Consider the following 57,671-nt stretch of genomic DNA (forward strand, 5'->3'; position numbering starts at 1 on the left):
TCAACGTCATTTGGACGATGATCGGTCCCATTGTATTTGGAAGCAAATTTTTCCGGATGATGCGTTTCGTTTTCGCCCCGAACGATTGCGAGGCCATGACGAATTCATTGTGTTTCAGCTGCAGCACTTGTCCGCGTACAATCCGGGCCATACCCACCCATCCAGTCACAGTCAAAGCTATGATGATGGTTAGTAAGCTCGGCCCCATCACAACGAGCAGCAAGATCACGACAAGTAAGTATGGTAGACCGTAGAGGATTTCAATCACCCGCATTAACACACTATCAACGCGTCCTCCCTTATAACCGGCAATCCCTCCGTAGGCTACTCCGATAAAAAAGTCAATTAAAGCAGCCATAAGACCGACGAACAAGGAGATGCGTGCCCCGTACCACGTCCTCGTAAAGACATCTCGTCCGAGTTCATCGGTTCCGAACCAATGCGTCGCGGATGGGGGCATATTTTGATTGGATAACACTTGTTCTGAAACGCTGTGCGGTGAAATCCATGGACCAATCACAGCCATGATTCCTAAGAGGATAAGGAAGACCAGACCGGACATGGCGAGCCCGTTTTGCCGGAGCCTGCGCCACGCGTCCTCCCAGTAAGACAAAGAAGGCCGGACGACAGATTCAGCTTCATCGAGATCTTTTTTCTTCGGCTGAAACCATTCATCAGGAATAGATGACTGATTGGATGGCTGTTTATCTTTTGTTGCTGGAATCACATCATTTCCCTCCTTCATTGTGTAACTTGATTCTCGGGTCGAGGAGTCCGTATGCGATATCGACTAAGAACAGCATGAAGACGAGAAATGCACTGTAAAATACGGTCGTCCCCATAATAACCGGGTAATCACGCTGGTTGATGCCTTCAACGAAATATTTGCCCATGCCTGGAATCGCGAAAATCTTTTCGATAACAAAGGTTCCCGTCAAAATTCCCGCAAGCAATGTACCAAGAATGGTGACTACAGGCATCAAAGCATTTTTAAGCGCATGTTTGACAATAATTTTCACCGGCGATAATCCCTTTGCCCGGGCGGTCTTGATGTAATCCTGCGTCAATGTCTCAAGCATGCTGGACCTTGTCAGACGGGCGATGATCGCCATCGGTCCTGTGGCAAGCGCCAAAATCGGCAAGACCATATGCATCGGACTGCTCCATGTGGCCGCAGGGAATAGGCTCCAGTTGACCGCGAGCTCTTGAATGAGGAGTGTTGCGAGCACAAAGTTCGGGATCGAAATTCCAAGAACGGCAATGGTCATTGCGATATAATCAATGACCCCGTTATGTTTCAATGCGGCAAAAACGCCTAAGATCACCCCTGAAACCAGGGCTAACAGTACGGTCCAAATTCCAAGCTCTGCCGAGATCGGAAATCCTCTTCCGAGTAAGGAATTCACCGTCTCCGTCGGCTGTTTGATCGACGGTCCGAAATCAAGCGTTACGATCGATTTCAAATAGAGCACATATTGAATAACTAACGGTTCATTCAGGTGAAAGTGTTCCTCCAGGTTCTGCTGAACAACTTCATTGGTTGTCCGCTCTTCATTGAAAGGAGAGCCTGGAATTAAATTCATTAAGAAAAACGTGAGTGTTGCAATGATAAATACGGTGACAATCATAAGCATGAAACGTTTCACTATGTACTTCGCCATCCGTGTCCCCCCTAACTCGACGTAGTCCTTACGGCAAGGTCAGTCATGACAAGCATAGCTTGATAGGCTTCTAATATATCTTTAGCCCTGAAAGTAACGGTCGTTGAATTCGGCTCGATTTCCGTGCCCGGCATCAAGTTCGCCCATTCGGCTTGTCCATAATTCATGAATTCAATTCTTAGCGTTGGGTGATCAGGTGGAACAAGAGGCTCAATCTTTGAGCGATTATGTAAGGCTTCTTCCGTTTTTTGCTGCAGCAATTCTCCAGCTTTTTTCGGTGTTAAACTTTTGACGGATGATCTTGAAATGGTCTCTTTGACTGGTGCTGTGACGATATTCGGAATCAGCTCTTCTGCTTCCCTTGCTGCACAATCATCACCAGCGACCATCAGAACAGGCACCCCGTAATAGCCTGCAACATAAGCATTGAAACCGAGTTCGCCGACGGCCACATCGTTTATGTAAAAATTGCGGACCCCGAAGGTCATGGAATGTGAGAGCACTCCCTTTTGCGCACCGCGGGCGTGATAACCGACGAAAATGGCTCCTGAAAATGAGCTGTCGAGCCCCTGCATCATCGAGTAAGGCTTCACACTACCCGTGATCAGCTCTGCATCGGGGTGAATCTCGTCGATCAAAAGATTGTTCATCTTGGAATGGCTGTCGTTCACTAACACTTCTTTTACTTCGTTACTGTAGGCCGTTCGTATGACATGGTTCGTTTCTTCAGTCATGATTCTTCGAGAACGCTCATAATTGTGTTTCGACGAATCAACAAACGTATAATCAGGGATTCCAGTGATCCCTTCCATGTCGACGGATAAATAAAGTTTCACCGTCGTTCTTCCCCCTTGAAGTTTTATTTTAAAATTACTAATTTTCAAACAACTATATCAAAGATTTCCAATTCAGGCAATAGAAACCTAAGACCTATGTCATAGTTAATCATCCGTTATTTCGCTATTTTTCTGCTTTTTTGTTTTTACAAAATAGGGACTATGGGCTGGTAAGAAGGAAAAGACTAGCAATATAGTTAGATAAAAGGGAAACGGTTGGGGTACAATGAACCTGGAAGCAACGATGGAAATCCAATCACAAAGGAGGTCTATCCATATGAATTCATTTATGGAACGAGCGGTAGCCCTGGCTGCAGAAAATGTACGATCGGGAGGACAGCCTTTCGGGGCAGTTCTTGTGAAGAATAACGAGGTTGTAGCGGAAGGTGTGAACGAGATGCATCTGAACTATGACGTTAGTGGACATGCAGAGCTACTTGCGATCCGACGTGCTCAGGAGGCGCTTCAAACCCATGACCTATCAGGCTATACGATGTACGCAAGTGGAGAGCCTTGCTCAATGTGCCTGACTGCCATGTACTTTGCGGGCATTCAGGATGTCTTTTACTGTGCATCGGTTGAAGAAGCGGCGCAGGTTGGCTTAGAGAAATCAAAGGAAGTTTATGATGATCTGCAAAAAACGAAAGGTGAACGTTCTTTTGTAATGAAGCAGGTGCCTTTAGAAGCTGGACAGGAAAATCCAATGAAAATGTGGGATGAGCGCTCAAAAAATAAGGGAACTTCCTGATTGAGGGAGTTCCTTTTCTTTTGGTCTGACACATATAAAAGGAGCATCCTGAAAAAACAGGAAGAAAAGGAATTGGTGAGGACAAAGACGAGTATAATTTTAAAAATTCCTAAAAGGAGAATAGAATGGCCAAGTATTGGGTATATAAAATCCTCATTAATTTGGTGTTCTTAGGTGCCACCAGTTACAGCTTACTACAGGGGAATACTTTAGGTTTTATCGTTCTGGTGGCCGTAGGGGCTATATGTATGGTTTTGTTAATCCTGAATGATCGATTCAATCGAAAAGATAAGAAAAAAGAGAATCAGAAAGAGATTAGTTAAGTGCAGCCTAAGCAGCTGTCTTTTTTTTGCTTAAATAGCGTTCAAACTAAAACACCTTTTTTGTTATTCCAGTAAAACTTCTAAACCTATCTTAAATGCAGGGAAAGACTCTCCCCATGAGTCGTTGTGATCGTGTGGAAGGTTTTTCCTGATATCGTTTGTGGTAAGAAAGAGATTAAAATGTGCTCCCTATAATAGTGGAGCTTAATTATTGATTAAAAATCAATTTATATTATGAGATTTTATTTAACGGGTATGGGTTAGTAGTTGGAGGTGCAATTATGGAAATAAAATCACTATTACAAAAGCCCTGGATCTATAATTTAGGCATTTTTCTTATTATAGCTTCTATTCTCACGTGGGTGCTTTCACCTGTTGTCATTCCCTTTTTACCTCTATCAAGTAAAGTGAAGGCGATTAGCATCACAAGCAGTCTTGTTATTGGAGAGGTGATCTTTTGGATTGGAGCTTTGATGGTAGGAAAAGAAGCAGCAAAAAAAATCAGAAAATCATTCAATCCAAAAAGCTGGAAAAATAAAATTGTCCAAAAACGATCCGATAGAGAAGATTAGAAACTATCTACCATCCCAAAACCTGATTAAAGTGGAGCCATCCTGAGGTAACCATCTTGCTGATCTATTAAATACAAGACTATGCTTTTTTTAAATGAAAACCCTCGTTTAGTGGGAAAGGAACACTTCTATAGATTTTATGAAGGAAGAACATCGTCTATAAGGAATCGGCGGGACCCTAGAAGAGTATAATTTTAAAACACCTAAAAGGAGAATGGAATGACTAAGTACTGGGTGTATAAAATCCTTATTAATCTGACGTTCACTGGTCTTCTAGTTTACAGCTTAATCCAGCGGAATACTTTAAGTCTCATCATTCTGGTGACCTCAGCAGTTATTTGTTCAGTTTTGATAATCCTGAATGATCGTATAAACCGAAAAGGCAAGAGAAAAGAGAAGGAGAGAGACTAGTTAAGGGCAGCAAAGCGGCTTGGGCATTTCGTTCACTATACTTCTGTTACCAGCATTTCTTACACAACCTTTTCACAGGTCCATGCTATAATGATGTGACATAAGAGTTACTAGGAGGATTGTCATTGAAAAAAATAACGATCGTTCTTTTGATGTTCGTCGTAGTTACGCTCAGCGGTTGCTCGTTCCTCGATGGGGTTACTAACACCTTAAATTATGCCGATAAGGCTACAGACTATGCGAATGAGGTAAATACCTTCGTAAATGAAGTTCCTTCACTGGCTGAACAAGCGACGACAGATGAGCAGGCGGCACAAGAATTAGAAAAACGTCTGGAAGATATGAAGAAAGATATAGAAGAATTTAATGAAGTGGAAGAACCATCAGTCGGTGCCGACCTGCACCAGCAGGTAGTTGATCGCAACGAGCAAGCCCTTCAAGGGATAGATACCTATTTAAATAATATGGAAAATGGGAAACTGGATCCATCTGTCATTGAGAACACAGAAATATTCCAAACCTTAAGTGAGATTACCAATACGATTGATCAAATTAAACAATTAGGCGAGTAAGCTTAGCGAAGGCATTCTTTTACAAGGGTGCCTTTTTTAGGTTAAAAATGCAAATCGAAGCACATATAATAAACAAGAATGAGCCTTGAAATGCTTGAAAATCGTATTTATAAAAATAAGCGGATAAGGAGAATAGGATGTCGAAATACCGAATATATCGAATCCTCATCATTTTCTCGTTCTATGGAGTCTCCTATTATGGCATAATGGAACGGAATTTTAAGATTATGGCTACCGCATTTGTAATATTTATAGTGCTGTTAATTCTGAATGATCGAGTCAATCGAAAAAACAAAAGAAAAGAGAACGGGTAATAAATTTACTTACAGCCTAAAGCGGCTGTTTTTTTATGGTTTAAAAAATGTAATTAACTCCCTTTCCTTATACAATGGCCCTCTAATATTGAAGACTCAACCCCAAGATCATTCAAGAGGAAACAGAGTTTAAATGTTGAATGATTGTTTGTATTTCATCTAATTCATCCATGACATAATCTGCTTTTACTTTCTCCCATTGACGGTTATTTTTCCAAACTCCTTTCATTCCAACTTCTTTTGCTGCTTTTACATCGTTCTTTGGATGATCTCCGATAAATACACATTCTTCCGGGTCCACCTTAAGCCTTTCACATGCTCTTCTAAAAATTGTTGGATCAGGCTTTTTAACCCCTTCCCAATCTGATATAAGAATTGTATCTATGTATTTGTCGATTTCCAAAGCCTTCATGTTATCCATTTGGAACTGCCCTTTACCATTGGTTATCATCCCAATAAGAAAGTTATTTTGTTTCAGTCTCTCTAGCGTTTCCAAAACATTAGGAAACGGTACACAGTTTTCTTTGAAGTTATTTAAATAATCTTCTAGTAATTCCTCACACGTAATCCCCTGGATGGAAAACTCCCTAATTAATTGTTTATACACCTTGTCCTTCCAAACATACCCATGATTATCTAGTTCAATAAACCTTTGTACGTATTCCTCTTTCGGAAGTTGATAGAGCGACTCATTCAATCGCTCATACTGATTGGATATAAAAATCTTTAGAGATTCCTCCCTGTTCAATAAAGTCCCATCCAAATCAAAAATAACTGCTTTTATAATGTTAATCCCCCCCTTATAGACAATTAATGTTATAACTTCCCTACCTTTATGTAAGGAGCGGAAAATAAACTATTCGCCCCTATTGTTGGAAAAATTCAAAACTGCGTTTAGCGAGGTTGTTCATTTTCACGATCTCCTAAGGCCACCCGTGAGGCACTCTTTGAGCTGACTCGCTGAAGCATATATTCAAGCAGGAAAAGGTAATCCTGCTGGTGACCCGTGTTTTTCGAAAGCTCAGATAATTGCTCTAAAATATACAGACAGTCATTTTCATATAGGCTATAGTTATCAAATCCTAAAATGGTCTGGCGGGCAAATTCCCACAAATCTTCGTGCACTTCCTTATCCATTGTCTTACTCAGCAGGGAGATCATCGTTAAAAGCTCCGTCATAACGTTCGAATTCTGATTAGCATACTCGCGAATGGAGGCAAATCCCTTATGAAGGTAATACCTGAAATTCTTTTGATTTAGGATAATGCGAAGCTCTTCTTCCTTGTCGAAAAGGTAAGGAGAGAAATTGGTAGACTGTCCAATGCTTTTTAACAAATCAGCAATCTGATGAATCGTATTCGTAACCGTAAGAGGGTCATTATGACCTAAAGCTTTAATGGCTACTTCGGCAAGCTTAATTAGCCCATATTCTAGGTCTTGAATTTCAGTTTGTTTGACTCCGATCTCAATAGACTTGAAGTAACGGTCGGGATTAATGGTTTGTCCGTATTCCCAATAAGTAAGCACCGGTGTTCCCTCAACGACAAATTCTCCAATCCTGACATCGAACCTCAGAAGAATGTCGTCCCTATTCGCCTGTTTAATCAGTCGTGAAAAGTCTGCGACTTGAAGATAACCAGATTGGCTGGTTTTTATAACCTTTCCATCAGATTCAGAGGGGAGAGACTCTCTCTCTACTTCCTTCTCAAGGTGGTAAGGCTTTAATTCTTTTTCCAGAGAAGCCTGCACCGATTTTGACTTGGCATTCATATTGAAACTGATATTGTGAACCTGCATCCAAGTGGTTGTATGATTGATAAAGTAAATAAAGGTCACAGCAGCCGTAATGGCTGTCAAAATTGATAAGATCGGCGTTGCAACAATATACTCCTCTTCTTCATGTGTCACGTAGAAAAAGTTTAAAAGCACATAAATAAAACTGCCATTAAAAATACCGAGTACGTGCTGAGTTGCTCGGTCACTGACAAAGTTTACAAGCATTTTAGAAGAAAACTGCCCACTGAACGTTGTTAACGCTACGAGCAGGGAGTTAATTGTAAAAGCACTTAAGGTCAGCACCCCTCCAACAAGTGCACTCAAAAGAACCTGCAGGGTCTGTCCGCTGAAACCGATCGCAGCTGGCAGATATAAGCTGACATCAATCCCATAATCAAGATAAAAGGTAAACGCGGATAAACTGATCGCTCCAATGATATACCAAAAAGGCATAAACCAAAGGGTTGATTTTAATTCACTTTTCCGCTGACGTCTCGACATTTTAAAATATTTCTTTATATAGTAAAAGAATCCCATATGATCTCCATTCTATTCTTCAGAGTTTTAAATACTTCTATTTCCTACCCTTGAAAAAAGTAAACTAATCTATATTTTAATGTTTCCCTTAAAAACAGGGAAAAATGTCGAAAATTTTCCAGGCACCCTTCACTTAGAAGACCTTAATTCAAGGGATACAACTTCATCAATAAAAAAACACTGCTTCAAAGATTGCCTTCCGAAGTAATCCAATAACATTCTAACTTGTCACCCAAGTTATTTCCCGTTCACATAAAACCTTCATCCCTATTTAAAAAAATAAAGGAACTTCCTTGGTTGGAAGTTCCTTTTCTCATAAATTACTCATTCAATTGCTGATGCGCCCATGCCGCAAGCAACGCTGAACCATTTGGAAGCGCCTCCTCATCCAAATCAAAGCGAGGATGGTGAAGAGGATAGACTGCTTCCTTCGCTTCGTTTCTTACTCCCAGCCGAAAGAAGATCCCTGGAATTTCATTGGCGTAAAAGGAGAAGTCTTCGCCTCCCATGGATGGGTTTACAATTGAGAACCGGTCTGGCCCAAGGGTCTCCTCTACTGTTTTTTCAAGCCCTGGAAGCAGCGATGAATCATTGATCAATGGCGGATAAAAGTATTTGTAGTTGAACGTATAGGTCACACCAAACGCCTCACACACACCTTTGATGACCCGTTCCATTTTATCCTCCATCTGATTTCTCACATCAGGATCCAGTGTCCGAACCGTACCTCCAATTCGGACACGTGGAGCAATCGCGTTATCTGCTGTCCCGCCGTGAATCTGGCCAATGGTTAAAACGGTAGGCGCCAACGGATCTGTTTGACGGCTGACCACTTGCTGTAAAGAGCTTATGACTTCGGCACTGACAGTAATTGAATCTGCTGTCTTATGCGGATGAGCAGCATGGCCGCCCGCACCTATAATCTCAAGGTCAAAAAAGTCAGCGGCTGCACAGGCTTCTTTTTCTGTGCAAGTGACATAGCCTGTTTCCGCATCAGGATTGACGTGCAAACCAGCGATCGCCTTCATTTTAGGATTATCCAATACTCCTTCTTCAATCATCGCCTGCGCTCCGAATAACCCTTCTTCTGCAGGTTGGAAAATGAGTTTGACGCTCCCCTTTTCAGGAGGGTGGTCTTTCAATAGTTTAGCTGCTCCTAAGAGCATCGTTGTATGACCATCGTGTCCACAAAGATGGGCTTTTCCATCGATCGACGATGCATAATCTCTTTCTTTTTCATCCTGAATGGGAAGAGCATCCATATCAGCCCTCAGGCCGACTGTTTCTCCCGCTTGTTTTCCTTCTGCCATGGCTACGACTCCCGTTTTGGCAATGACCCTGGGTTCATACCCGAACTCTTTCAATTTATTTTGAACAAACTTAGAAGTTTCATATTCTTCAAAACCGGTCTCCGGATTTTGATGAAGCATCCGGCGCCACTCGGTCAATTGTTCTTGCAGTTGTTTCGCTTGCTGTAATAATAGACTCATTGGACTCACTCCTTGATGTCGAAAAGTGACAGATTACAGTGTGTCACACCTCCTCGATGTCTTGCAATTATTTTTCATATTTTTCTTACCTTTCCTTTTTTTCATTTTTTTCCCTTTTATAAGGAGCCAGGCACCCTTATAATTCAAAACTGTCTTGTTTTCATACAATTTCCAATATTTAAATGCTTTAGACAGAAAGGGAGGAAGACATCATGGAACATTTCGGCATACTTTCGTTACTGCCTTCTGTACTTGCACTGATTTTAGCGATTTGGTCCAAACGGGTCGTCCCATCGCTGCTTTTAGGAATCCTCGTAGGTACAATCATGATTGACATTCAGAACAACGGCGCCATTCACGCCTTTCTATTTTCGATCGTAAATTTATTCGGAGCGATTGCCGGTCACCCGGCTGATGCGGATGCTGGCATAAGTGGAATGGGGCTCGTCAAAGGCCCTGGACGGGCTGAGCTTGTACTGATTGTCCTCTTACTTGGTGCCTTCATTGGAGTTCTAAATAAGTCCGGCGGAGCCTACGCCTTCGGCCAATGGCTGGCGGATAAGGTCCGTGGTAAAAAAGGCGCACAGTTGTCGACCGCCGCTATGGGAAGCTCCTTGTTTACGAGTGCCTACTTCAGCTCGCTTGCGACAGGTACCGTTTTTCGTCCGATTTATGATCGAATGAATATATCAAGAGCTAAGCTTGCCTTTTTGCTCGATTCTACCGCTTCCCCTATCAATGTGCTCGTCCCCATTTCCGGCTGGGTCGCATTTATGGGAGCATTGATGGTCGATAACATTCAATCGGTGAACGATCCGATCGTCGGAATTGCAAAAACGATTCCGTATAATTTCTATAACATTATTATTCTGATCATGGTCTTCTTAGTCGCTGCAGGAAAAATTAAAGACTTTGGTCCGATGAAGCAGTCTGAACAAAAAGCGAAGGAAACAAACCGTGCTTTGCAAGAAGCAGCAGCTAGAAAAGAAGCCCCGGAAAAAGAACCGGAGAAGGAATCGACTCTTCGCGGAACTGCTTCAGATATGGTTGTCCCACTGGGCATTTCCGTTGCTTTGCTCGTAGTGCTTGGACTATGGAATTACACATTCATTTATTTCGCTGATATTCCTGAGATCCCACTCGATGGCAATAAGATGCTAATCGTCAGCTTTTCTGTCGGAATTGTCATTGCCTTTATCAAATACATCTCCAAAGGTTTGATGAGTGCCAAGGAATTTTCAAATGAACTGTATGATGGAAGTAAGTCCGTGATTTTGGGAGCCGTTATCATCATCCTTGCTGTCACACTAGGCGATGTAATGCGAGCGACCGCTCCTGAAGGGGTCGGAGCAGCTGCCTATATTTCTGAAGTGGCTTCAGGAGTCATTCCAAGCAGCATCATTCCTGTTGCCGTCTTCCTTATTTCCGGATTTGTTGCCTTCTCGATGGGAACATCCTTCGGCACTTGGGCGATTATGATGCCGATTGGAGTATCGCTCATGGTCGCAACGGGTGGCGATCCAATTCTTGCAGCCGCTGCTGTATTGTCAGGAGGAGCATTCGGAGACCACACTTCCCCGATCTCCGATACAAGTGTGATGTCTTCGATCGGTGCAGACGTCGAACATATGGAGCATATTAACACTCAGCTTCCTTATGCCCTTACCGCTGCCGGTATCGCTTCTGTGTTCTTTCTCGTTGCTGGTTTTATCATATAGTAAAAGAGTCCCTTTAGTTTCGCTTAACGCGATCTAAAGGGACTTTTTGTTTGAATCAATGTAAATATTTTCTATGAATCTAGTAAAAATCATTATTTTACGATATGAATTACGTTATCATGAAGATATAATGACTAAAAATTCTGTCAATGAGAGGGGGAAAGCATCGACGTAAGGAAAATTCAGTCCCTGGTTATCATAATACTATTAGGAGGTTTCCTCATGTTTTTATTGAAGAGAGTTATCCCTGCTTTTTTTCTGATCCTATCCCTCTTCGCTTCTACAGTATCCGCTGCACCACCAGATCACTCTCAGTATAAGAACCGATACATATCCGCTCAGCTTTTAGGCATTAATGATTTTCACGGTCAATTAGACGTATATAGAACGGTCGATGGCAGAAAGGTCGGAGGAGCTGAATACCTGGCTGCTTATCTTGAGAAATATGAAGCAGAAAATAAAAACACGCTCCTCGTTCATTCAGGTGATGTGGTTGGAGCAAGTTCACCCGTTTCCTCGCTTTTACAGGACGAGCCCACCATTGAAATTTTGAATGACATTGGTTTTGATGTAGGAACTGTTGGTAACCATGAATTTGATGAAGGCGTTGCTGAGATGAAGCGCTTGATTTACGGTGGGGAACATGAAGAGACGGGGGATTTCGAAGGAGCTTCCTTCCCTTACACTGTTGCCAATGTGAAGGATGAAGAGACAGGTGAACCGATTCTTCCGCCTTACGTTATCAAAAAAGTAAATGGCATGCCGATCGGTTTTGTTGGTGTGGTAACAACGGAGACAAAGAACATTGTGCTTCCGAGTGGTATAGAGGGAGTCGAATTTACAGATGAGACGACAGCAATTAATCAAGCTGTCAGCCAGTTAAAAGAGAAAGGCGTTGAATCCATCGTTGTTCTCGCTCACGTCCCGGCCTCCTCTGATCAAGACGGTTCCAATGCTTCCGGAGAAGTTGTTGAGTTTGCCCCAGAAATTGACGATGAGGTTGACGTCATCTTTGGAGGTCATAATCACGCATATGCAAACACCGTTGTGGATGGAAAATTGATCGTCCAGTCCTATTCTTACGGAACGGCTTTTTCTGAAGTAGATCTTATGATTGATCCGAAAACGAAAGATATTGTTGAAAAAGAAGCTTCCGTTGTTACGACCTACCATGACGGCATTGAACCAGATCAAGCTGTTAAAAACAAGGTTGAGTACTATAAGAAAGAGATCCAGGATTTGGTCGAAGAAGTGATTGCCCAGGCAGCTGAGCCTATTACGACGGAAAAAGACGAGAGCGGTGAATCAGCACTCGGCAATCTGGTAGCTGATTCCCAGCGGGCGGCCATGGACACGGATTTTGCTTTTATGAACCCGGGTGGCATCAGGGCGAACTTAGATGAAGGGCCGATTACATGGGGAGAGCTCTATACCATGCTCCCGTTTGGTAATAACCTCGTAAAAATGACCTTGACTGGCGACCAGATCCAGGCTCTGTTAGAACAACAATGGTCAGGAAGCTACGAACGTATCTTACAAATCTCAGGACTGGAATACACATGGGATAGTGCCGCTCCCGTAGGAGAAAAAGTCATGTCTATGACAGACAGTCAAGGCAACCCAATTGATCCAGACCAGGCCTATACAGTGACTGTCAATAACTTCATCGCAACAGGCGGTGACGGATTTACTGTCCTTAAGGAAGGAACCAATCAGGTGACAGGACCACTAGCTTTGGATGCGATGATTGAATATCTGGAAAGCCAGGAAGACGCTATAGAAGGACCGGCATTAGACAGAATTGAAGTGAAGTAAAGGAATAGTGGAAGCCATTGTCTCCTCCTAATGAGGCGGCAGTGGCTTTTTTTATTTATACAGAGGTTCTTGGAAGTAAAATTAGGAAGGGCTCCATGGGGTACAAGATTGTTCTCTTTTTTAAAAAATTGAATAGGCTTATGGTGGGAGTTTTTTAAGAAAGGGGTAAGCTCATGTATCCTTATGACAATAGTGACCAATTGGCATGGCAAGCGGCTAAGTATGATCTGTTATCGAATTATTATAAGTACTCGGATCCTCAAAAGCACGTGTATTATTATCAGAGACATTTCGAGTGTATGCAAAGACTGATGATGCATCAGCACGGCGGACAGATGAGAATGGCAGGGATGAACGGCCAGGCGAAAGTGCGTGTACTTCATGCCTCTCCTGATGCTCCAGCCGTCGATATTTATGTGAACGGACAGAAAATTTTAGAGGGTGTACCTTTTAAACAGCAAAGTGATTATTTAAGTGTTGCTCCAGGACAGTATCAGATTGATATCTACCCTCAAGGGGAAACGAACCAGCCTGTCTTGTCACAAAGTGTAACAGTAGAAGCAGGTAAAATGTACACCGTGGCAGCTGCAGGTAAAGTAGATAATTTGCAATTAATTACTGTGGCAGACAACACTACGGTTCCTTCAGGAAATTCGAAGGCTCGTTTCTGGCACTTATCGCCAAATGCACCAGCTGTTGATATCGCTGTAAAAGGAGGCAATGTCCTCTTCCGCAATGTTTCATTCGGAGAAGCGACCAATTATCTCACTCTGCCTCCGACTACCGCTGACCTTGAAGTAAGGGTGGCAGGAACCAATCAAGTAGCTTTAGAGATTCCTGGTGTTACGTTAAACCCTAATCAGGCTTACACAGCTGTAGCGGTAGGTTTAGCTGGAGGCCAGCCGCCGCTTGAAGCGATTTTCCTTCAACCTTGATCGGTAAAAATACAGGCAGACTGCTTGCCTGTATTTTTTCGTGCCTAAAAAATTCGATGGGAGGATTGCCCATGGCTTCTTTTGATCCTCAGAAATTATCCGTGACCTTCCTGCCTCCTGCTGATTCCAGCCAACCCCTCAGAGGAAGAAAATACACACTTACTCATTCTGACATTACAGCTGAATTGTTTTTAGATGTTGGGTATATGTTTAACAAGAAGGCAATTGATACAAAGATGAGAGATGAAGTCCTGGCTGAATGGACAATGGACGCCTGGTGTCGATTCTATCTGATAGGTCAAGCGTACGTAGATGGGGGTGAATATAGCAAAAAGCAAGCAGAAGTTCGTTTTACTATTTTTAATAAAGAAATGACAACGGCCTTAAAAGGAATGATTTACGGTGATCGCACATTCTTCTCTTTTTATCCATTCCTGCTTGACGCTCCCATTTTTATTTCCTTTCAATCGATGTTCCCGGAATTCCGTCAGGCCACCTACTTCGGGACACCAAGAAAGTATGTAAACGAAACTCTTTTGGAATGATGAGCTATGTAATTCGCCTGATCTATTCATGCATTTCTACAATGACATGTTCGATCTGATCGGGAATTTCCTGGAGGTGTCTGGATAAAAAGGACGGCTGTAAAGAAAAGTTTTCTAACTTCTCAATCGGAAGCCACTGATAAATCAGCCGTTCACCTTCTAAGCCGTGAAAAGGTTCATTTTGAAAATAGGGTTGTTCTGTCTGGAGTAAGAAATAGAATCCAAGCTCATGATAGTTCTTGTGATTATAAATGAAGAAATTTTCCGTTATCCATAAAGATTGAATCACCTCTACTTCATACCCCAACTCTTCTTTCATTTCCCTGATGATAGTATCCTCCGACTTCTCCCCGATCTCAACCCCTCCACCGGGAAGCGCCCAATATGGATCACCTTTCTGCTTATGAAAAAGGACATGGCCTTCTTCAATCAAAATACCAACCGATCGATAATTGAACCTTGTCTCCCCTGCTTCAAATCTTACATCCATATAATCGCTCCTTTCTAATTATGTAATCCTGTTTGATCATAACATAGCTATTGAGGAACTACTGCCCCCCGATATTTTCTCTTCATAAGGACATACTGAAAAGCAAATGAACTTATCCATTACTTTTCATAAAGGAGTTCCTTATGAAACACCATCACCTGGTCAAACAAGCAGTCGAACAGAAGAAAAATAAACAAATCAAAAAAGGGAATGAGACCATCAGCTGGTGGCAGCTTTCCCTTATTGGGATTGGCTCGATTATTGGAGCCGGGTTTTTCCTAGGAACAGGACTTTCGATTAAAACGGCAGGACCATCGGTACTAATAGGCTACTTCATCGCTGGTATAACAACGTATTTTGTATTCAGTGCTCTTGCAGAAATGACGGTAAACGATACCGAGACAGGCTCCTTTAGGGCCTATGCGAAGAAAGCATTTGGGCATTCAGCCGGTTTCCTATCGGGCTGGATGTATTGGTTATCTGGGCTTTTGATTATGTCCAGTGAAATTGTAGCCCTGTCGACGTTTACCCAATATTGGTTTCAGAACTTTCCTTTATGGGTGTTTTCAATTATCTATGCTTCCTTAGGCTTTGGCATCAATTTGCTTGGGGTGAAAAACTTTGGGCAAATCGAATCTCTATTTGCCATCGTAAAAGTATCCACTCTCGTTATCTTTATCGGGTTTGGAGCTTTAATTTTGTTGGGGGTTCTTGAGCCGAACGAAGCAAGCTCTTTGCAGGACAGAGGGATCAGTGAATGGTTCCCTAATGGATGGAAAGGGCTCTGGTCCGCGCTTATTTTTATTTTCTTTTCATTTGGCGGCATTGCGGTCGTCGGAGTTGCTTCTTCAGAATTAAAGCACAAGAAGAATATCACCAAGGCCGGCACAGCTTTAATTTTCACCCTCGTATCTGTCTATTTACTCTCCTTATATATCGTAGTAAATATGGTAGATTGGGAAGTCATTGACGATTCTGAGAGCCCATTTGTGACTGCATTATCAGCCTTTCATCTCCCTTATATTGATTCGATCTTTAACCTTATTATCATTAGCGCTGCTTTTTCAACCATGGTTGGTGCTCTCTTTTCAATCAGCCACGTTATGGTCTCTTTATCCGAAGACGGAGATGCTCCCAAGAAATTAAAGGAAAAAAACAGGCGGGGCGTAGCCGTAAAATCCTTACTGTTAACCGCAGGAGGACTTGCGATATCGATTCTATTTTCTTACTTGCTGCCTGACACCATGTATGAATACGTCACCACAGCCGCCGGAGTCATGCTAATCCTTAACTGGGGAATAATCCTTGCTTCCCATATAAAATTACACCCTTCATACAAAGACAAACAGAGGTTCAAAGCGTTTGGCTATCCCTATACCTCTTATTTAGGCATAGGCTTAATCTTATTAGCCATATCAGGGGCTCTCTATCACGAAAACGAACGCATCGGCCTTCTGGTTAGCGCCATCTTAATTGCGTTTATCTTCGGCACATATAAAGTAGTCTTCAGGAAGAAATGAACCTTCCTCAGGTCATCCAGATTCTGGATGACCTGAGGAGACAGAGGAGCTCAAGTCTTGTCTCAAGCAGATGTGACACAATCAATCAATACAATGAGTGTGTGCATCCAAAGCGGCATGACCATCGATGAACTCGGTTTTGTCGATTTCTTTTTCCAGCCTCACTTCAATCAGCCTTGGAATTTTATAAATAAAGCAGGCTTGCAAGCCGCTCAGTAATAACCAGAAACCTCCTGGTCACTTAACAGGAGGTTTCTGTCATTAAAAAATCCCCCTTTCGGATCGGGGTACCGATCCAAAAGGGGATGATTTGGGGGTCATCTCCGTTTTTTCAGCTTCTTATACGATTTCGTCTTCCTCAAGTGTTTCCCTAATTCATCCAGTGGAATTACATCGACAAAGCGATCCTTATCAAACATCTCAGCGAAGGCATGTTCATGGGCTAACGGCTTTCTTTTTACAGTGTGACCAGCCTCTAATTCCGGCATGGAACCCACCTCCAAGGTTTGATGATTCTTTTTTTACCACCAGATGAACGGTCTGAAACCAAGAGATCGGCTAGATTGATTCTGTACTATATCCTATGAACAGCCAGTCAAAATTATGAGTACAAATTATACACGGCTTGCAATATGGTGCACTCGCTCAATAACCTCACGTATATCGCCATGCGATACATCATAATTCGTAACAAATCGAACCACCTTCGGACCGAATGGGACCGCAAGAACGCCTTCTTGTTTTAGCTGAACTAAAAATTTTTCAACACTCAGATTCAATCCTTCTACGTTGACGAGAATAATATTTGTTTCCACTTTTCCTTCAATTTCGATCCCGCTCACGTTCCCTAAACCTTCTGCGAGAATCTTAACTTTGTCATGATCCTCTGCCAATCGATCCACCATTTCAGTTAAGGCAATCAGCCCTGGGGCCGCTATCATTCCGACCTGGCGCAGCCCTCCTCCGAGCCGTTTTCTCCACTTTCGAGCTTTACGAACGAAATCAGCTGATCCAGCGATGACGGACCCTATAGGAGCGCCCAACCCTTTTGATAAACAAAACTGGACAGTATCCACTTGATCCGCAAAGCGCTTAACCGATATTCCACTAGCAACGGAAGCATTAAACAAGCGTGCTCCGTCTAAATGAACAGGAATCCCTTGCTCCCTTGCGACTTCGTAGATGGCCTGCATGTTCTCTAGTGGCACAACCGCTCCGCCAGCTTTGTTATGAGTATTTTCCACACAAATGAGTCCGGTCTCTGGAAAATGAATATCATCCGGACGTATCGCTTGGCGCACATCTTCAGGATCCATTGCTCCGCGATCTCCCTCGATCGTCCTTGGCTGCACACCGGCTAGTGCGGACATGGAAGCACCTTCGTATAGAAAAATATGCGAGTTCGCTTCCAAAAGGACCTCATCACCAGGGTTACAGTGGGTGAGCCCGGCAATTTGGTTGCCCTGTGTGCCGCTTGTTACAAACAGCGCCGCTTCTTTTCCGAGCATCTCAGCTGCTGTAAATTCCAATCGTTTCACAGTCGGATCCTCCTCGTAAACATCATCTCCTACTTCAGCTTCAAAGGCCGCTTGACGCATTTCTCTTGTAGGCTTCGTCACCGTATCACTTCGTAAATCGATCATATGTATCTCCTCCTCATGATTAACTTTATTGTACGGAATAAAAGAAACAATGAAAATGATTTGACCCTCCATCGACTCCCATAAATTCACTCTTATAAAAAGCTTGCCGTAAAACGCTTGCAAATGCGATACTGGGATACATTAATCAGATAAAGCTTTATAAAGAAAGGGAATCAATGTGGAGACAATCACTGCACTTTTTCAAAATATAAATAGTTTCTTATGGGGACCCGTCATGCTTGTGTTCTTGCTTGGTACGGGTGTGTGGCTGACGCTACAGCTCCGGTTCATCCAAGTCCGCCATTTAGGAAAAGGATTCAAGCTCACGTTCGCACCCTTGTTTAAAAAAGAAAAATCCGAGGGAATTAATTCCTTCAAAGCTCTGGCGACTTCCATTTCGGCTCAGGTCGGAACAGGAAACCTTGCAGGTGTGGCCACAGCCATTGCTTCCGGGGGTCCTGGCGCGATTTTTTGGATGTGGATCAGTTCTTTTTTCGGAATGGCGACGATCTTCTCAGAAGCGATATTGGCACAAAAGTATCGTGTGAAGAAAGGAAGCCAGTTCGTTGGCGGACCGGCTTATTATATAAGGGACGGTCTTGGCAGCCGATGGTTAGCTGGTTTTTTCGCTATCGCCATCATCATTGCTTTAGGCTTTATTGGGAACATGGTCCAGTCGAACGCCATTACAGTGGCGATGAACCAGGCGATGGGAGTTGATTCGCTGTCGATCAACCTTGTGATCGGAGTAATCATCGCCTTTTTCGTTGGATTGATCTTATTCGGAGGGATTAGTCGGATTTCAAACTTTGCCGGTAATGTGGTGCCGTTTATGGCACTTCTTTATATTGGCGGAAGCTTGATTATTCTTGTGTCTTACGCCGATCAAATCATTCCGACGCTCCAATTGATCGTACAATCTGCCATCAGCCCAGAAGCTGCGGCAGGTGGAGCGCTTGGCGCTACGATTAAAGAAGCAATCCGCTACGGAATTGCCCGTGGTTTGTTCTCTAACGAAGCAGGCATGGGGTCAACACCGCATGCACATGCGGTTGCTGAGGTTAAACACCCTACGAATCAAGGACTCGTAGCCATGGTCGGGGTATTTATTGATACGGTGATTATTTGTACGCTTACTGCTATGGTCGTCCTGCTTACCAACGCCCATCAATCCGGCCTTGAAGGAAGTGCGATCACTCAGGAAGGCTTCGCCCGCGGCCTTGGATCCTTCGGCATTCCGTTCATTGCCATTTGTTTATTGTTCTTTGCCTTTACAACAATTTTAGGATGGGCGTATTTCGGTGAAGTAAACGTCAAATTCTTGTTCGGAGATCAGGCTGTAGGCATTTATCGAAGCGTGGTTCTTCTCTTTATCGTAACAGGTTCTCTTGTACAGGTTGATTTTGTATGGGAAATCGCAGATACCTTCAATGCCTTGATGGTCATCCCGAACATCTTGGCCCTTTTAGGATTAACAAAGATGATTAAATCAACTTGGCAAGAGACTCTATAAGCACAAAAGTACTGAATCAATGCTGCAAATGTTCTCCTTAAAAATAAATTCTTAAATAAGCAACAAAACGGTCCGGAATTTTTTTCGGACCGTTTTTTATATTTTTAATATAAAAGAATAGGTCAAATGGATAACAAAAGCCTGTGCAGGTATAAGGAGACCTGAAGAGTTATACACACGTGAACTTTATATTTTCTGCCACTGCAGGATTTGCAAAGAAAATGATTAAAGACGTGAAGCGATTGAAAATGCATCTAGAAACAGGATTTATACTATTAAACGGTGGAATGACTACACCCGCTATTATAAGAAAAGTTTCGTATTTCCCCGGTACAACGAGGCGTAAAAATAAACTTTCGAATGTCGTTATTGAAAGGCGCTCATATGTACGGATTTTGTGTCGATCCATTCCGAATAAGAATGATTCTAAGATTTACAGAGGAAATATAAACTTTACGAAACCCTTATTTTTCTAGGAAAAAAGGTTATACACATGTGGAAAAACAAACTAACGTTTTTAGTTACCCACACTATCCACAGACTTATGCACAACTATTGTTAATTTTCTAATATTCACAAGTTATCCCGCTCTATGAACAGGTTATCCACATCTGGTGTCCACATATGCACAAAACCCCTGGACTATATGGTGGCGAACATAAATTCTACTACCATATATGCTATTTATCCAGAGGGATATACACAGCTTGTGGATATTAATATTGTACAAAAAATAGTGCACATAGAAGAAGAGGAGATCTATTTTGAAATTAGAACTCCTCTTTTTACATTACTCCTGTGAACCTAAGGTTAACGTTACTGTATTCTTTTCGCCGTCACGGTAATAAGTAATTTCCATTTCATCGCCTGGATTTTTCTCGTTGTATAAATACTTACGCAGGTCAATGATATCTTCAACTTTTTGTCCATCCAACTGTGTGATAACATCCAGCGGTTTCAGTCCTGCTTTCGCAGCTGGAGACATCTGTCTTAGGCTTCGAATGTATAAACCGCCTTCTACTTCTTCAGGCAGGTTCAAGGTATTTTCCCACTCAGAAGTTGGGACTTCATTCAATCCATAAGCTTCAATTCCGATGTAAGGACGGTTGACCTGGCCATATTGCTCAAGTTCGTTGATAATTGGCATCGCCGAATCAATCGGTATAGAGAATCCAATACCTTCGACTGCCGATTGGGCAATTTTCATGGAGTTGATCCCAATGAGTTGACCATCAATATTGATCAAAGCTCCTCCACTGTTTCCTGGGTTAATCGCGGCGTCGGTTTGAATAACCTCTGCCTGCCAGTCTTCCAGTCCATCTCCATTAAAGTCCTGAGGAATGGCGCGCTGTTTTCCACTGATAATTCCTTGAGTAACGGATCCTGAGAAGCGTAATCCCAGCGGGTTACCGATAGCGATAGCCGGTTCCCCCACCTTAAGGTTTTCAGAGCTTCCAATCTCAGCAACACTGTCTACTTGTTCTCCAGACATCTTAAGTACGGCTAAATCTGTAAATATGTCACTTCCAACAAGCTTTGCTTTGATTCTCGTCTCGTCCGCTAAGACGACTTCGATCTCGTTTGCTCCTTCTATGACGTGGTTGTTGGTAACAACATAAGCCGTCCCGTCTTCTTTTTTATATATGACACCAGAACCTACACCTGCTTGCTGGGAATCTCCATTCTCTTCCCAAAAGTTCTGCTGGGACTGAAGATTGACAACACCTACAACAGATGGAGTGACTTTCTCAACGACGTCTGTGATCTGAGTTTTAACATCGAGTTCGACATTCTTGGTCGTATTCCCTGTAAGTCCCTGATCATCCTGAACAAGGCCGCTTTCATCCTCAGGAATGGTAATTTCATAAGGCAGCAGCTCGGTTTGTACGAGTGCGGGTAGCGCTAATAAGACGATAACAGCACCGAGGATGACGCCCACAATGGTAGGCATGACCCAGCGTCGCCGCTGTTTATGCTGCTGGGTGGCATTAGAATGATCATCATAATAACCCACGCATCTTCACCTGTCCTTTCGTTCGTAAAATATCTACTTAGATATTGTTTCCTGTTTTCTAAGAAAATAAAACTCTTTAAACTTCGAACATCGGTGTAGCTTCTTCAGGATCTGTATCATGAAGCTGAATGCGTGATCCCAGCGCAAATCCTCTCTCTTGAAGGATGTTCGATACAGACATGCGTGCGAGATCCTTCATATTGTTATCAAGACTTAAGTGTGCTAAATAAATTCGTTTTGTCCGATCCGTTAAAATATCGGTAAGTGCAAGAGCACAATCTTCATTCGATACGTGACCGGAGTCACCAAGAATTCTACGTTTCACGTTCCACGGATACCTTCCCATTCGAAGCATGCTCACGTCGTGATTGGACTCAAAGATATAAGCATCCGCGTCTTCCACCGTCTTTTTGATCCGTTCAGATACATAGCCTAGGTCGGTAACTAACGCGACTTTTTTTCCTTCATGCCGGAACGTATAGAACATAGGATCAGCCGCATCATGGGAAACAGCGAAGGACTCTATATCCAAATCTCCAAATGATCTTGTTTCTTCCATATTGAAATGAAACTTCTGATCAAGAGAGATTTTTCCGATATGGTTTTCCATCGCCTTCCACGTTTTTTCATTGGCGTATATCGGGAGGTTGTATCGGCGCGCCATGATCCCTAAACCTTTAATATGATCGCTATGTTCATGAGTAACTAAAATACGCGACAGCTCATTCGGATCGACATTAACTTGTCCCAGTAATTTCTCCATCCGTTTACCGCTTAACCCCGCGTCTACAAGAATCTTTTCATCCCCAGATTCTATATAGAAAGCATTTCCAGTACTGCCTGATGCAAGTACACTAAAACGTAATGACATTCGTTTGACACTCCATTTAATTGGTTTCTCCAGAACTCTCTTCACTATTTTCATTTTCTGATTCAGGAGTTGGTTCTGCTGAATCAGTCATTTCATAGGACTCTTTAGCCGTTTGAATGAAATTCTCCTCATCTACAGGAAAAATCTTCCCGTCAATCGCATACACAAAATGGTTTTCTTCCCCATTAACCGTTACCTTCCACGTTGGTCCGAACACCTGAGGTCCGTTCTCCTCACCTGGAGAGAGTGTGAAGCTGTTTAGATACCCGATATTCATTGAAGTTATTTCATCCCCTGCTTCAATTATACCTTCATCTAACAGACGTTTAACGGTCGTCATAGGAGAAATTAATGACGTTTCACTCTCATCTTCTTCATCCTCAAAGGATAATAAAGTTGCGACATATTCTGTCATTTTATCATCTTCAACTTTAACCATTAAAAATCCACTTCGATTAAAATAAACCGTACGATCATTCGTTTTCTGAAAAAAGAGTAAAACGTTCTGCTCCTTATTCCATCCCCAATAAGAGTACTGGTTACTAAAAGGGACTAATTCTTCCACTTTTTCAATGACGTTGTCTTCAGTAAATTCTACAGGTTCTTTCAAAGTTGCTTTTAAGACATTATCTCTTACATAATTGATTTCCTGAGCTCCTTCCTCTTCCAAGGCTTTAATATCAGATAAAACTTCCTCTGAGAATTCGCTCTGGGTAGTCGTAACATTTGGTACCATCGGAACTTCCGGTGGGATGTCTTCAGAAAGAGTAATGTTATTGTTCTCAAGCTCTTGCTGAACGGTATTCCCAGTTGTTGTACTTTGAGGTAACTCGGTTTGTTCTTGTTTACTCAGGAATTGCTGTAGAAGAAAGAGATCGAGAATGAGAAAGCTTAGAATGAATAATAATTTGATTTGCCCCCACTGCATGATCTTAGCCTCCTCATTTACGATACTTCTTTATTTTGAGTAATTTCTCCACGAAATAACGACGTCCATTCTCCGTCGACCTTAATATACCACTGTGGCAGCAAACTGTAAGCTAGCCGCATACTTTGTTCTGTTAAGCTGTATCCAACTTGAATATCGTCAATATCATCTATAGCGATGCCACTTTCTTTAATTTTACTAATGACTTGTTCTCCAGACTCTATGGTTACAGAGGAATCTTCACCATTTTCATAGGGAACAGGAAAGAACGAGACTAACGGCCGAATATATTCTTGAATTGAACTGCCTTCATACTTCAATGATATTGTCGATAAACCTGACTCTTCATAAATGGGTATCCCATTATAATACATGCGGTACCTGACTGTATCTTTATTTGCCAAAATGTTTTCAAGACGGAAAGGGTTCGTCCATCCAAAATGGTTGTTCATATCGTTGACACTTTTATTAAACAGCTCATATTGGGTCCAATATGGGGATTGGTTCGTAATTTTATATTGGTACTTCATCATTCGTTCATCGTTATAAACATCAAGCACTCGAAAAGTTTCTACATATCTGCGATCAACAGAGTCTGAGTATGATTGTCTAATTGTTGAGCTCGCCGGAAACAGAAAATTCTGCAACGGTGTTAATGGCACATTATTTGTCTGTAACACTTCTGTAGGGTAAGAGGTTTTATCAGCCGGCAGGTAAATGTGATTATACTGAGTGGAATCTGTGCCTCCACTCCAATCACCCAAGCGAAAATGACTGACCATTTCATGATTGTCTACTTCATTAAAAAGCTGGGTAGCTGCCTCTTCAGAAAGCGAAGCACTCACCTTTGTCGGATTCACGTCTTCACCCGTGTCCATGATGTAAACCATATATGGAGATACAGACTCTGAGTCATGTTCATGAACCACAAATATACGATCAAATAAAGCGTCTTCTTGGGGTAGATCCTCTTTAATGGAGAAAATATTATTCAGCACTTCAAGCGGAAGCTCGGACGGAAAGATGATTTCAGCGGCTCTATCCCCTTCTCCAAGTTCGGGAGGTGAGGGATTATCATTGATATTTACTAATGCCCATTGTTTCATTTTCTCGTAAAGTTGGGAACGATCGTTAGGATCTGCATAAGAATAATAGGATCCTTGAGTTTGGTACACGACCTTAGCTGGCTCAACAAGGTTCGGAATTTCAACTTGTTCTCCACCCGCCTTTTCCAGCGTCGTTGGACCAATGTCTTTATTTTCATCTGCTTGGTTGAAATTCGGCTGATAATTCCATAATGCGACAGTTAACAACAAACTGAAGGCAATCAATATGACTAAAATGACGGACTTCATAGTTTCTATATTCACGATTGACCCCTCCGCTTCTGACTCATTAGCGGTAGTGTAAAGTAAACGGTAGTTCCTTTACCCTCTTTACTTCTTGCCCAGATTTTCCCGTGATGGGCTTCAATCATTTCCCGGGCAATAGCGAGACCAAGTCCAGTTCCGCCCATTTCTCTTGCCCTTGATTTATCCACGCGGTAAAAACGATCAAAGATTTTATCAACGGTATCCGCAGGCATTCCAATCCCCTCATCTGATACACTCACCACAAGCTGTTTCCTTGTAGAGTGCACGTCAAAGCGAACTGTACCACCTTCTGGGGAGTACTTGATGGCATTAGAAATTACGTTATCTAACACTTGCGTAATTTTATCTTTATCCATCCACACATACATGTTCCGGGTATCTAAGTTACGTTCAAAGGTCATCTTTTCATCTTTATTCATTTCAAAACGGTCAATGATATGGTTGAAGAATCCGATAAATTCGACCCGCTCTTTCATTAAGGTAGTCTCTTTGTGATCCATCTTTGTCAGCTGTAAGAGATCATTCACTAGACGGATCATCCGATCAGTTTCATTTTGCGTAACATCTAAAAATCGGGGGGCGATATCTTCGTCTCTCCAGGCCCCATCGTTTAGCGCCTCAATGTAGCTTCTCATCGTCGTTAGCGGAGTACGAAGCTCATGCGATACGTTCGATACGAACTCTCGACGCTCTTGTTCGACTTTTTCTTCCTCTGTAACATCACTGATTACAGTGATAAACCCATTCATTTCATTATTTTCATCTTCAACGACAGAGAAATTGGCCTTTAATAACAAGTGCTTATCTTCGGTGCTTAAATCAATAATCAAAGAGCCGGTCTCCTCCAGTTCACTCATTTCTTCAACTTGATCGTTCAAATCAAAAAGATCGATGAGTGATTGCCCCTGGACATCCTCAAAATTCTGACCAATCAGCCTTGCAGCGGGTTCGTTCATTAATATGATCGCCCCAAGCCGGTCGGTAGCGATGACACCATCTGACATATTCGACAAAACAGAACTTAATTTCCGCCGCTCGCCTTCTGTTGTAGCCTGGGCTAATTTCAATTTATCGTTCAAATCATTGAAGGTGATCCCAAGCTGGCCAATCTCGTCATTTCCTTTTACATCAACTTTTTGTGAAAAGTCACCAGTGGCCATAATTTGAGCCTGTCTTTTCATCTCTGTCAGCGGCTTTGTAATCGTTCGAGCTACAAGAATACCTAATAAAGCGGTTACGGCAATAGCAAGCAGTGTTCCATTAGCAAAAATCCGATTAATCGATTGCATTTGATTGTAAATACCGTCCATCTGCGCTTCATAATTAAGCACACCTACGATATTACCTTCTTCATCTATAATTGGTTTGGCGCCGACATATAAGCGTTCACCATCGGAAGTGACAGGCTGAGGCTGTGATTCTCCAAGAATGAACACTTTCGTAATCCTAGACTCCGTTACCTTTTTTCCGATGGCGGACTGATCGCTTATATTAGCAATGATGCTCTGTGAACTATCAATAACCTGAAGCTTACTAATATCCGTCTTATTAAATTCTTCAAGAAGATTCTGCACCTCTGCTTCAAGGGTTGGCGTATCTTCCCCTCGCTCTGCTGTAAAAGCATTCTGCAAACTGAATGTCAATGATTCTACACGGTCATCGATAGAGGTCGTAAAGTTGGTTGTCAGCTGATCTTCTAATTTCTCAACAAAATAGGCACCAATGACTTGGATGCCTAATAACATAAGTAAAATGTACACAACAATAAGTTTCAGCCGGACCGACTGAAAAAAGCCAACCTTTTTCATAAAACCCTTACTCCTGCTCTGGATTTCTTAAGTAATAGCCAACCCCTCGTCGGGTAACGATCCATACAGGGTTACTCGGGTTCTCCTCAATTTTTTCACGCAGGCGGCGCACCGTTACGTCAACCGTACGGACGTCTCCATAATAGTCATAGCCCCATACGGTTTCTAAAAGGTGTTCACGGGTCATGACTTGTCCAATGTGGCGTGCTAAATAGTGTAACAATTCAAATTCACGATGAGTGAGTTCAATGTAAGAACCGTCCCTCGTTACGGTGTAAGCATCAGGATGAATCGCCAGACGACCGATGGTAATATCCTTCGACTGGTCCGAGCTATCCTCAGGTTCTTGCTGCTGACGACGCAGGTTCGCTTTAACACGGGCAATCAATTCTCGATTACTGAATGGTTTTGTCACATAATCGTCTGCGCCCATTTCAAGTCCAAGAACCTTGTCGATTTCCGCATCTTTAGCGGTCAGCATAATAATAGGCATATTTTGCGTCTTTCTTACTTCACGGCACACTTCGTTTCCGTCTTTATTTGGAAGCATAATATCAAGTAAAATTAAATCAGGTTTTTCTTCGTTTGCTTTATTGATCGCTTCATCGCCATCATAAGCGCACACGACCTCGTACCCTTCTTTTTCTAAGTTGAATTTCAATATATCAGCTATAGGCTTTTCATCATCTACGACTAGAATCTTTGGAGCCATAAAGTCACATCCTTTTTATCAACTTCTATACTCTTACTCATTTTAACTTATTTACAGCTAAATGTCTTACTTCATCTATATAAAATCATTCCCTAAACCTATAAAAAACATCCACTATGAGGCTTCATAGTGGATGTTCTGGTTAGAAAAAGGAGAGTGGATTCTTTAGTGAACCATCCTTATGCACTTCAAAATGCAGGTGAATTCCTGTCGAATTACCGGTGTTCCCCATTGTCCCGATCGACTCACCTTTTTTCACAACATCTCCGACACTTACATCAAATGAGGAAAGGTGAGCATAAATAGTTTTATAACCATTGTTGTGGTCAATCACAATTTTATTTCCGAAGCCAGACTGACGTTCAGCCGTCACGACTTTACCGTTATCAGCAGCCTTAATCGTTCGATCACTGACGCCGGCAATATCGATGCCCTTATGCATGCGGCCCCAGCGCTGTCCCATCTTACTCGTGATTTGACCACCAACAGCAGGCCATTCAAAATTCCCAGTTCCTCTGGAAGGAACGACCTTTGTTCCTTTTAAGATAATTTCTTTGACGGGCTCTTTTGTTACTTCTTCTTTCGTAACTTCTTTCTTGTCTAATTCACCGTTTACTATCTTTTTTGTAAAATGTATGGTTCTTTCCCCGTCTTCTCCATTTTGTTTTACTTTTGTATCTCCTTTGTAGAGTTCGTCTGTCTCTCTTACTTCTTTTTCATGTGAGATTGTCTCGGTCTTTGTTCCTTGTTCTTTTACGATGACATCTAACATTGGATCCTTCTCTGTTGTTTTTTCTACGTCTTCGCTATCCGGCTGTTCTTGCTCTTCTCCATTAGCATTCATTAGGTGATCTTGTGACATCTCGTATCGAACAGAGGTTTCCCCTTCCTCAATTTTAGCCACGGCTTCTTCTACTGTGGCCATGTCAGAAGGTTGAACTTTCGTTGGTTTTTTTGTTACTTTTTCGGAAAGCTGAACATCTGTAATGGCGTACTTATTGTCTCCTGATTTCTCTGTCTTTCCTTTAGAGGAGGCCTCCTCAAGCTTAGTCAAGGTTTCAGCATCGACATATTTCTCTTTTAGTTGACGGATTACTTCGTCTGCCTGCTCTTCACTAGGAAGAAATGCAGCCGTTTCTCCATCAATTTGTAAATCTACAGCGGAAGCAGCTACCGTAATTTCTTCCTCAAGGGACTGGATTACTTTATCATTTTTGAAGTCGGGGGCAAACATTTTTTCAGACTCGAAAGAAACATCTTCCTCGACCACCATATCCCAATTTCCGTGTTTATTCTCAGCACTTTCGACACGGTTTTCAACATAATTCTTTACAACTTCTTCATTTTCGACAATTCCTACACGTTTACCATCCACAAAAACGTGGTATGTAGTTTTAAAGCTGTTCTCTGCGTATGCTGTACCAACACTTAAACTAAGACCAATTAAAGCAGTTGCGGCTACTTTTTTTCCTATACCTTTGCTGCGAAACATCCCGTATCCTCCTGTTAAAAATTACCGTTATATTTCTATTTATTTATATTTTTATTAAGATTTTTTTCTCACTCACTAAATCTATCATAGCCAAAACCCTGATAAAATAGATTTCCAAGCTTGTAACTAAGACATAATATAGTTTCCAATATCTCGAAAAAAATATTTTATATTTACATTAATAATGTATATTTACACTAAAACGATTACATTTTGATTACAATTTATAGTAGAATTTATTTCTTTTTTATCAAATATTTTGAATATTGTTCTTTTTATTTCCAGCACTTACATACATGAAAAAGCATACAAAAAAACGTCTACGAAATTTTCGTAGACGTTTTTTATAGAGTGGCTCGGGACGGAATCGAACCGCCGACACACGGATTTTCAGTCCGTTGCTCTACCGACTGAGCTACCGAGCCATAATAAAATATATAGTTTTTAAAGTTTCTTTACCGACTCATCTGCAAGCCAAGAAGATTAGATTAAAACTTCATTAATTCGCCATAGTTTCAGTAGTTGTTTCGATTAATTTCTCTCAACAACCCTGCTATAATAAAAATGGCGGTCCGGACGGGACTCGAACCCGCGACCTCCTGCGTGACAGGCAGGCATTCTAACCAACTGAACTACCGGACCAGTGATTTAAGCTATTGTTTTACCGCAACGATAAATATCATATCATAGCTGAATCACAGGCGCAATAGAAATTTAGATTTCTATCTAACATTCATTTATAAATCGACGTTCTAAACGAACATCATCGAATAGAGAGGAGGTGTATACATGAAAAAAACGGTCAAAACTCTAGCATTTATAATTATTATCATGACAGTCGGATTTATGGGTTTTTTACAGCTAAATCCACCACTAGCCCATGGTTCTGTAGGCACAACGACCGATAAGCAATCCGTGATTGTCGCACTTGGCAACAAAAGCCTGTTGGGTGACATTAAAATTACGGATGTATCCATTAATGGAAATGAGCCCGCCACTAATCCTTTAGTTCAAGTGAGTGATTCAGATACCGGTTTTATCATTTCAAATACTTACAACCCTTTAAAAGGGGAATATCACATGCAAGACTACAAATCTATCACCCTCGAACCAAACAGCTCCCCCGTTAGCTCAAAGGATCAGGATCAGAATAAAGTAGCTGCAAAGAGTAACGATTCCAATCGCATTTACGGATTAAGTATTACAGAAGAGATCCCAATTGAACAAATTGAAGTCTCTTATCGCTATTTAGGATTCACTTTTGTAACAACCATTAATGTGTAAAAAACCGGGCCAGAAATGGCTCGGTTTTTATAGTTTCATCATTTTCACCAATTCATCTGGTTGATTAGATTCTAAAATCAAACGTCGGTTATCCTCAGGTACGAAGCCAGCTTCAATCGCATGGTTGATTAAGTTCATTAGTGGAGTATAATAGCCTTCTATATTATATAAGGCTAATGGCTTCTCGTGCAGACCCATTTGAGCCCAACTCACCGTTTCAAACAATTCCTCAAATGTACCGAATCCTCCTGGAAGCGCAATATATCCATTTGCCAGTTCACTCATTTTAGCTTTTCGCTCATGCATCGTTTCGACTTCAATCATTGTTGTTATATCAGGGTGAGCGATTTCTTTTTGAAAAAGATGAGAAGGCATGATCCCTGTAACTTTCCCACCTTTTTCTAATATAGCATCAGCCATAACCCCCATGAGTCCGCTTTGTGCCCCTCCATAAACGAGCTCAATCTGTTTCTCAGCAAACACTTTTCCCAGTTCTTTTGTTCTTTTGGCAAAAGCCGGATCATTTCCCGAGCTCGATCCAGCGAATACACATATCCGTTTCACGTGAAACACTCTCCTTCATTTCTATCCTAAACAAAACACGCCCAACTTAGCCAAGTCAGACGTGAAAATATTTATTCGCTATAAACGCTGCGGACCACATTCGTTTGGGAACGATCTGGACCTACAGAGAAAACAGAAAGCGGAATCCTAGTCAATTGGGATACACGTTCAATATAGTGACGTGCGTTTTCTGGAAGTTCATCTAAGGACTTCACTTCTGTTATATCTTCTGTCCAGCCAGGCATTTCTTCATAAACCGGCTCACACTCTGCTAATACTTTCAAGCTCGCAGGGAATTCGTCTAAGATTTCACCTTTGTACCTGTAAGAGGTGCAGATTTTCAAAGTTTCAATTCCAGTGAGAACATCGATGGAATTCAATGATAGATCTGTAATTCCACTCACACGGCGAGCGTGACGTACAACGACACTGTCGAACCAGCCGACCCGGCGCGGACGCCCAGTAGTTGTGCCATACTCTCTTCCTACTTCACGAATTTGATCGCCGATTTCATTATCAAGCTCAGTCGGGAACGGACCATCCCCAACGCGGGTCGTATACGCTTTTGATACACCGACCACATGCTTGATTTTTGATGGACCGACACCAGAACCGATCGTTACTCCGCCGGCAATCGGGTTGGATGAGGTAACAAAAGGATACGTTCCCTGATCGATATCCAGCATAACCCCTTGTGCGCCTTCGAAAAGAATACGACGCCCTTCGTCAAGTTTGTCATTCAAGACAACGGACGTATCACATACATAGTGAGCGATTTGCTGACCATATTCATAATATTCATCTAGAATTTCTTCTACTGTGAACGGTTCAGTTTCATATACTTTTTCGAGCAGACGGTTTTTTTCAGCTAAATTCTGCTCTAACTTCTCACGGAAGCTTTCTTTATCCATTAAATCGGCAATACGGATACCTGTACGAGCGGCTTTGTCCATATATGCAGGGCCGATTCCCTTTTTCGTTGTACCAATTTTATTCGCGCCTTTATCCTCTTCTTGAAGCTCATCTAATTTCAAATGGTAAGGAAGTATCACGTGAGCACGGTTGCTGATTCTCAGGTTGTCTGTAGAGACACCTTTGTCATGCAAGTACTTAAGCTCATCTAGCAAAGCTTTAGGATCAATGACCATCCCGTTACCCAGTACACATACTTTATCGTCAAAAAATATTCCAGATGGAATTAAGTGCAGTTTATAAGTAACACCATCAAATTTAATCGTGTGACCCGCGTTGTTTCCACCCTGGTAGCGTGCAACAACTTCGGCATTTTGTGATAGAAAATCGGTAATCTTGCCTTTTCCTTCGTCCCCCCACTGGGTTCCGACAACAACTACTGAAGACATAAGGCACCTCCGCCAAATTTTTGTTTTAAATTATATCCATCGTCAGTTTACCAATCTTACCTCATCAAGTCAACGCAATATCCGAACAATAAAGAAATTATCTTCTCAAATGTTCGATAATGAACTTAACCATGATTACTTATTTATACTTACAAAAACTTATTACACTTGATTACCAAATCCAAATGACTTATTATGACTTAAAGAGGATAGATATGGAAGGGGATGACCTGATGTATCAAGAGGAACGTTTAATTGAGATCATTCGGTACCTAAATCGAAACCGCCGTATTTCTGTCGAACAGATCTGTGATTTATTTCAAGTCTCAAGGGATACGGCACGGAGAGATTTAGTGAAACTAGAAGACAGAAAGGCCATTGTGCGAACGCGAGGGGGAGCGATCCTGCCTTCTTCCCATAATATCATCAAGGATTATACGAAGCGATTGCAGACCGTTTCTCAGGAAAAACAGCATATTGGGCAGAAAGCAGCGTCTCTCATCCAGTCAGGAGATAAAATCATCCTTGATACATCGACTACAGTTCAGGCCTGCGCTAATCATATGGAAGCGATCGAATGTACGGTGATCACCAATTCGATTAATCAGGCCGAAATCCTTTCAAATAAGAAGCATGTAAATATCCAGCTACTCGGCGGCTCCTTACAGAAAGAGCATCGTTTCTTATTTGGGACTTCTGTTATTGAACGACTGAAAAAATTCCACGTCGATAAAGCTTTCATAGGAGTAGTGGGGGTTTCTGAAAATGGATTGACCATTGCGCACGAAGAAGACGGCATGGTCAAAAAGAATATGATCCAACAGGCGGAACAGGTCATCGTCCTTGCCGACCATACGAAATTCGGAGTCACGGAGTTTTTTCAATTCGCTAAACTGGAAGATGTCGATTTGATTATTACAGACAAAGGACCAGATCCAGAATTTCAACGCCTGCTTGACCGCTGTGACGTTGAACTTTTGGTGGCAGGGAAAGAGGAGGCAGATGTATGGAGTTAATTGCGATTGATTTAGATGGAACATTGTTAAACAGTCAAAATACGATTAGCAAGGAAAATATTGATGCAATCAAAATAGCTCAGCAAAAAGGGACTGAAGTTGTGATCGCTACAGGAAGAGCCGAGTTTGATGTTAGAAATGTTCTTGAAAAGACTGGTTTGAATACATGGGTGATCGGCGCGAACGGTGCAACGATCCATGAGCCAAACGGTACACTCTTTCACTCCGTTCCTATAGAAGAGCAGGATGCGGTAGAAATTTTAAAATGGTTAGATAAAGAACATTTTTATTACGAAGTGTTCAGTGATTCTGCTATCTTAACCCCTCAAAATGGACGAGAGCTCTTGCAAATAGAGATGGATCGCATTCAAAGTGCCAACCCTAATGAGGATGTAAAAAAACTGAGAGAGGCTCTTGAGAAACAATTCAGCCAGACAGGCTTCTACCATGTGGAGTCTTATCAAGATATTTTAGATGCAGGTTCGCCTATTTATAATGTGCTAGCTTTTTCCTTTGAACAGGAGAAGCTGGATAAAGGCTGGGGGACTTTTGAAGATTACCCAAACCTGACGCTTGTCAGTTCTGCCCTTCATAACTTTGAGCTTGAGCATAAGCATGCATCGAAAGGATTGGCTTTAGAAAAGCTGGCCAATCACCTGGGACACTCCATTGAACGCACCGCGGCTATCGGTGACAGTCCAAACGATCTGTCAATGATTGCAAAAGCTGGACATAGCGCCGCCATGGCAAATGGTAGAACAGCCGTTAAAGAAGCAAGCAACTTTGTTACAAAAAGCAATGACGACCATGGCGTCGCCCATGCGATTCATCATTGGCTGACATAGGTTTCATCCACTTCTTGGCGTAACTTCACTGGAGGCGTAACGAGGAGTGATGAAAATAAAAAGAAGACGGCCTTTTAATTAAAGGTCGTCTTTCCCTATTTATCTATAAATTAAAAAATGCAAGATTTATACTTTATCGTATAAGTAGATAGCTCTATCTCTTGAGTCGGAATCTCGATACAAACCTCACCAGTTCTCCACTCAACTTCCATCTTCATCTTTTAAACTATACTTTCCACTAACAATAGGATTTCAAGTCCTTAGCAAAATTTGACCTGCGTGTAAAAATCTGTTACATTATTTTTTGTAAAAATCTTAATTTTCTGATATTTTGGAAGCGTTAACAATTATTAAGAAAGGAGCACCTGTTTCGAGGAATAGAAAGTAAAAATTAAGGAGAGATAGAATGTTTAAATTAAAGAATATATTTATTATTACGTTAACCCTAGCACTCGTTTTATCAGTAGCCCCTGCATCCTATGCAGCTTCTAGTACATCCTCTGCCTCTGATAATGCTTATAATTGGTTAAAGGGACAACAATGTACAACAGGTTTAATCGATAGTTTTGCTGATAGGCAGCAAATATCCTATACATATGATCAGGCCGTCGCGGCTATTGCGTTTTTAGTGAAGGGAGATACAGCAAGCGCAAAAACAGTTTTAGATACTTTGAAAAGCCTTCAAAATCCTTCTGGTTCGTGGTACACGGCTTATTTTTGTAACAATAAATCCGTTCAAGAAAGTAACCAGCATGTAGGACCTGTGTTATGGGCGGTTATGGCTGTAGCCAAATACGAAAAAGATACCGGTGATACTACGACGTATCGAGATATGGCGACCAAAGCAATTGACTGGTCGTTGCAATTTCAGCAAGCTGATGGAGGGATTAACGGAGGTCTGGATTCTTCAAACAATGTAATTTCTTGGGCGTCTACTGAACATAATCAAGATGCTTATGCGATGCTCAACCACTATGGTTATACGCAGGAAGCAGCTGATGTGAAGTCATTTTTAGATAACGAAGCCTGGCAGGATACTGAAGGGTTCTTTTGGGCAGGCCGTAATGATCCGAATGATCCAATGGACACTAATGCTTGGGGAGTACAAGCACTTGGGACATCAGGTACTTATCAATATAGTCGCGGGTTAGACTATGTGATGAATACTCACCGTAATCAACAATCAAAACGGGTAAAGAATAGTTCGATTACGATAGATGGATTTGATTTCAACAGTGATCAAGATGACATTTGGTTTGAAGGACAAGCACAGATGGTCGTTTCCTTTAAGATGGATGGAAGAACAGCTGATGCAAATTACTTCTTAAATGAAATTATTAAAATTCAAGACTTTTATGGAACTGGGGGAGTCCCTTATTCCTTACTTGGAACCAATAACGGATACTGGACAATGAAGGACGTGGAATCTGTATCAGCCACTGGTTGGATGATTTATGCGATTGATGGTTATAACCCGTTCCAACCATAATTCATGATATGGAAATCTCGTGTCTCAAGAGGTGCAGGTCATTCTTTATGACCTGCACCTTTTTAACGTTAAATTACTAGCATAAGTCCTATTTTTACTATAAATATTGTCATTGTTTAAAGGTTATTCGACTACTTGGAAATGTTCCCCTAAAATAAAAAACTCCCTAATCAGCTCATCATTTGAGAGCTGACAAAGGAGTTTCATAGATTTCATTAAGCAGGCGGAATATCGGCATCCGTGTAACGGTGATCAAGGTCAACGAACTTGTTATATTCCTTCACGAATGCTAACTCAACGTTACCTACCGGACCGTTACGCTGCTTGGATATAATAATCTCAATGATATTCTGGTTCTCAGATTCTTTATCATAGTAATCATCACGATATAAGAATCCAACAATATCGGCATCCTGCTCGATTGAACCTGATTCACGCAAGTCCGACATCATCGGGCGCTTATCCTGTCTGGATTCTACTCCACGGGAAAGCTGAGATAAGGCGATGAGCGGAACATTCAGTTCACGCGCCAATCCTTTTAAGGAACGGGAAATTTCGGATACCTCTTGTTGACGGTTTTCCTTAGAATTCGCACTTCCCTGAATCAACTGCAAATAGTCGATTAGAATCATGCCAAGACCGTGCTCTTGCTTAAGACGACGACACTTGGAACGAATTTCACTTACCCTGATCCCAGGGGTGTCATCAATATAAATGCCAGCGTTGGACAAGCTTCCCATCGCCATCGTCAGCTTATTCCAATCTTCCGCTTCCATGTTTCCGGTACGGAGCCGCTGCGCATCAATATTCCCTTCAGCACAAAGCATACGAGAGACGAGCTGGTCCGCTCCCATCTCCAAACTGAAAATCGCAACGTTTTCATCCGTGTGAACCGCAACGTTTTGAGCAATGTTCAACGCAAAAGCGGTCTTACCCATGGAAGGACGTGCAGCAATGATGATGAGATCGTTCCGCTGGAAGCCTGAGGTAAGATGGTCAAGATCCCTGTACCCCGTAGGGATTCCAGTTGTGCTGCCATCATTGTTATGAAGCTGTTCGATATTATCATAGACATCAATCAGGACATCTTTAATACTTTTAAAAGCGCTGGAATTCTTACGTTGAGAGACTTCTAGAATATCCTTCTCTGCAGAGTTCAGAACATCCTCAAGGTCATCTTCCTCTTCATATCCTGAGGTCACGATGTTGGTAGCTGTACGAATTAGACTTCTAAGTGTAGACTTTTCACCGACGATTTGCGTGTAGTACATGATATTGGCAGCCGTCGGGACAGAGTTTGCGATATCCGTTAAGTAGGAAACTCCTCCGACTTCTTCCAACACTTTGTTGTTCGAAAGAGCCGTCGTTACGGTGACGAGGTCAATCGGCTCTCCTTTATCCGATAACGTCAACATCACTTCGTAAATACGCTGGTGGCTAGCTCGATAAAAATCTTCTGGGAGTAGATACTCCGCTGCTGTCGACATCGCTTCTGGCTCTAAAAAGATCGCACCAAGTACCGCCTGTTCTGCCTCTATATTATGGGGCGGAGTACGATCATTCCACATTTCACTCACTAGCATTTCCTCCTCTAGAAATTAGCGCAGGTGTTGAACCTGAATGTTGCACCGCGTCAAATGGAAAGATCATAAGAGGAAAATGGAGATTTCCTTTCTATGAATCTATCTATTTCTCATCCACGTGGACGCGAATTGTTCCAGTCACTTCAGGGTGAAGTTTAACCGGCACATTTGTATAACCAAGCGTACGAATTGGATCATCAAGTTCGATTTTACGCTTATCAATTTTGATATTATGAGATTTCTTCAGCTCTTCTGCAATCTGCTTACTCGTGATTGAGCCAAAGAGACGGCCATTATCCCCTGATTTAGCCGTCAGCTTCACTTCCATATCAGAAAGCGTATCTTTAAGCTTTTTCGCTTCATCGATTTCTTCCTGTGCACGCTGTTCTTTTTTAGCATCTTTCGCCTTTTGAGCCTGCACATTGCCTTTAGTCGCTTCAACGGCCAGATTATTTTTTAGAAGATAGTTTCTGGCATAACCATCATTCACATCTTTGATTTCACCTTTTTTCCCTTTACCTTTGACATCAGCAGTGAAAATTACTTTCATTCTGATTCTCCCCCTTCAAAATATTCGTCAATAATATCTTGCAACAATGCTTTTGCATCTTCAATCGTTGTGTCTTCTAATTGAGTCGCAGCATTGGTCAGGTGTCCGCCGCCGTTCATTCGCTCCATAATTACCTGGACATTGATATCGCCGAGAGAGCGGGCACTGATTCCAATGCGTCCGTCCTTTCGTTCTGAGATGACAAAAGAAGCGACGATTCCACTCATGGTTAACAACGTATCGGCTGCCTGTGCAATGATAACAGGCCCGTAAGTTTGTCCCGTATCGCCGGTCGATATGGCAATCCCATCCCGGTAAATGGATGCTTTTTCAATCAGCTTGCTTCTTTTTACATAAACGTCCAAGTCTTCCTTCATAAATTTCTGGACTTGAACCGTGTCGGCTCCCTTGGAACGTAAATACGAGGCCGCATCAAATGTTCTCGAACCAGTTCTTAGGGTAAAACTTTTCGTATCTACGATAATCCCCGCTAATAATGCTGTAGATTCAAGCATGGAAAGCTTCAGTTTCTTCGGTTGATATTCTAGCAGTTCTGTTACGAGCTCTGCCGTAGAGGAAGCATATGGTTCCATATACACCAGGGTTGGGTCGGAAATGAATTCCTCTGCGCGCCGGTGGTGGTCGATAACAACTACATGCTCCGTTTTCGATAATAGCTTCTCCTCCATCACGAGAGTAGGTTTGTGTGTATCCACAACGACAAGCAGCGTATCGTTGGTCACTTCTTCGATGGCATCCTCAGGAGTAATGAAATGAGGCCATAAATCTTCGTCTTTCTCGATCTCTTCTACCATTCGCTGGACACCTGTATCGATATCGTCAGGATCCAAAACAATGGCTCCTTTTTTATCATTGGCTTGAGCAATCTTTAAAATCCCGATCGAAGCGCCGATAGAATCCATATCAGGCGATTTGTGCCCCATAATCAGAACCTTCTCGCTCTCTTGTACAAGTTCTTTCATGGCGTGTGAAATCACCCTTGCCCGTACACGTGTACGTTTTTCCATCGGATTTGTCTTTCCACCGTAGAAACGTACTTTACCAGAGTCATCCTTAATCGCCACCTGGTCTCCACCTCGTCCAAGCGCAAGATCCAAGCTGGACTGCGCCAGTTCGCCGAGTTCTGGAAGATTGACAGGCCCGACCCCGATTCCGAAACTAAGGGTCAGCGGCACATTTTGATCTGTAATTAATTCTCGGACTTCATCAAGGATCTCGAATTTGGCTTTCTCTAGCCCATGAAGAATTTCCTGATTCATAACAGCAAGAAATCGCTCTTGCGAGGTCCGCTTCAAATAGATCCCGAAATCTCCGGCCCATTTATTCAAAATCGATGTCACCTGGGAGTTGATATGACTTTTAGCTGTATCATCCATCCCCTGAGTGATCTCTTCATAGTTATCCAGGAAAATGATTGATAATACCGTCTGTTCATTTTGATATAAGTTTGAGATCTCTGTTTGCTTCGTTCGATCAAATAAATAAAGGAGCCGCTCTTTTTTCTTAATGATTGTCTGAAGCTTATACCCATCGACATTGACCCAAACCTCATCCTCACCATCCTTGATAGGCTGGATGAGTTTATCGGATATATCCTTCAACGATTTACCTACAATTGTATCTTGATCTGTAAATCTGTTCATATAAGGATTGGCCCATTCGACCGTGAAGTTTTCACTGAACAGAATGATCCCGATCGGCATTTCCAACAACGCCTCTTCTCCTACTTTTTTGACCCTGTAGGATAGCGTCGATATATATTCTTCTGTCTCATTGATCATATTCTGTTCTGTCCGGACACTATAGAAAATGGATGCTGCAAGGAATAACGTCATCATTAATCCAAGCATCCATTGGTAAAACCAAATGAAGCCGAGCAGGATGAGTGAGATCAGATAGATAATCCATAAATGACCGCTCATCGTTGGTTTTTTAAAAAAATTAGGCATTTCTTTTCAGCTCCTACCATCTTATACGAGCTATTTTATTTCTTTTCTTCCACGCGCTTCCGTAACGGAAATCCTATATCAATTATACCCAATATTCGTACAAGGTACAGCAGGATTTGTGGAAGAAGCAGGGAAAGGACAATCGCAACAGCCGGTATAGCTTTGGACCATTTTTTCATATGGGCATAAAAGAATATAAATGAAAATCCTTGCAGGGCAATAAGGATACCTGTCAGTGTATAAACGTTGATTGCTGCTAAATAAAATATTCCATCTCCGTCCATTGTCGCATAATGCACAATCATAGCCACAAAGTAATACCACAAAACGGACGTTGGCAAGCGGAAGTTACGGAAAGTAGAAAACTTGAATTTTTTATTTTCAATCCGATTGATCAGTTTGTACGTCAGCCATTGACTGACGATGGCAAAGCTGATTCCTGTAATAGCCAAGATACTCGGGACGATATCCGGCAGCCTGTTAATTTGTTCCCTGATCAACTCTAGCTGTTGTTCCGAGTCTTCACCTTGTAACATGCCGCCAAACATGTTTTCTGTCATAGTGAACGCTTGATTCAGACTCTCGCGGATTTGATCCATCCAATTGATGCCGAAAAACAGCTGCGTCACTAAGTAAATGCCTACAATTCCAATAATAAAGCCGACGGAACCAATCGCCCATGTTTCGTATGGGGAGCGCTCCTTATGCATGGCCCCACCGAGGAAGAGACCGCCAACTCCGGCAAGAAGGGTGACTGGGAGAGAGACGACTGTCGCAAACAGTGTTGTAAAAATAATTGATGCGACAAACATCAGCAATCCGGCTTTCCATCCATGCCGATAACTATAAAATACGAACGGAACAGGCAAGGTAAATAATAGGATTGATCCTATGATTCCTGGCAGGAAAATAATTACCAATAACAATAGCAGATATATGCCTGTCATTAAAGCCCCTTCCGTAATTCTTCTCGTGTTATTCATTTCCAGCTACACCTCTATTTCATTCGGGCGTTTACTAACTTAACTATTTTAACATATTTCTCTCGGTTTCTTCTTCCCATAGATTTATGGAATTGATCTCAATTTCCTGCTTGGTGGATTTCGGGATGTCTGATATGATGAATGAAATCTTACACCATTCAAGGAGGGTATTCATGAGGACTGATTATCATGTACACATGGCAGAGACCGGAAATTTGGATGTAGAGTATTTAAAGACATACATAGAAAAAGCGAGAGAAGAGGGCATTGAAGAGCTGGGCATATCAGAACATGCTTATTTCTTCCAGGAAACGAGTGACATTCTTTCCAACCCCTGGGTCAACAACCGACGTACATTAGATTTTAAAACCTATCAAGACATGTTTGACGAGGCTGAAAAACAAGGACTGCCGATAAAAATGGGAATTGAAATGGACTATATGCCAGGAAAAGAGAAGGAAATGGAAAACTTCATCTCCTCCCGTCCTTTTGATTATGTGATCGGCTCCGTCCATTGGATCGATGATTGGGGTATCGACCTAGCCATTTACCGCGATGAATACGAGAAACGCGACCTCCATGAAGTTTACCGCCAATATTTCGACCGTGTCGTTACCCTTGCCGAATCAGGTCTATTTGATTTTGTCGGACATATCGACGTTATAAAAGTCTTCGGTTATGAACCGGATGATCGGGAATTTTTAAGAGAGCAATACAGAAGAGCAGCCAAAGCTCTTTCATCGACAGATACGTGTATCGAAATTAGCACGGCTGGTTTACGTAAGCCTGTTGGCAAGCTGTATCCAGACCCAGAACTCTTACAAATTTGTAAAGATGAAGGTGTTGGAATCGTTCTTTGTTCGGATGCCCACAAACCTGACCATATCGGCCATCGATATGAGGAGGCGATCGACTTCGCTAAATCCGTCGGGTACGAGGAAGTACATGTGTTTAAGAATAGAAAAGCGACCAAGCATCCAATTGGATAAGCAGTTAAAAAGCCATCCGCATATCGCCTGCGGATGGCTCTTTTTGACTAAAAAAATATGATGGATAGTGTATCGTAGCGCTTAGATTTTCACCTTCTAACATTGGTAAGAGAAGTGGAATACATGTAAGCTACCGACCAAAAATCTTCAAGTGATTATGAGCAAGCAAAGCTTTTGAGTGACCAAAAGGACGGACTTACCTTCATAGCATTACTTCAAACAAGCAATACCTGATTAACTCTCAACCTTTTATAACCTTTAATGAAGTACCCCATAAAAAAACAGGCAAGCCTTTATTCGCTTGCCTGTTTAATGATTAAGATATAGTTAAGCACTGAACTTGTTTAATATCGTCAATCTCCGTTAACTGTTCGTGACAGTCTCCTTCAACTTCTTTGTCTACCGTAAGCACCATGACCGCTTCCCCACCGACATTTGTACGTCCAACCTGCATCGTGGCGATATTTATATGATGAGTTGCAAGCAAGCTACCTACACGTCCGATAGCTCCAGGCTGGTCGGTATGATGGATGACGACCAAATGACCTTTTGGAACGACATCAATCGAATATTGATCGAGCTGTACAATACGGGCTCCAAGACCATTAAGCAGTGTTCCTGCTATACTGCGTTTTTCTTGATCGGTCTCAATTTCAACGGTAACCAAGTTCGTAAAGCCTTTTGTGGAAGTCGATTTCTGTTCATTGATGACAATTCCTTTATCGGACGCAGTCTTAAAGGCGTTGACATCATTGACTCTGTTTCCGATATGACGCTGTAGAATTCCTTTTACAGCAATTCTTGTAAGCGGCATTGTATCTACGTCTAGTAGTTCACCAGAATAATAAACACTAACGCGTTCCAATGTTCCGTTTACGACTCTTGATAAAAATGCTCCCAATCGTTCGGAAAGCTGGAAATATGGGAAAAGTTTATCCATCATTTCAGAAGAGACGGAAGGCATGTTTACAGGGTTCTTCACAGAGCCTCCACGCAGCAATTCCATCACATCAAAGCTGACATCTGTCGCCACGTTTTCCTGTGCTTCGACAGTGCTCGCTCCTAAGTGCGGCGTTGCAATCACTTCTTCTAAATCCAATAATGGGTGATCAATCGCTGGCTCTTCTTCGAATACATCGAGACCAGCGCCTGCAATTTTGCCACTCTTAATCGCATCATACAGCGCATCTTCTTCAATGATGCCGCCACGTGCACAGTTCAGAATTCTAGCGCCAGGCTTCATCAGTTGAATCGCTTCTTTATCGATTAAGTGTTTCGTTGCTTCTATTAAAGGTGTATGGACCGTTAAGAAGTCTGCCTGCTGCAGGACCTCCTGAAGGGTACCATGATTTACACCCGCTTTGTCTGCTTTCTCTTTGTTCAAGAACGGATCATAGGCGATAACTTTCATGCGGTGGCCTTTTGCGCGCTGGGCCACTTCCATACCAATCCGGCCAAAGCCTACAATACCAATCGTTTTATCCTTCAGCTCCACACCGACGAATTTCTTACGCTCCCATTTTCTCTGCTTCAGCTGGTGGTAAGCTTGCGGAATATTTCTCGCGAGTGACATAAGCATGGCCATTGTATGCTCTGCTGTAGAGATGGTATTTCCATCAGGAGCGTTTACAACGACAACTCCATTCTCTGTCGCAGCATCTAAATCAATGTTATCGACACCAACACCGGCCCGACCGATGACCTTCAATTCAGGAGCATGCTCGATGACTTCTCTTGTCACCTGTGTCTGACTCCTGACGATCAACGCATGAGACTTACTGACAGCTTCTAATAACTCTTCATGGGAGAGGGAAGGGTCCATGACCGCTTCTACATCTTCTGCTTCCAAAAGGGGACGAATACCATCTTCACTTAACGGATCGCTAATCAATACACGAAACATTTATTTCAACTCCTTTATTCCGTTCAGGTACGCTTCTTGTGCAGCGGCACTTCCTTTTCCACTTTCAAAAGGATGGCCTAAACGCTTGAGAATGACTTCTAAAATACTGATGTAACGTAAAACATCGGCAGGACGGGAATATCCCATATGGCCAATCCTGAAGATTTCACCTTTCATATGTTTTTGCCCGCCGGCTAAGATGAGTCCGAATTCTTCGTTCGCTGTTTTACGAAGTTCCTCCGCATCAAAAGTCGTCGGTTTGATTGAAGTCACCGTGGAAGAAGAACCCTCCTCAGAGACTAATAGTGAAAGATTCATAGCTTCTGCAGCTGCTCGAGTCATCGACTTCATCGTTTGATGACGTTCAAATACTTGCTCCAGTCCTTCTTCCTCCATTAGACGTAACACTTCATCCAAACCAAAAAGAAGGGATAAAGCCGGTGTGAAAGGCGTCTGCCCTTCACTTAAGCGTTTGTTATAAGTTCTAAGATCTAAATAGAAACGTGGACGCTCGTTCTGGTTGATCACTTCCCATGCTTGATTTCCTACGGCAACAAAAGCAAGACCTGGGGGAAGCATCATCGCTTTCTGCGAGCCAGAGACTACGAGATCGATTCCAGAACGGTCCATATCAATTTTAGCTCCTCCGATAGAAGAGACTCCATCAACGATTACAAGAGAATCACTGAGCTGTTTGACACGTTCTGCAACTTTTTCTACCGGATGCATGACACCAGTGGATGTTTCACAATGAGTCAAAAACACAGCTTTTGGATCTTCGGCTGCTTGAAGCACGGACTCTACTTGTTCAACAGTCACCGCTTTTCCCCATTCGACATCAATGCGGTGCACATTTAATTCGTACGTCTTACAAATTTGTGCAAAGCGGTCTCCAAAAGCACCAGCGACAACAACAATGACCTCATCTCCAGGCTGCGTCGTATTCACGACAGCTGCTTCTAAAGCTGAAGTCCCGCTTCCTGTTAAGACAAGGACTTCTCCACTTGTTCCAAATACGGGTTTTAAACGGGGGGCAAGATCGTTTAAAAGCTCCTTACACTTTTGACCTCTATGACCGATCATCGGCTGGTTCATTGCACGTTCAACACTAGGCGGAATTGGGGTAGGCCCAGGCGTATGCAATAGATCCCATTCACGTTTCATTTCAGATTACCTCCTCATATATATGCTCTCTTTCATCCTTTTACGCGGTAGAAAAAGAAAGAAATGATATTCCTTAATCCTATCAAAAGAACTTGCATTGTCAATGTAATATGAATTTTCACGCACATTACTTTTTTTCTTTTTTTTCTTAAAAAATGTTACTGAAATGTGAACAAGTTATCTGTATAATTCAAAAAGTAGTTATTTTTAGAAAATTATTAATTCGGGGGGATTACATTGAGAAAGAGCTTATGGATGGTCTTCACACTAATGCTGGTCCTAGTATTAGCCGCATGTAGTGGGGGGGACGGCGAAACATCATCAGAGAGCGGTGGAGAAGGTAGCGGGGATTCCGGCGGAGATAGCAGCGCTAAACAAGAAATCACCGTTACAGCAAAAAGTGAAATTCCAAGTATGGACCCTTCTTTAATTACAGACTCAGTGGGTTTCCAGTGGGCTGGAGAAACACTTGAAGGACTCTATCGACTTGATGAGAACAGCAATCTGACAGAAGGAATGGCCAAAGAGGGTACTGTCAGTGATGATGGATTAACATGGACATTCAAACTGCGCGATGCACAATGGTCCAACGGAGATCCGGTTACAGCAAATGATTTCGTCTATTCCTGGAGAAGAGCAGTAGACCCTGATGTAGGGTCAGAGTATGGTCCTTATTTCCTTGGTGGAATCATTAAAAATGCATCAGCCATTAGTAATGGCGAGAAAGATATCGAAGAATTAGGCGTAAAAGCTGTCGATGATAAGACACTTGAAGTACAGCTTGAAAAACCTGTTCCATACTTCAAGTCCATGACCGTTTTCGTAACGTTCATGCCTTTGAACCAGAGCTATGTTGAAGAACAAGGTGAAAAATTTGCAACAGAAGCTGATTACACACTTTCTAATGGTCCGTTCAAAATGACTTCATGGAACCACGGTGAAGGCTGGACTGTTGAGAAGAACGAAGATTATTGGGATGCAGAAGCGGTACAGCTTGAGAAAATAAATGCGAAAGTAATTAAAGAAGTCTCTACAGGTGTAAACCTTTATGAATCTGGTGAACTGGACCAGACAGAACTGAATGCTGAATTTGTGGATCAATACAAGACACACGAAGCTTTCAATATTGCTGAAAAACCATATCTATACTTCTTTAAATTCAATCAAGAGGCCAATGAAGCTCTAGCTAATGTGGATGCGCGTAAAGCTATCTCTTATGCTATTGATCGCCAGTCTCTTGTTGACGTAATTTTAAATGATGGGTCCGTACCTGCTGAAGGGTATGTACCATCCAACTTTGTATCTATGCCTAACAGTGAAAAAGACTTCCGTGAAGCCCAAGGTCCTCTTGTGGAATCTAATGAAGAGAAAGCAAAAGAACATTGGAGCAAAGCTTTAGAAGCGCTAGGAACAGACTCTGTAACGATCGAACTTATGGGTGATGACACAGGTACATCTAAAAATGTCATGGCTTACTACAAAGATCAGCTTGAATCTAAACTTGATGGATTGACCATCGAAGTTGTCGAAGTACCATTTAAAGAGCGTGTACGTCGTGACAGCGCATCTGAATTCGAAATGGAAGCTGCTACATGGGGTCCTGACTATGTTGACCCTAACACGTACTTGAACATGTATCTGACTGATGGACAAAACAACAACATGAACTATTCTAATCCAGAATATGATGCTCTGATTGAAAAGGCGAATGGCGAATATGCGCAGGATCCAGAGAAACGTTTTGAGACGTTCTTAGAGGCAGAACGCCTTCTACTTGAAGAAGATGCTGCCGTAGCTCCGATTTATCAGGATGCTAAAGCTCAACTATTCCGTCCTTCAATTAAAGGAGTATTTACAACAGCAACAGGTCCAGAATTTGAATTCAAGTGGGCTCATGTAGAAGAATAAAACTACAAAACTGAGGAGACTCTTTTCTAAGAGTCTCCTTTTTTGTGTTCTATATAGCTAATTTGTATTCCTGATTGTTCTTTCTTGAAACTTCTCTTCATCCGCGATATAGTAATCTGACATTGAGAGTTTTTGGAAGGGAGTGTGACAATTGAAGCGTATCTATCTCAGAAGCATTTATTACACGGCAGGCATCGTCATTTTAACTCTGGGCATCGCTTTGACCATTCAGTCAAAGTTAGGTACTTCTCCTTTTGACGCACTCCTCGTCGGCTTATACCGTACGTATGGCTTAACGATTGGAAGCTGGGAGATCGTTGTTGGTTTCTCAATGATCATATTTAATTCTATTGCTGAAAAACGACGGCCTGAATTGATCGCCTTATTCACTTCACTATTGACAGGAGCAGGAATCGATTTTTGGGTCCACCTATTCAGAGGATGGATTGAACCGGAAGCCATCATCCCTCAATACGTATGCTTACTTGTGGGATTAGTCATTTCTGGTTTGGGCATTGCTGTCAATCTGCAGGCTGACTTCGCTCCCAACCCGTTTGACCGCATGATGCTGGTTTTAAGAAATTTAACTGGATTAAATGTTTCTCTCTCCAGGGCTATTATCAGCATTGTTCTCGTTATTCTCGCCGCCTTTTTTGGAGGTGCCATAGGAATCGGTACGCTGATTATCGCTGTTTTGAGCGGGTTTGTTATTCATTTTTTCATGGGATATACAAACCGTTTGGATGGATGGTTATCAGAAGCCACTCCATCGTATCAAAAGCAATAAAAAAGTCGTGGCGCTGCCACGACTTTTTCTTTATGCTTCTAAACTTCCTTTTGGACCAAAGAATTCGAAATGAATCTGTGACTCTGGAACTTCCCACTGACGTAATGATTGATAGATAGCTTTCATGAATCCTTTAGGGCCACAGAAATAGAACTCAGATTCATGTGGAACACTTCTCTTCAACCATTCAAGGTCAATGTAGCCACCTTTGTCATAAGCTTTCTCCTGAAGATCATTGGAGTTCGGATTTTCATAGATGAACATAGTCTTTCCGTGTCCTCCAAGGACCATTTCCTCTTTAAGCGCATGTACGGATCCGTTACGGGCCGCATGAATGAAATAGATGTCTCTTTCTGGGTGATTTTCCTTCACTGTATTAAGCATACTCAATAAAGGTGTAAAACCTACACCGCCACTCATCAATACTAGTGGTCTCTTTGTAGAGAGATCCAAATGGAAATCTCCTGCTGGAGCACTAACCGGAAGTAAATCTCCTTCTTGTACTTCTTGATGCAGCCATGTTGAGACGACTCCTGCCGGTTTTTCCTCTAGACTATCTTCTCGTTTGACGCTGATCCGATAATAATCTTTTCCTGGAGCGTCTGATAAACTGTATTGTCTTAAATGATCGTAGTTGTCTCCTTCAATTTGCGCCTTAATGGTCAGGTACTGGCCAGGCAGATATGAAGGAATAGCTTCTCCGTCCGCAGGCTTTAAATAGAAGGATGTAATGACGTCGCTCTCTTTTACTTTTTTCATGACACTGAAATTGCGGAAACCAGTCCATCCGCCTTCCTGCATTGCCGTTTCTTTATACATTCCATCTTCCACTTGAATAAACACATCAGCAATGATTCCGTAGGCTTCTCCCCAGGCTTCGATGATTTCGTCTGTCGCATTTTCACCAAGTACATCCTTAATCGCAATAAGTAAATATTCTCCAACAATTGGGTAGTGCTCAGGTTTTACATTCAAACTGCGGTGTTTGTGAGCAATTTCTTTTACTCTCGGTAAAATCTTTTCCAATTGATCGATATGCTGTGCAGCAGCGTACACTGTATCAGCTAATGCTTTAGGTTGGTCGCCTACTTTCTGGTGAGTTTGGTTAAAAATATTCTTTAATTCCGGATGATCTTTGAACATTTTCTGATAAAAATGTTTAGTAATCGCCTCACCGTGCTCCGCTAATACAGGCACCGTCGATTTAATAATGTCCACCGTTCTTTGGTCTAATCCCACTTTTGAAGTCATAAGGAATCCTCTCCTAAAAGAAGTATTTATAATATATGTTTATTATAACGCTAAAAGATATATTTTAAATACACCTTTTATGACAACTTTGTTAAGATTAGAGAGGAAGCAACTGTAAAGACAACCCCATGCACTTGTGATAAGATTAATAAAAAGATTTTAAAAAGAGGGTTTAACCAATGCGTTTAAAGAAATATACAGACTATGCTTTGAGGGTGTTGATTTTTACAGCTTCTAAAGAGGATGGAACGCTAGCCAATAAAAAAGAGATTTCCGAAGTATTCAACATATCTGAGAACCATCTAGGAAAGATCATTCACGAATTGAATAAATTAGGGTTGATTGAAACCATCAGGGGACGTTCTGGCGGAATTAGACTTGCTAAGCCTGCGGCAGATATCAACGTAGGTCAAGTAGTTCGGGCAATGGAGGACGATTTTCACTTATTGGAATGTTTCGACCGGAAGACAAACTATTGTGTGATCACTCCAGCCTGTAAATTGAAACACGTTTTGAATGATGCGCTCAGAGCCTTTCTGGAAGTGGTAGATCAATATACTCTAGCGGATCTATTGACTAACCAAGAAGAATTGCAGGAATTAATGGGAATAAAGTAAAAAGTAAGATCAATAAAAAATAAAAAAGCCGCTTAGTCTAATTTAAGACTAAGCGGCTTTTTTCGCGCTACCCTTATTCAGTAGAGTAAGGAAGTAGAGCCATTTGACGAGCGCGTTTGATTGCTTTCGTCAATTTACGCTGATACTTTGCAGAAGTTCCAGTTACTCGACGAGGAAGAATTTTTCCACGGTCAGAAACGAAACGTTTTAGCAAATCAACATCTTTAAAGTCGATGTGTGTGATTCCGTTAGCTGTGAAGAAACACACCTTTTTACGTTTTCCGCGTCCACGACGTGCCATGTAGCATTCACTCCTTCCTTTTTAGAATGGTAAATCATCATCTGATATATCGATTGGTTCTCCATTGTCTGCGAATGGATCATCATTTCGTTGGTTGTTATTGTTAGAACCGAAGTTGTTTCCTGATGGTTGTTGATTCTGATTCGGTTGGAATCCTGAGCCTCCACGATTTCCTCCACCCTGGGAAGAACCTTTGGATTCTAGGAACTGTACGCTATCTGCAACAACTTCTGTTACAAATACACGCTTGCCTTCCTGATTGTCGAAGCTGCGAGACTGTAAGCGTCCGTCCACTCCAACTTGACTGCCTTTACTCATAAAGTTGGCTAAGTTTTCTGCAGCACGTCTCCAAACAACACAATTAATGAAATCCGCATCTTGTTCTCCTTGTTTGTTGGAGAATGGGCGGTTGACTGCAATTGTGAAATTGGCTACGGCTACTCCGTTTGGCGTGTAGCGTAAATCAGGATCCTTCGTTAATCTGCCGACTAAAACGACACGATTCAACATCAGAATCACTCCTTATTTGTCATCTTCGCGTACAGCGATGTGGCGGATAATGTCATCCGTGAACTTCGCTTGACGGTCGAATTCATTGATCGCTTCACGTGTACCGTTGAAGTCGATCGTTACATAGATCCCATCACGGTAGTCGTTAATTTCGTAAGCAAGACGACGCTTGCCAACTTCCTTAACTTCTTCGATCTCCGCACCATTGTCAGAAAGGATTGTGCTGAAGCGATCCATGACCGCTGTCTTAGCTTCCTCCTCGATGTCTGGGCGGATGATATACATGATTTCGTATTTTCTACTCATCCGTTTTCACCTCCTTATGGACTTAACGGCTCCTATTCTTTATAGGAGCAAGGAGTAATTTAATCTTAATTACTCACAATGAAGTATTATAACAAAGTTGTCCTAGATTTACAATACTTTAACGGAAGGATCTCCTGATTTACACATTAAAACGGAAATGGATAACGTCGCCATCTCGAACTAGATATTCTTTTCCTTCCAAACGAACACGTCCACGATCACGGGCTACGGCCATAGATCCTGCGTCTACGAGGTCTTCATAAGAAACAGTCTCGGCTCTAATGAAACCGCGTTCGAAGTCTGTGTGGATGATTCCAGCTGCCTGAGGGGCTGTCATACCCTCTTTGAATGTCCAGGCTCTAACTTCTTGTTCTCCCGCTGTGAAGTATGTTGCCAATCCTAGCAAATTGTACGTAGCTTTAATTAGCTGATCCAGACCGGATTCTTCAATACCGAGATCTTCAAGGAATTCTTCTTTTTCGTCCCCATCAAGCTCAGCGATTTCAGACTCGATCTTGGCACAGATGACGATGACTTCCGCATTTTCCTTTGCAGCAAATTCACGGATTTGTTTCACTTTATCATTATCCGCTTCGCCAATTTCGTCTTCACTCACATTTGCCACATAGAGGATTGGCTTAGAAGTCAGTAAATGAAGGCCTTTAACGATTTTCTTCTGATCCGTACTGAATTCAACGGCACGGGCAGGTGTTTCACTCTCGAGCGCTTCCTTCAGTTTTTCAAGCACGGTATATTCAGCTACCGCTTCTTTATCTTTCTGACGTGCCATCTTCGCTACACGATCCATACGCTTCGATACGGTTTCAAGATCGGCAAGAATTAACTCAAGGTTAATCGTTTCGATATCTGAAATTGGATCTACTTGTCCTGAGACGTGAGTGATGTTCTCATCTTCGAACGCACGGACGACATGACAAATCGCGTCGACTTGGCGAATATGAGAGAGGAACTGGTTACCTAGTCCTTCTCCTTTACTGGCTCCTTTTACAATACCTGCTATATCTGTGAACTCAAAAGCTGTAGGGACAGTTTTCTTAGGATTCACAAGCTCAGTAAGCTTCTCAAGGCGGCTATCCGGAACTTCCACGATCCCAACGTTCGGATCAATTGTGGCGAACGGATAGTTGGCCGATAGCGCACCGGCTTGTGTGATTGCGTTAAATAACGTAGATTTTCCAACGTTCGGAAGACCTACGATTCCTGCTGTTAGTGCCATATAAGACTTTCACTCCTTAAGGATTTACATACATGCATGTTAGTCATATCAATTATAGATACTGTACCTGAAAATAACAACCGGTGCAAAATAACAAAATCATAACGATTTTTCCACGATTCTTAAGGTTCTAACTGATGAAAATTTAAAATTTCCCAACCCTTTCATGTGATTGTAGAAATTCACCAATAAAAAAACCCACGCTTAAAGGTGGGTTTTCATTTTATTATCCTTGTTCACTCGGTTCTAAGCGCTTTTTCATCTTCGTCTCAAATTTTTTGCGAGGAATCATAACACTGTGTCCGCACCCTTCACACTTGATACGGATATCGGCTCCCATACGAATGATTTTCCACCGGTTTTCGCCGCAAGGGTGAGCTTTTTTCATTTGAACGATGTCATTTAAATTGTATTCTTTATCCGCCATTTTGCTAGACCTCCTGTTTATTTAGATACTTCGGATGGTTCGGCCTGGTCGTCTCGTGAATACATAACCATGCGCGGGAATGGAATTTCGATTCCTTCTGCATCAAGGCGAGTCTTCACTTCTTTTCTTAGAGCACGAGCAATCGCCCAATGTTCCATTGGATACGTTTCAGCAATGATTCTCATCAGCACATCTGAGGCTCCTAGATTTTGAACACCAAGAAGCTGAGGAACACCAATCATTTGTTCATAACGTTCCGGAAGTTCTTCTAGCAGCTGAAGAATCACCTGTTCTGCCTTCTCGATGTTTTCCTCATAGGCTACGCTCACATCAACGACCGCTATACTATTATGGACAGAATAGTTGGTCACCTGTGTCACGTTTCCATTCGGAAGGATATGAACCTCTCCGGTCCAGGCTTTCACTTTACATGTGCGGAGCCCGACCTCCTCTACAAATCCCTCCACTCCTGAAGTCCGAATGTAATCACCGACGGAGAATTGGTCTTCAAAAATGATGAAAAATCCTGAAATTACATCTCGAACAAGGTTCTGGGCACCAAAGCCAATGGCAAGTCCAGCAACCCCGGCACCTGCGAGTAAAGCACCAATATTAATGGTGAAGGTTTCAAGAATCATAATGAACGCAACGAAATAAACGACATAAGACAAAGTATTTAAAATCAGCTTATTTAGTGTGGCTTCCCGGCGTTTCGTAATCTGAAAAGGGCCACGTCTCTTATTGGCAAAGAATTGAGCGATGACCCTCCTGCCTATTTTTATTATCAGGAAAGATATTAGAAGGATCATTAAAATCTTTAATGCTCCTAACCCTAAAGGAATCCAAAACTCGGGGCCTGTCACATAAGCAACGATCTCTTCCCATTTGGTCTTTGTATCTTCTACCGCTTTTTTTACATCACCCACTGGATCGCTTGTCCCTAACACCGCTGTCCCTCCTGTACGACAATGAATATGAAATTCATTTTAACAGGTTTTCAGCGAATTTTGAATCGAGAAATGACAGGATATAGAAGTAGGGACGTTAGAACGTATAAATTCAAAATACCGTACAGAGGATATAGGTATTTTATCAGGGTTGAGAACCCAAAAGAAGTGAAAGGAAGCATAATCGCAATAATCGCCATTGCCAAAATCCAAAGAGGCTGTTTTAAATAGTCACGGAACCTTGTCACTAATCCAAGCGTCCCTGAGGCGGCAGTCGTAAAAATAGCAATCCAAAGCATGGCCGACATAAAGATCATCATTTCATAAGGGTAGTGCTTTAAGATCGCAAATAGAGGGATCTCATACAGGATGATTTCTTCAGATATTTGAATCAAGCTATTGTTGTATAAATAAGAAATCCCGCCTAACACAAGCCCGCTTCCGATACTAGCAATCCAAATCTCACCCTTTTGCTTCATCTGATTTCCAATAGCCCCAAGGACTGCGATTAACGGCAGGATATTAAGTGCCGTAAAGGGAAACGCTGCCATCCAATTACTCATTTCCTTCACGTGCCCGAATAAAGAGAGTTGCTGATCACTTATAAATAAGATAAGCACAAAGAGAAGCCCAGTGATCAGTAATGGCAAAACAAAACTGTTTACCATTACAATACCTTTTACATCCCAAATAAAAAGCAGGATGAGGGGAATGACGATAACCAGCACCCCAAAACGGTAGGAAAAGTGAAAAGCCTGCCACGTAGCTCCACTTCCTGCAAGCATAACCACCGTTGTTGTAAATAAATAGAGGATAATCATCCAATCATAGATTCCGGTCAAGTGCTTGCCCACAATGGCTTTCAAAACAGGTAAATAGTGACCGGTTTGTTTGTTGAAGCTGATAGTCATGATCGTTAGGCAGCACAGGGTAAACATAATGGCAAATAATAAGATGGCCAAGCTGCTGTCTTGTCCAAAAAATTGCCAAAGCTCTCTTCCGGAGGCGTAGCCGGCGCCGATCATCGTTCCCACAATTAAAAACATCCATTTCATTCCAGCTCTTAACATCACGGTTCCTCCACCTTTATGTATTTGCCACACCTACGTATAGAATGATGAACATCCTTATATACTGTTACTACTATGTATCTGGAGGAGAAGCTATGAATCTTAAGGACAAGTTTTCGAGAGAGGAACGCCGTGTCAGCACCGAAGATCCAGCAATGAGTGAAGCGTTAAGTGTCCACCTGACAGAATGGCTTCCACCTTCCAAAAATGTGGTGATCGCCTGCATTGGAACAGACAGGTCTACAGGGGATGCCTTTGGTCCTTTAGTCGGTTCGATGCTTAAAGATCAGAAACTGCAAACCTTTCAAGTGTATGGGACACTTGAGGAGCCCCTGCATGCCTTAAATTTGAAAGATCGTATTCAATATATTCATCGCAATCATACAAATTCGTTTATTCTAGCTATCGATGCCTGCCTAGGAAAATCCGCTTCGGTCGGATCTGTCGTTTTAGGGAAAGGGTCGATATCACCCGGATCAGCTTTGAAAAAAGACCTGCCGCCTGTAGGGGATGTGCACATTAGTGGAATGGTCAACGTTAGTGGTTTTATGGAGCATGTCGTTCTACAGAACACCCGCCTGCATTTCGTTATGCAAATGGCGGCGAAAGTGGCAGCTGCAGTTCATTTGACGGAAGGGAAGAGAAGAGAGTGGAGGAGGGTGCATACGCCTTTTCAAACGCTCACTCCTGTTTCTCATAAAGATCGAAAATTTATTAAGTGAAACATAAAAAAAGCTAAGTCCCACCTTTAATTAGATGTAAGACTTAGCTTTTTTCAATTATTTAGAAACTCTTTCTCCATATAAGCCTCGTATCATGATGGTTTTGGCTCCGTCAAGGGAGTAAGGGGTAGGTTACGAACCCACATCGGAAAACGATTAAGTAAGTCACTGCCTTTATTTTCAAGCAACTGTAATAAAGTTAAAAATACGATTATTTCTTTATCTAATATTTCCGTTTATTTAAACAATTGCAAGGAGGCATGGAAATGGCGAGACTCCTGTTGGGACATACGGCATGACATGTGAGACTCTGGATAGCGAGCCATTCCCAGAACCTCTCCTAACACTTATAGGAACGGAAACATCCCAAACCCAAGTTACCTAAAATTCGATTGAAGATACCTTCTTTATTATTGGATAAACTCTAAAATAACTGTGAGAAATACAAGACAAATCCTACAAGCAGGAGGGAGGGCAGTAGATTAGCTACGCGGATCTTCGTTAGCTTCAATAAATTCAACCCAATGGCGACAATAAGAAGACCTCCTGTTGCGGTCATCTCTACGATGAACAAATCTAGCATATCCTGAGGAATCCACCGGTCTATTTTGGTAGCGAGCAACGCGATCGACCCTTCGTACATAACCACCGGTACTATAGAGAATATCACGCCAATCCCAAGCGTTGAAGTCAAGACCAGCGCAACAAATCCGTCGATGATAGCTTTTGTAATCAATACTTCATGATCGTTTCTTAGCCCGCTATCCAAAGCTCCTATGACTGCTAACGCCCCAATCACAAATATCAAAGAAGCTGTAATAAATCCCTGGGCCATCGTAGATTCTTGTTCTGGCTTGGTAAATCGCTGTTCAATCCAGCGGCCGATATACTCTAATTTTTCTTCCAGATGAATAGCTTCTCCAAAAATCGCACCGAAAAGAAGGCTTAGCAGGACAACAACAATGTTTTCCGTTTGAAATGCCATTTGCAGCCCAATTAAGATAACGGCCAAGCCGACTCCGCTCATAACCGTTTCTTTAAACCGCTCAGGAATTTTCGTAAAAAATAACCCAAGCAGCGTGCCAAAAAATATACAAGCTCCATTTACAAGTGTTCCGGTAAGTACCATAGTATTCTCTCCATTACTTTTGTTTCACGTGAAACGTTACTTTATCATCACTTTTAAGAAAAAAACCTGGTCTTAGATACCAGGTTCATGTTTTAGAATCCTTTTCAAACCATTGTAAAATCCGCTCAAGATCTTCGTCATTCATAAATTCAATTTCAATTTTCCCTTTTCGCTTTCCTTTATGAATGGACACACTAGTTCCTAGTCGTTCTCTCAAAGTTTCTTCTCTTTCCCTGAGAAAAATATCCTTGTGCTGCTCTTTCGGTTTCTTCTCATTCTTTTGCTGGTTGTATTCATAAATCAGCCTCTCTACCTGACGGACATTGAGGCCTTCTTTTTCGATCTTAGCCACAACCTGGCTGAGATGATCTCGATTCTTCAGACTTAAGAGCGCTCGCCCGTGTCCCATGGACAATATACCTTCATTCATTTTTTGAATGACTTCTTGCGGCAAAGTCAACAATCGGAGGAAATTGGCGATATGAGATCGGCTTTTTCCTAATCGTTTAGCCAGTACTTCCTGCGTCAAACCTAATTCTTTCATAAGATTTTGATAGGCTTTAGCCTCTTCGATGGGAGTAAGATCATCCCGTTGAAGGTTCTCTAATAGAGCGAGCTCCATCATTTGTTCATCCGTGAGATCACGCGCAACAACAGGGACTTTCTCAAGATTGGCCAGCTTGGCAGCACGAAATCTGCGCTCACCGACCACAATCTCATATCCTTTGATGCTTTTTCTCACGATAAGCGGCTGGAGGATCCCATGCTGCTCAATCGACTGTTTCAGCTCCGTGAGGGATTCCTCTTCAAAATACCTTCTGGGCTGATAAGGATTGGGCCGACATTCAGTTACATTTACTTCTTGGACTTGTTCCTCATTTACAGGTTCTATTCCTTTAGGGGCATAATCACCAAGACCTTTACTTAACCCTCTATCCATGGGTTATCACTTCCTTTGCTAATTGTAAAAGTAGACCTCGGCTCATCTAGAACTCAAATCATGTCATTTAGGGCTTTCTTTAATGGAAGGGTGATAGATTGAGAGCAATAGTAAAAAAACATTCTCAATTACATGGACCCTTTATTGTGTAAGATTATCCTATAGATTAAAGAAGGGCCTTCCCTCTATATAGAAAGACTTCCTTTCATTTGCTTAAAAAAATCCCCATCTTTCAAGCGATCAAGATGGGTAATAAAAACTATGATTTTTTCTTCGGTATCTTGATGGTGATTTGGTAATACTCATCATGGTCTTCTTCATCAGTCTCTAAATCGATGCCTGTATCTGTCACCATATTCAAAGATTGACGAATGGTATTCATGGCAATACGCATATCTTTATTAACGCCTTTAAGAGTAGGTTTCTTTTTCTTCGGTTTTGGATCACTCAATTTTGCAATACGCTCTTCTGTCTGCTTCACATTCAAGTGCTTTTCAATGATCTCATCCAAGACTTTTTCCTGTAATTCAGGATCCTTCACAGCAATTAACGCTCTCGCATGCCTTTCCGTTATCTTTTTATCCATCACCGCTTGCTGAACGGATTCTGGGAGCTTTAATAAACGGATTTTATTGGCAATCGTGGACTGGCTCTTTCCTAAACGTTGGGCGAGGGCTTCTTGTGTTAAGTCGTGGAGCTCGATTAATTTAGCGTAAGCAAGGGCTTCTTCGATCACAGTTAGCTCTTCCCGCTGCAGATTTTCAATAAGGGCAACGGAAGCGGTCTGAGAATCGTTCATATCTCTAATAATGGCAGGTATCGTTTCCCACCCAAGAGACTGGACAGCTCTCCATCTTCGCTCACCAGCAATCAACTCGTATTCTTCATCATTTAACCGACGGAGAACAATCGGCTGAATCATCCCATGCGTATGTATCGTCTGGGCGAGTTCGCTGATCTTCTCGTTGTTAAATATCGCTCGGGGCTGATATCGGTTCGGTTGTACTCGATCAACAGGAACTTGTACAACTTCATCGGGATTATACTCTTCCTCGCTGCTTTGATTTTCCGATTCTGGTTTGTCCCCCAATCCGAACAAACGACCAAAAGGATGTAACACGATCAGACACCACCTTTATACGATCAAGCATACGCTTCTTTCCATTTATTTCAACATTTAAAATTTTGCAATTGAAAAAGC

54 protein-coding genes, 2 tRNA genes and 1 pseudogene (1 of these 57 running past the window's edge) are annotated in these 57,671 nt (G+C 42.1%); 20 read left to right on the plus strand and 37 right to left on the minus strand.

Annotation, left to right across the window (positions count from 1 at the left end; genetic code table 11):
• The 3 genes in view from ACRYKC_RS02150 to ACRYKC_RS02160 are tightly spaced (at most 11 nt apart) and all read right to left on the minus strand, a layout consistent with a single transcriptional unit that may run on beyond the window.
• Nucleotides 1-727 carry the 5' portion of an ABC transporter permease gene (locus ACRYKC_RS02150; protein ID WP_433805009.1) on the minus strand. 230 nt of this gene lie to the left of the window's left edge, so the window shows 727 of its 957 coding nt (coding positions 1-727); the start codon lies at nucleotides 725-727; its stop codon lies beyond the left edge, outside the window.
• 1 nt (nucleotide 728) lies between these two features.
• Nucleotides 729-1,661: an ABC transporter permease gene (locus tag ACRYKC_RS02155; RefSeq protein WP_433805010.1), complete on the minus strand. Its 933-nt coding sequence runs from the start codon at nucleotides 1,659-1,661 to the stop codon at nucleotides 729-731.
• An 11-nt stretch (nucleotides 1,662-1,672) separates the two neighbouring features.
• Nucleotides 1,673-2,497 carry a M55 family metallopeptidase gene (locus ACRYKC_RS02160; RefSeq protein ID WP_433805011.1) on the minus strand — a complete coding sequence of 275 codons (825 nt, stop codon included), beginning with the start codon at nucleotides 2,495-2,497 and terminating at the stop codon, nucleotides 1,673-1,675.
• A 277-nt stretch (nucleotides 2,498-2,774) separates the two neighbouring features.
• On the opposite strand from ACRYKC_RS02160, the gene ACRYKC_RS02165 reads away from it, so the two are divergent.
• From ACRYKC_RS02165 to ACRYKC_RS02180, 4 genes are all read left to right on the plus strand, one after another.
• The gene (locus ACRYKC_RS02165) at nucleotides 2,775-3,245 is read left to right on the plus strand and encodes a nucleoside deaminase (protein WP_433805012.1); all 471 of its coding nucleotides are present in this window, start codon (nucleotides 2,775-2,777) and stop codon (nucleotides 3,243-3,245) included.
• A gap of 125 nt (nucleotides 3,246-3,370) precedes the next feature.
• Nucleotides 3,371-3,568, plus strand: a complete 198-nt coding sequence (locus tag ACRYKC_RS02170) for a hypothetical protein (RefSeq protein WP_433805014.1) — start codon at nucleotides 3,371-3,373, stop codon at nucleotides 3,566-3,568.
• 281 nt (nucleotides 3,569-3,849) lie between these two features.
• Complete coding sequence (locus ACRYKC_RS02175) at nucleotides 3,850-4,140, plus strand: transporter suffix domain-containing protein (protein ID WP_433805015.1); 291 nt, start codon at nucleotides 3,850-3,852, stop codon at nucleotides 4,138-4,140.
• 536 nt (nucleotides 4,141-4,676) lie between these two features.
• Nucleotides 4,677-5,123 (plus strand): DUF6376 family protein, encoded by a 447-nt coding sequence (locus tag ACRYKC_RS02180; RefSeq protein WP_433805016.1) that lies wholly within the window; start codon nucleotides 4,677-4,679, stop codon nucleotides 5,121-5,123.
• A 426-nt stretch (nucleotides 5,124-5,549) separates the two neighbouring features.
• Here ACRYKC_RS02180 and ACRYKC_RS02185 read toward each other — a convergent pair whose 3' ends face one another.
• The 3 genes from ACRYKC_RS02185 to ACRYKC_RS02195 all read right to left on the minus strand — a co-directional run bounded on the left by ACRYKC_RS02185 (nucleotide 5,550) and on the right by ACRYKC_RS02195 (nucleotide 9,240).
• A complete protein-coding gene (locus ACRYKC_RS02185) occupies nucleotides 5,550-6,224 on the minus strand; it encodes an HAD family hydrolase (RefSeq protein ID WP_433805124.1) in 675 nt (224 codons plus the stop codon).
• A gap of 107 nt (nucleotides 6,225-6,331) precedes the next feature.
• Nucleotides 6,332-7,750, minus strand: coding sequence for a DUF2254 domain-containing protein (locus ACRYKC_RS02190; RefSeq protein ID WP_433805017.1), 1,419 nt, complete (start codon nucleotides 7,748-7,750; stop codon nucleotides 6,332-6,334).
• A gap of 320 nt (nucleotides 7,751-8,070) precedes the next feature.
• Complete coding sequence (locus ACRYKC_RS02195; protein WP_433805018.1) at nucleotides 8,071-9,240, minus strand: M20 metallopeptidase family protein; 1,170 nt, start codon at nucleotides 9,238-9,240, stop codon at nucleotides 8,071-8,073.
• A gap of 212 nt (nucleotides 9,241-9,452) precedes the next feature.
• Between ACRYKC_RS02195 and ACRYKC_RS02200 the strand changes: the two genes are divergently transcribed.
• The 4 genes from ACRYKC_RS02200 (at nucleotide 9,453) to ACRYKC_RS02215 (ending at nucleotide 14,253) form a co-directional block, all read left to right on the plus strand.
• Nucleotides 9,453-10,958, plus strand: coding sequence for a Na+/H+ antiporter NhaC family protein (locus ACRYKC_RS02200; RefSeq protein WP_433805019.1), 1,506 nt, complete (start codon nucleotides 9,453-9,455; stop codon nucleotides 10,956-10,958).
• A 222-nt stretch (nucleotides 10,959-11,180) separates the two neighbouring features.
• Nucleotides 11,181-12,773, plus strand: coding sequence for a bifunctional metallophosphatase/5'-nucleotidase (locus ACRYKC_RS02205; protein ID WP_433805021.1), 1,593 nt, complete (start codon nucleotides 11,181-11,183; stop codon nucleotides 12,771-12,773).
• A 173-nt stretch (nucleotides 12,774-12,946) separates the two neighbouring features.
• Entirely contained in the window at nucleotides 12,947-13,708 is a 762-nt protein-coding gene (locus tag ACRYKC_RS02210; RefSeq protein WP_433805022.1) for a DUF4397 domain-containing protein, read from the plus strand.
• 71 nt (nucleotides 13,709-13,779) lie between these two features.
• Nucleotides 13,780-14,253, plus strand: coding sequence for a staygreen family protein (locus ACRYKC_RS02215; RefSeq protein WP_433805023.1), 474 nt, complete (start codon nucleotides 13,780-13,782; stop codon nucleotides 14,251-14,253).
• 22 nt (nucleotides 14,254-14,275) lie between these two features.
• On the opposite strand, the gene ACRYKC_RS02220 is transcribed toward ACRYKC_RS02215, so the two are convergent.
• The gene (locus ACRYKC_RS02220) at nucleotides 14,276-14,743 is read right to left on the minus strand and encodes an NUDIX hydrolase (RefSeq protein WP_433805024.1); all 468 of its coding nucleotides are present in this window, start codon (nucleotides 14,741-14,743) and stop codon (nucleotides 14,276-14,278) included.
• Nucleotides 14,744-14,886: 143 nt separating this feature from the next.
• Here ACRYKC_RS02220 and ACRYKC_RS02225 point away from each other — a divergent pair, with 143 nt between their 5' ends.
• Together ACRYKC_RS02225 and ACRYKC_RS02230 are read left to right on the plus strand one after the other, a co-directional pair.
• A complete protein-coding gene (locus tag ACRYKC_RS02225; RefSeq protein WP_433805025.1) occupies nucleotides 14,887-16,263 on the plus strand; it encodes an amino acid permease in 1,377 nt (458 codons plus the stop codon).
• A gap of 45 nt (nucleotides 16,264-16,308) precedes the next feature.
• Nucleotides 16,309-16,482: pseudogene (locus ACRYKC_RS02230) on the plus strand (NADH oxidase); the annotation flags it as partial.
• Between the two features lie 98 nt (nucleotides 16,483-16,580).
• On the opposite strand, the gene ACRYKC_RS02235 reads toward ACRYKC_RS02230, so the two are convergent.
• Complete coding sequence (locus ACRYKC_RS02235) at nucleotides 16,581-16,751, minus strand: hypothetical protein (protein ID WP_157130737.1); 171 nt, start codon at nucleotides 16,749-16,751, stop codon at nucleotides 16,581-16,583.
• Between the two features lie 126 nt (nucleotides 16,752-16,877).
• Nucleotides 16,878-17,906, minus strand: a complete 1,029-nt coding sequence (gene ltaE / locus ACRYKC_RS02240) for a low-specificity L-threonine aldolase (protein ID WP_433805026.1) — start codon at nucleotides 17,904-17,906, stop codon at nucleotides 16,878-16,880.
• Nucleotides 17,907-18,084: 178 nt separating this feature from the next.
• Here ltaE and ACRYKC_RS02245 point away from each other — a divergent pair, with 178 nt between their 5' ends.
• The gene (locus ACRYKC_RS02245; protein ID WP_433805027.1) at nucleotides 18,085-19,419 is read left to right on the plus strand and encodes an alanine/glycine:cation symporter family protein; all 1,335 of its coding nucleotides are present in this window, start codon (nucleotides 18,085-18,087) and stop codon (nucleotides 19,417-19,419) included.
• A 790-nt stretch (nucleotides 19,420-20,209) separates the two neighbouring features.
• Here ACRYKC_RS02245 and ACRYKC_RS02250 read toward each other — a convergent pair.
• From ACRYKC_RS02250 to ACRYKC_RS02290, 9 genes are all read right to left on the minus strand, one after another.
• Nucleotides 20,210-21,433 carry a S1C family serine protease gene (locus tag ACRYKC_RS02250; RefSeq protein ID WP_433805028.1) on the minus strand — a complete coding sequence of 408 codons (1,224 nt, stop codon included), beginning with the start codon at nucleotides 21,431-21,433 and terminating at the stop codon, nucleotides 20,210-20,212.
• 76 nt (nucleotides 21,434-21,509) lie between these two features.
• Nucleotides 21,510-22,304 carry an MBL fold metallo-hydrolase gene (locus ACRYKC_RS02255; RefSeq protein WP_433805029.1) on the minus strand — a complete coding sequence of 265 codons (795 nt, stop codon included), beginning with the start codon at nucleotides 22,302-22,304 and terminating at the stop codon, nucleotides 21,510-21,512.
• Nucleotides 22,305-22,320: 16 nt separating this feature from the next.
• Entirely contained in the window at nucleotides 22,321-23,232 is a 912-nt protein-coding gene (locus tag ACRYKC_RS02260) for a two-component system regulatory protein YycI (RefSeq protein ID WP_433805030.1), read from the minus strand.
• Nucleotides 23,233-23,249: 17 nt separating this feature from the next.
• On the minus strand, nucleotides 23,250-24,602 hold the full coding sequence (locus ACRYKC_RS02265) for a YycH family regulatory protein (RefSeq protein ID WP_433805031.1): 1,353 nt from the start codon (nucleotides 24,600-24,602) through the stop codon (nucleotides 23,250-23,252).
• Nucleotides 24,599-26,413, minus strand: a complete 1,815-nt coding sequence (gene walK, locus ACRYKC_RS02270; protein ID WP_433805032.1) for a cell wall metabolism sensor histidine kinase WalK — start codon at nucleotides 26,411-26,413, stop codon at nucleotides 24,599-24,601. Before walK ends, ACRYKC_RS02265 begins: the two co-directional genes overlap by 4 nt.
• A gap of 7 nt (nucleotides 26,414-26,420) precedes the next feature.
• Nucleotides 26,421-27,125, minus strand: coding sequence for a response regulator YycF (gene yycF / locus ACRYKC_RS02275; RefSeq protein WP_433805033.1), 705 nt, complete (start codon nucleotides 27,123-27,125; stop codon nucleotides 26,421-26,423).
• A gap of 142 nt (nucleotides 27,126-27,267) precedes the next feature.
• Complete coding sequence (locus ACRYKC_RS02280) at nucleotides 27,268-28,617, minus strand: M23 family metallopeptidase (RefSeq protein ID WP_433805034.1); 1,350 nt, start codon at nucleotides 28,615-28,617, stop codon at nucleotides 27,268-27,270.
• A 352-nt stretch (nucleotides 28,618-28,969) separates the two neighbouring features.
• Nucleotides 28,970-29,042 (minus strand) — tRNA-Phe (locus tag ACRYKC_RS02285).
• Between the two features lie 140 nt (nucleotides 29,043-29,182).
• Nucleotides 29,183-29,259, minus strand: a tRNA-Asp gene (locus ACRYKC_RS02290).
• A gap of 147 nt (nucleotides 29,260-29,406) precedes the next feature.
• Here ACRYKC_RS02290 and ACRYKC_RS02295 point away from each other — a divergent pair.
• The gene (locus tag ACRYKC_RS02295; protein WP_433805035.1) at nucleotides 29,407-29,901 is read left to right on the plus strand and encodes a hypothetical protein; all 495 of its coding nucleotides are present in this window, start codon (nucleotides 29,407-29,409) and stop codon (nucleotides 29,899-29,901) included.
• A gap of 27 nt (nucleotides 29,902-29,928) precedes the next feature.
• Here ACRYKC_RS02295 and ACRYKC_RS02300 read toward each other — a convergent pair whose 3' ends face one another.
• Together ACRYKC_RS02300 and ACRYKC_RS02305 are read right to left on the minus strand one after the other, a co-directional pair.
• Nucleotides 29,929-30,465 carry an LOG family protein gene (locus ACRYKC_RS02300; RefSeq protein ID WP_433805036.1) on the minus strand — a complete coding sequence of 179 codons (537 nt, stop codon included), beginning with the start codon at nucleotides 30,463-30,465 and terminating at the stop codon, nucleotides 29,929-29,931.
• A 71-nt stretch (nucleotides 30,466-30,536) separates the two neighbouring features.
• Nucleotides 30,537-31,826, minus strand: coding sequence for an adenylosuccinate synthase (locus ACRYKC_RS02305; protein WP_433805037.1), 1,290 nt, complete (start codon nucleotides 31,824-31,826; stop codon nucleotides 30,537-30,539).
• Nucleotides 31,827-32,059: 233 nt separating this feature from the next.
• On the opposite strand from ACRYKC_RS02305, the gene ACRYKC_RS02310 reads away from it, so the two are divergent.
• The 3 genes from ACRYKC_RS02310 to ACRYKC_RS02320 all read left to right on the plus strand — a co-directional run bounded on the left by ACRYKC_RS02310 (nucleotide 32,060) and on the right by ACRYKC_RS02320 (nucleotide 35,176).
• Complete coding sequence (locus ACRYKC_RS02310; RefSeq protein WP_433805125.1) at nucleotides 32,060-32,842, plus strand: DeoR/GlpR family DNA-binding transcription regulator; 783 nt, start codon at nucleotides 32,060-32,062, stop codon at nucleotides 32,840-32,842.
• On the plus strand, nucleotides 32,833-33,687 hold the full coding sequence (locus ACRYKC_RS02315) for a Cof-type HAD-IIB family hydrolase (RefSeq protein ID WP_433805039.1): 855 nt from the start codon (nucleotides 32,833-32,835) through the stop codon (nucleotides 33,685-33,687). Before ACRYKC_RS02310 ends, ACRYKC_RS02315 begins: the two co-directional genes overlap by 10 nt.
• Nucleotides 33,688-34,093: 406 nt before the next feature.
• Nucleotides 34,094-35,176 carry a prenyltransferase/squalene oxidase repeat-containing protein gene (locus ACRYKC_RS02320; RefSeq protein WP_433805040.1) on the plus strand — a complete coding sequence of 361 codons (1,083 nt, stop codon included), beginning with the start codon at nucleotides 34,094-34,096 and terminating at the stop codon, nucleotides 35,174-35,176.
• A 215-nt stretch (nucleotides 35,177-35,391) separates the two neighbouring features.
• On the opposite strand, the gene dnaB is transcribed toward ACRYKC_RS02320, so the two are convergent.
• The 4 genes from dnaB to ACRYKC_RS02340 form a co-directional block, all read right to left on the minus strand.
• Nucleotides 35,392-36,753, minus strand: coding sequence for a replicative DNA helicase (dnaB, locus tag ACRYKC_RS02325; RefSeq protein ID WP_433805041.1), 1,362 nt, complete (start codon nucleotides 36,751-36,753; stop codon nucleotides 35,392-35,394).
• A 109-nt stretch (nucleotides 36,754-36,862) separates the two neighbouring features.
• A complete protein-coding gene (rplI, locus tag ACRYKC_RS02330; RefSeq protein ID WP_433805042.1) occupies nucleotides 36,863-37,309 on the minus strand; it encodes a 50S ribosomal protein L9 in 447 nt (148 codons plus the stop codon).
• Nucleotides 37,306-39,279: a DHH family phosphoesterase gene (locus ACRYKC_RS02335; RefSeq protein ID WP_433805043.1), complete on the minus strand. Its 1,974-nt coding sequence runs from the start codon at nucleotides 39,277-39,279 to the stop codon at nucleotides 37,306-37,308. The genes rplI and ACRYKC_RS02335 overlap by 4 nt, the downstream gene beginning before the upstream one ends.
• A 35-nt stretch (nucleotides 39,280-39,314) precedes the next feature.
• The gene (locus tag ACRYKC_RS02340) at nucleotides 39,315-40,262 is read right to left on the minus strand and encodes a YybS family protein (RefSeq protein WP_433805044.1); all 948 of its coding nucleotides are present in this window, start codon (nucleotides 40,260-40,262) and stop codon (nucleotides 39,315-39,317) included.
• Between the two features lie 173 nt (nucleotides 40,263-40,435).
• Between ACRYKC_RS02340 and ACRYKC_RS02345 the strand changes: the two genes are divergently transcribed.
• Nucleotides 40,436-41,251 carry a histidinol-phosphatase HisJ family protein gene (locus ACRYKC_RS02345; protein ID WP_433805045.1) on the plus strand — a complete coding sequence of 272 codons (816 nt, stop codon included), beginning with the start codon at nucleotides 40,436-40,438 and terminating at the stop codon, nucleotides 41,249-41,251.
• Nucleotides 41,252-41,567: 316 nt separating this feature from the next.
• On the opposite strand, the gene serA is transcribed toward ACRYKC_RS02345, so the two are convergent.
• Both serA and ACRYKC_RS02355 read right to left on the minus strand, forming a co-directional pair.
• Complete coding sequence (gene serA / locus ACRYKC_RS02350; protein ID WP_433805046.1) at nucleotides 41,568-43,154, minus strand: phosphoglycerate dehydrogenase; 1,587 nt, start codon at nucleotides 43,152-43,154, stop codon at nucleotides 41,568-41,570.
• Nucleotides 43,155-44,318 (minus strand): pyridoxal-phosphate-dependent aminotransferase family protein, encoded by a 1,164-nt coding sequence (locus ACRYKC_RS02355; RefSeq protein WP_433805048.1) that lies wholly within the window; start codon nucleotides 44,316-44,318, stop codon nucleotides 43,155-43,157.
• A 255-nt stretch (nucleotides 44,319-44,573) separates the two neighbouring features.
• On the opposite strand from ACRYKC_RS02355, the gene ACRYKC_RS02360 reads away from it, so the two are divergent.
• Together ACRYKC_RS02360 and ACRYKC_RS02365 are read left to right on the plus strand one after the other, a co-directional pair.
• Complete coding sequence (locus tag ACRYKC_RS02360; RefSeq protein WP_433805126.1) at nucleotides 44,574-46,226, plus strand: peptide ABC transporter substrate-binding protein; 1,653 nt, start codon at nucleotides 44,574-44,576, stop codon at nucleotides 46,224-46,226.
• Nucleotides 46,227-46,377: 151 nt separating this feature from the next.
• Nucleotides 46,378-47,013, plus strand: a complete 636-nt coding sequence (locus ACRYKC_RS02365) for a YczE/YyaS/YitT family protein (protein WP_433805049.1) — start codon at nucleotides 46,378-46,380, stop codon at nucleotides 47,011-47,013.
• A gap of 30 nt (nucleotides 47,014-47,043) precedes the next feature.
• Here the strand turns inward: ACRYKC_RS02365 and hmpA are convergent, their stop codons facing one another.
• Nucleotides 47,044-48,264, minus strand: coding sequence for an NO-inducible flavohemoprotein (hmpA, locus tag ACRYKC_RS02370; protein WP_433805050.1), 1,221 nt, complete (start codon nucleotides 48,262-48,264; stop codon nucleotides 47,044-47,046).
• Between the two features lie 179 nt (nucleotides 48,265-48,443).
• Here hmpA and ACRYKC_RS02375 point away from each other — a divergent pair, with 179 nt between their 5' ends.
• Complete coding sequence (locus ACRYKC_RS02375; RefSeq protein WP_433805051.1) at nucleotides 48,444-48,881, plus strand: Rrf2 family transcriptional regulator; 438 nt, start codon at nucleotides 48,444-48,446, stop codon at nucleotides 48,879-48,881.
• Nucleotides 48,882-48,954: 73 nt separating this feature from the next.
• Here ACRYKC_RS02375 and rpsR read toward each other — a convergent pair whose 3' ends face one another.
• The 7 genes from rpsR to ACRYKC_RS02410 all read right to left on the minus strand — a co-directional run bounded on the left by rpsR (nucleotide 48,955) and on the right by ACRYKC_RS02410 (nucleotide 53,679).
• Nucleotides 48,955-49,182: a 30S ribosomal protein S18 gene (rpsR, locus tag ACRYKC_RS02380; RefSeq protein WP_085027175.1), complete on the minus strand. Its 228-nt coding sequence runs from the start codon at nucleotides 49,180-49,182 to the stop codon at nucleotides 48,955-48,957.
• A gap of 21 nt (nucleotides 49,183-49,203) precedes the next feature.
• Nucleotides 49,204-49,692 (minus strand): single-stranded DNA-binding protein, encoded by a 489-nt coding sequence (ssb, locus tag ACRYKC_RS02385; protein ID WP_085027173.1) that lies wholly within the window; start codon nucleotides 49,690-49,692, stop codon nucleotides 49,204-49,206.
• A 12-nt stretch (nucleotides 49,693-49,704) separates the two neighbouring features.
• On the minus strand, nucleotides 49,705-49,998 hold the full coding sequence (gene rpsF / locus ACRYKC_RS02390; protein WP_085027172.1) for a 30S ribosomal protein S6: 294 nt from the start codon (nucleotides 49,996-49,998) through the stop codon (nucleotides 49,705-49,707).
• Nucleotides 49,999-50,137: 139 nt separating this feature from the next.
• Complete coding sequence (gene ychF / locus ACRYKC_RS02395; RefSeq protein WP_433805052.1) at nucleotides 50,138-51,235, minus strand: redox-regulated ATPase YchF; 1,098 nt, start codon at nucleotides 51,233-51,235, stop codon at nucleotides 50,138-50,140.
• Nucleotides 51,236-51,461: 226 nt separating this feature from the next.
• Nucleotides 51,462-51,662 (minus strand): DUF951 domain-containing protein, encoded by a 201-nt coding sequence (locus ACRYKC_RS02400; RefSeq protein WP_433805053.1) that lies wholly within the window; start codon nucleotides 51,660-51,662, stop codon nucleotides 51,462-51,464.
• 17 nt (nucleotides 51,663-51,679) lie between these two features.
• Nucleotides 51,680-52,609, minus strand: coding sequence for a mechanosensitive ion channel family protein (locus tag ACRYKC_RS02405; protein WP_433805054.1), 930 nt, complete (start codon nucleotides 52,607-52,609; stop codon nucleotides 51,680-51,682).
• A gap of 50 nt (nucleotides 52,610-52,659) precedes the next feature.
• Nucleotides 52,660-53,679 carry a YkvI family membrane protein gene (locus ACRYKC_RS02410; RefSeq protein WP_433805127.1) on the minus strand — a complete coding sequence of 340 codons (1,020 nt, stop codon included), beginning with the start codon at nucleotides 53,677-53,679 and terminating at the stop codon, nucleotides 52,660-52,662.
• Between the two features lie 95 nt (nucleotides 53,680-53,774).
• Here ACRYKC_RS02410 and yyaC point away from each other — a divergent pair, with 95 nt between their 5' ends.
• Complete coding sequence (yyaC, locus tag ACRYKC_RS02415; RefSeq protein WP_433805055.1) at nucleotides 53,775-54,401, plus strand: spore protease YyaC; 627 nt, start codon at nucleotides 53,775-53,777, stop codon at nucleotides 54,399-54,401.
• Nucleotides 54,402-54,825: 424 nt separating this feature from the next.
• Here the strand turns inward: yyaC and ACRYKC_RS02420 are convergent, their stop codons facing one another.
• The 3 genes from ACRYKC_RS02420 to noc form a co-directional block, all read right to left on the minus strand.
• A complete protein-coding gene (locus ACRYKC_RS02420) occupies nucleotides 54,826-55,530 on the minus strand; it encodes a DUF554 domain-containing protein (protein ID WP_433805057.1) in 705 nt (234 codons plus the stop codon).
• A gap of 85 nt (nucleotides 55,531-55,615) precedes the next feature.
• Nucleotides 55,616-56,470: a ParB/RepB/Spo0J family partition protein gene (locus tag ACRYKC_RS02425; protein ID WP_433805058.1), complete on the minus strand. Its 855-nt coding sequence runs from the start codon at nucleotides 56,468-56,470 to the stop codon at nucleotides 55,616-55,618.
• A gap of 259 nt (nucleotides 56,471-56,729) precedes the next feature.
• On the minus strand, nucleotides 56,730-57,590 hold the full coding sequence (gene noc / locus ACRYKC_RS02430) for a nucleoid occlusion protein (protein WP_433805059.1): 861 nt from the start codon (nucleotides 57,588-57,590) through the stop codon (nucleotides 56,730-56,732).
• Nucleotides 57,591-57,671: the final 81 nt, after the last annotated feature.

The sequence above is a fragment of the Halobacillus sp. A1-3 genome, assembly GCF_050971765.1.
GTDB lineage: Bacteria > Bacillota > Bacilli > Bacillales > Halobacillaceae > Halobacillus > Halobacillus mangrovi_B.

Bases quoted from the DNA above. Each gene is read 5' to 3' on its own strand.
- rpsF (WP_085027172.1), bottom strand. From the start codon at position 49,998: ATGAGTAGAAAATACGAAATCATGTATATCATCCGCCCAGACATCGAG.
- ACRYKC_RS02375 (WP_433805051.1), top strand. From the start codon at position 48,444: ATGCGTTTAAAGAAATATACAGACTATGCTTTGAGGGTGTTGATTTTT.
- ACRYKC_RS02210 (WP_433805022.1), top strand. From the start codon at position 12,947: ATGTATCCTTATGACAATAGTGACCAATTGGCATGGCAAGCGGCTAAG.
- ACRYKC_RS02305 (WP_433805037.1), bottom strand. From the start codon at position 31,826: ATGTCTTCAGTAGTTGTTGTCGGAACCCAGTGGGGGGACGAAGGAAAA.
- yyaC (WP_433805055.1), top strand. From the start codon at position 53,775: ATGAATCTTAAGGACAAGTTTTCGAGAGAGGAACGCCGTGTCAGCACC.
- ACRYKC_RS02420 (WP_433805057.1), bottom strand. From the start codon at position 55,530: ATGGTACTTACCGGAACACTTGTAAATGGAGCTTGTATATTTTTTGGC.
- ACRYKC_RS02320 (WP_433805040.1), top strand. From the start codon at position 34,094: ATGTTTAAATTAAAGAATATATTTATTATTACGTTAACCCTAGCACTC.
- ACRYKC_RS02310 (WP_433805125.1), top strand. From the start codon at position 32,060: ATGTATCAAGAGGAACGTTTAATTGAGATCATTCGGTACCTAAATCGA.
- ACRYKC_RS02410 (WP_433805127.1), bottom strand. From the start codon at position 53,679: ATGTTAAGAGCTGGAATGAAATGGATGTTTTTAATTGTGGGAACGATG.
- ACRYKC_RS02225 (WP_433805025.1), top strand. From the start codon at position 14,887: ATGAAACACCATCACCTGGTCAAACAAGCAGTCGAACAGAAGAAAAAT.
- ACRYKC_RS02255 (WP_433805029.1), bottom strand. From the start codon at position 22,304: ATGTCATTACGTTTTAGTGTACTTGCATCAGGCAGTACTGGAAATGCT.
- ACRYKC_RS02315 (WP_433805039.1), top strand. From the start codon at position 32,833: ATGGAGTTAATTGCGATTGATTTAGATGGAACATTGTTAAACAGTCAA.
- ACRYKC_RS02190 (WP_433805017.1), bottom strand. From the start codon at position 7,750: ATGGGATTCTTTTACTATATAAAGAAATATTTTAAAATGTCGAGACGT.
- ACRYKC_RS02215 (WP_433805023.1), top strand. From the start codon at position 13,780: ATGGCTTCTTTTGATCCTCAGAAATTATCCGTGACCTTCCTGCCTCCT.
- ACRYKC_RS02220 (WP_433805024.1), bottom strand. From the start codon at position 14,743: ATGGATGTAAGATTTGAAGCAGGGGAGACAAGGTTCAATTATCGATCG.
- ACRYKC_RS02195 (WP_433805018.1), bottom strand. From the start codon at position 9,240: ATGAGTCTATTATTACAGCAAGCGAAACAACTGCAAGAACAATTGACC.
- ACRYKC_RS02345 (WP_433805045.1), top strand. From the start codon at position 40,436: ATGAGGACTGATTATCATGTACACATGGCAGAGACCGGAAATTTGGAT.
- rplI (WP_433805042.1), bottom strand. From the start codon at position 37,309: ATGAAAGTAATTTTCACTGCTGATGTCAAAGGTAAAGGGAAAAAAGGT.
- walK (WP_433805032.1), bottom strand. From the start codon at position 26,413: ATGAAAAAGGTTGGCTTTTTTCAGTCGGTCCGGCTGAAACTTATTGTT.
- hmpA (WP_433805050.1), bottom strand. From the start codon at position 48,264: ATGACTTCAAAAGTGGGATTAGACCAAAGAACGGTGGACATTATTAAA.
- ACRYKC_RS02355 (WP_433805048.1), bottom strand. From the start codon at position 44,318: ATGAAACGTGAATGGGATCTATTGCATACGCCTGGGCCTACCCCAATT.
- ACRYKC_RS02175 (WP_433805015.1), top strand. From the start codon at position 3,850: ATGGAAATAAAATCACTATTACAAAAGCCCTGGATCTATAATTTAGGC.
- ACRYKC_RS02335 (WP_433805043.1), bottom strand. From the start codon at position 39,279: ATGCCTAATTTTTTTAAAAAACCAACGATGAGCGGTCATTTATGGATT.
- ACRYKC_RS02425 (WP_433805058.1), bottom strand. From the start codon at position 56,470: ATGGATAGAGGGTTAAGTAAAGGTCTTGGTGATTATGCCCCTAAAGGA.
- ssb (WP_085027173.1), bottom strand. From the start codon at position 49,692: ATGTTGAATCGTGTCGTTTTAGTCGGCAGATTAACGAAGGATCCTGAT.
- ACRYKC_RS02205 (WP_433805021.1), top strand. From the start codon at position 11,181: ATGTTTTTATTGAAGAGAGTTATCCCTGCTTTTTTTCTGATCCTATCC.
- serA (WP_433805046.1), bottom strand. From the start codon at position 43,154: ATGTTTCGTGTATTGATTAGCGATCCGTTAAGTGAAGATGGTATTCGT.
- yycF (WP_433805033.1), bottom strand. From the start codon at position 27,125: ATGGCTCCAAAGATTCTAGTCGTAGATGATGAAAAGCCTATAGCTGAT.
- ychF (WP_433805052.1), bottom strand. From the start codon at position 51,235: ATGGCACTAACAGCAGGAATCGTAGGTCTTCCGAACGTTGGAAAATCT.
- ACRYKC_RS02155 (WP_433805010.1), bottom strand. From the start codon at position 1,661: ATGGCGAAGTACATAGTGAAACGTTTCATGCTTATGATTGTCACCGTA.
- ACRYKC_RS02295 (WP_433805035.1), top strand. From the start codon at position 29,407: ATGAAAAAAACGGTCAAAACTCTAGCATTTATAATTATTATCATGACA.
- ACRYKC_RS02165 (WP_433805012.1), top strand. From the start codon at position 2,775: ATGAATTCATTTATGGAACGAGCGGTAGCCCTGGCTGCAGAAAATGTA.
- ACRYKC_RS02170 (WP_433805014.1), top strand. From the start codon at position 3,371: ATGGCCAAGTATTGGGTATATAAAATCCTCATTAATTTGGTGTTCTTA.
- ACRYKC_RS02200 (WP_433805019.1), top strand. From the start codon at position 9,453: ATGGAACATTTCGGCATACTTTCGTTACTGCCTTCTGTACTTGCACTG.
- ACRYKC_RS02340 (WP_433805044.1), bottom strand. From the start codon at position 40,262: ATGAATAACACGAGAAGAATTACGGAAGGGGCTTTAATGACAGGCATA.
- ACRYKC_RS02260 (WP_433805030.1), bottom strand. From the start codon at position 23,232: ATGCAGTGGGGGCAAATCAAATTATTATTCATTCTAAGCTTTCTCATT.
- rpsR (WP_085027175.1), bottom strand. From the start codon at position 49,182: ATGGCACGTCGTGGACGCGGAAAACGTAAAAAGGTGTGTTTCTTCACA.
- ACRYKC_RS02235 (WP_157130737.1), bottom strand. From the start codon at position 16,751: ATGCCGGAATTAGAGGCTGGTCACACTGTAAAAAGAAAGCCGTTAGCC.
- ltaE (WP_433805026.1), bottom strand. From the start codon at position 17,906: ATGATCGATTTACGAAGTGATACGGTGACGAAGCCTACAAGAGAAATG.
- ACRYKC_RS02360 (WP_433805126.1), top strand. From the start codon at position 44,574: ATGGTCTTCACACTAATGCTGGTCCTAGTATTAGCCGCATGTAGTGGG.
- ACRYKC_RS02400 (WP_433805053.1), bottom strand. From the start codon at position 51,662: ATGGCGGATAAAGAATACAATTTAAATGACATCGTTCAAATGAAAAAA.
- ACRYKC_RS02280 (WP_433805034.1), bottom strand. From the start codon at position 28,617: ATGTTTCGCAGCAAAGGTATAGGAAAAAAAGTAGCCGCAACTGCTTTA.